This window comes from Streptomyces sp. NPDC101151, from assembly GCF_044768335.1.
Taxonomy (GTDB): domain Bacteria; phylum Actinomycetota; class Actinomycetes; order Streptomycetales; family Streptomycetaceae; genus Streptomyces.
On sequence record NZ_JBIWPP010000005.1, the window covers coordinates 422,875 to 478,291 of the forward strand.

Here is a 55,417-nt window from a genome sequence, read left to right on the forward strand (position 1 = left end):
CGTGACGGCGGTGACCGTGGCGGCTTCCGCCGCGACGACCGTCCGTCCGGCCACCGAGGCAGCGACCGTCCCTTCAACCGCGACCACCGCGACGACCGTCCGGGCTTCCGCAGCGGCGGGCACGAGCGCCCCTACGGCCGCCGTGACGATCACCGCGGCACCGGCTCCTTCGGCCGCCGCGAGGACAAGCCGCGCTGGAAGCGCAACGGCTGACGCCGAGTGAGGTGAGGAAGGGCCCGTACGACTTCGGTCGTACGGGCCCTTCCGGCGTTTCCGGGGCCGGGGCACCGGCTGGAACGTGTACAACGTGCTCACCGCCCCCGGCGACCTGACCGGTGACGGCCGTACCGACTTGCTGGCCCGCAAGGCCTCGACCGGGGACGTCTATCTGTTCGCCAACGACGGCGCCGGGAAGCTGAAGGCCGGCGTCAAGATCCGCACCTGGTCGGCGTACAAGAAGATCGTCGGTGCCGGTGACCTGAACGGCGACGGCTTCGGGGACGTGCTGGCGCTGGACAAGGCCGGGACGCTGTGGCGCTACGACGGCACCGGGTCGGGCCAGGTGAAGGAGCGGGTGAAGGTCTTCTCGAACTGGGGAGCCTCGTACAACGCGGTCGTAGGGGTCGGGGACATCACGGGCGACGGCAAGAACGACCTGGTCGCGCGGGACACCGCGGGCAGCCTGTACCGGCAGACCGGCACGGGCAAGGGTTCGTTCGCCGCGCGGGTGCGGATCGCGACCGGGTGGCAGGGCTACAAGGGCATTTCTTAGCCAAGTTGTGAGGCATGTCACGCCCCCGGTGAGGGAATTGCTGGGGGCATGACAGATGACGCCACCGCGAGCGGGCCCACGGACGAGGAACGGCTGGCCCAGCTCGGTTACACCCAGGTCCTCGCCCGCCGTATGTCGGCGTTCTCGAACTACGCCGTCTCCTTCACGATCATCTCGGTCCTGTCCGGCTGTCTCACCCTGTACCTCTTCGGCATGGTCACCGGCGGCCCGGCGGTGATCACCTGGGGCTGGGTGGCGGTCGGACTGATGACCCTGTTCGTGGGTCTGTCGATGGCCGAGATCTGTTCGGCCTACCCGACCTCGGCGGGCCTGTACTTCTGGGCCCACCGCCTCGCACCCTCGCGCTCGGCGGCGGCCTGGGCGTGGTTCACGGGCTGGTTCAACGTGCTGGGCCAGGTGGCGGTGACGGCGGGCATCGACTTCGGCGCGGCGTCCTTCCTCGGCGCCTATCTGAACCTGCAGTTCGGGTTCGAGGTGACGCCCGGCCGCACGGTGCTGCTGTTCGCCGCGATCCTCGTCCTCCACGGCCTGCTGAACACCTTCGGCGTCAGGATCGTCGCGTTCCTGAACGGCGTGAGCGTGTGGTGGCACGTCCTCGGCGTCGCGGTGATCGTCGGCGTGCTGGCCTTCGTCCCCGACCACCACCAGTCGGCGTCCTTCGTGTTCACCGAGTTCGTCAACGAGACGGGCTGGGGCAGCGGCCTCTACGTGGTCCTCCTGGGCCTCCTGATGGCCCAGTACACCTTCACGGGCTACGACGCCTCCGCCCATATGACGGAGGAGACCCACGACGCGTCCACGGCGGGCCCGAAGGGCATCGTCCGCTCGATCTGGACGTCCTGGATAGCCGGCTTCGTACTCCTCCTCGGCTTCACCTTCGCCATCCAGTCGTACGACAAGGAGCTGGCGTCCCCGACCGGCGCGCCGCCCGCCCAGATCCTCCTGGACGCCCTGGGTGCCACCACGGGGAAGCTTCTCCTCCTGGTCGTGATCGGCGCCCAGCTCTTCTGCGGAATGGCCTCGGTGACCGCCAACAGCCGCATGATCTACGCCTTCTCGCGCGACGGCGCGCTGCCCTTCTCACGCATCTGGCACACGGTCAGCCCGCGCACCCGCACCCCCGTGGCAGCGGTCTGGCTGGCGGCCCTCGGCGCCCTGGTGCTCGGCCTGCCCTATCTGATCAACTCCACGGCCTACGCGGCGGTGACGTCGATCGCGGTGATCGGCCTCTACATCGCCTACGTCATCCCGACCTACCTGCGGCTCCGCAAGGGCCAGGCCTTCGAACGCGGCCCGTGGCACCTGGGCCGCTGGTCGGTGCCGGTCGGCATCGTGTCCGTCACCTGGGTGGCGCTGATCACGATCCTGTTCATGCTCCCCCAGGTCTCCCCGGTCACCTGGAAGACCTTCAACTACGCGCCCGTCGCCGTCCTGGTCGTCCTGGGCTTCGCCGCCACCTGGTGGCTGGCCTCGGCCCGCCACTGGTTCCTGCAACCCACCCGCACCCGGTCCCCTGAACCGGTCGAAAAGTAACCGCTCGCCCTCCCGACGCGGCCGCGTCGCCAATACCCGATCGGAGACACGGCCGCGTCCGGCTATGCTCGGACAGGCAACATCGCCTGGGGCCCTTAGCTCAATTGGCAGAGCAGTGGACTTTTAATCCATTGGTTGTGGGTTCGAGTCCCACAGGGCCTACCGAGCGTCGCAGCGTCAGAACCGCTGTGACCTTGCGTTTCTGCGGCCCGGCGGGGGTTTCTCCGCCGGGCCGCAGGCTTGAGCGTGCTGTGAACCGTCGTCTGCGTGCCCGAAGCGTGCCCGAAGCGCGGGGAGCGTGTCGGCGCGGCGACTGGCGTGCGTGGCACGAGGTTCGCTGCGTCGTCTGCGAGCTTCTGGTCGAGCTCGACGAACAGGGACGTGTACGTGTCCCCGGCGAGTTTGATCGTCGAGTGCCGAAGAACGGTCTTCACCGCAAAGATGTCGCGCGACGCCTCGTAGACCAGGGAGGCGGCGACGTGCCGAAGATCCCGAAGGTTGATCGGCGGCAGATCGGTTGTCGCAAGGATGCGGCGGAACGCGTCGCTCACCTTCTCCGGGTGCAGCCATGAGCCGTCCGACTGGGTGAACACCTTCCCTGTCTCGAACCACACCTCGCCCCGAGCCAGCCGTGCGCGACGCTGTTCGTCCTGCCGTGCCCGACGCCGCTTCAGCACCATCACGGTGGCGTGGTCCAACGAGATGGTGTTCGCGCTCTTGTCGGTCTTGGGCGGGCTCTCGTAGGGCGTCCAGCCGTCGACGACGAGCTCGGTGGCTGGCGTGATGCTGGGCGCCTCGAAGTCGATACCCGCGAGGTCCTGCCCGACTGCCTCGCCACGGCGCAGCCCCCGGTGCCCCATGACGTGAAAGATCGAGTAGTACAGCTCGTCGTCGGCCTCGGCGGCGTCGAGGAACTCGCCGTACTGCTGTGGAGTCCACACCATGACGCGACCGGGTACGACGCCGGTCTCGCGCCACCGCTTCACGCGTGCGTCTGTCCACAACAGCGGATTGGGGCGGGGCGCCGCTGTGAGGTCGACGTACTTGGCTGGGTTGAATGTGATGATCTGCTGTGTGATTGCCCAGTTCAGGGCGGCACGCAGGGTGCGGCGGACGCTCTGGACGCTGGCGGCTCCCGTGACTTTCCGGAAGGGCGGCATTTCGGCAAGTTTGGCCTTCTCGGCGGCGACGCGCTCGCGCTCGGCGGGGAGCGGCCGGCCGGGCTTGGACGCCTTGCAGCGCGCGGTCTGCTCGCGCCGAGCCTGGTTCTCGGCGGCGATTACTTCGGCTTGGTCTGCGATGGCGTCGAACAGTTCGGTCATGTCCCCTACGCCGAGCCGTTCGTCGACGACGAGATGTCCACCGTGCGGCTTCAGGTGCACACGGATGTGCGACTCGTAGCCATTGCGCGTGGTCGTTCGGAGGTTCTTCTTAGCGGTCATGTATTCGTCGAGCAGGTCGCCGAGGGTGATTGTCTCGGTAAGGCTCCGCTTGGCCCGAATGCGGCGCTTTACCTCGTCGGTGGGGGGAATCGGCGTCTTCTGGTCGGCGGCGATCTGTGCGAGTAAGTCGCCGAGGGCCTGCTGTGTGCGGGTGTCCTGCTTGCCGGGGATCGCGAGCAGGATGCGCAGCTTGTCGAGGTCGCCCTGCGCCTCCTTGCTGTTGGCGTAGCCGGAGCGCCGGAAAGTCCGTCGGGTGCCGTCGGCCGCGGGCGGTATTTCCTGCCGGAGTGAGTAGGTGCCGTGGGTCCGTGTACGCAGCTTGGGGCACTGGGTGCCGAGTGGCTTGCCGGTCCCATCACGGCAGTAGCAGCGGCGTGTAACCGAGCCTGCTCTCACTTCTGCCCCCCATCAGGAGTGAGGCCGTTGGGGTCGGTGAGCATGTCAAGTCCTCTCATGTCGTCGATCAAGTCGGGGCGCAGTGTGGGGATCGTGAGTCCTGCGAGCCTCATGTCGTTGATGTGCTGTGCAAGTTCTTCGAGCCGATGCAGGTACTCGGTCCGCGCCGTGGAGTCGCCGCCCTTGGCCTGCTCGGCTTCGGCGTGCAAGTAGGCCCGGTGGACCGCTTCGCGCCGCTTCTCGAACTCGGGGTAGAGGGAGGCGGGATAGGCTGCCGCGCCCCACGCGGCAGACCACTTGGGGCCGTCACCGGCGATGGGCCGGCTGTCCGCGTAGTGGCGTCCGTTGACGGGGCCGGCGAGTGTTGGTGTCTCCGCGCCCGTAACCCACTTCCACACGGTGTATGGGTCCCGTGGATCGGCTGCGGGCACGGTGGGCACGGTCTGCTCGCTCCCCAGCGGAAGGACCAGGAGGAGCGGGGGAACGGCGAGGGCAAGGCCGAGCACGAGCAGTTCGTCGACCGTCACCTCGCGGCGCCGCTTGCCGTCCTTGTCCCGGCGGCCGGTTTCGATGTTCGTAATTGCGGCGTATGTGAGGTCGACAGCGCCTAGTCGGGCGCACTCGTCTGCGAGCTGCTGCCGGTTGAGGCCGAGGCGGGTTCGGTGCCTGCGAACCTCCCCGGCGGTGGTGTCGCTTGCCGTCTGGTGACTGTGCATATCGACAAGCTAGCAGTGCATATTGCGTAGTCGCAAGAGTTATCGATACGTTATGTTCACTGAACGCCCCATCTACGAGGGCTTACTGACGAACCGGAGGGGAGTACGTGACCAGCGACGAGCGAGCGATGACGCACGACGAATTGATGAATCTGCCGGTGACAGTCGATCTTGAGGTCGCGAACCGGGCGCTTGGCATAGGTCGTACGACTGGGTACAGCCTGGCCAAGGGAGGGCAATACCCGGTGCGCTTGCTGCCGGGCAATCGCGGCTATCGCGTCTCGCGGTATGACCTGCTGCGGTACCTCGGTGTCGAGGTGAGCGGCGGCGCCGAGGCGGACGCCGCCTAGGAGTGCAGCAGAGACCCCGCTCAGGTGAATGTCCAAACGGGGTCCCGGTTGCCTGCCGGCTGCTACGCGTCCGCCCCCAGTTCTCCGGGCACAGGTCCTGGCGTGAGTGCCGTGGCGTGGCTCGGGCACGCGTACAGCGTTACACCGGAACCGCTTGGGTGGGGAAGATGGCGAACGGGTACGGGTGCGTACGTCCACCGGTGGCATCGGCAGCACCGAGCACCAGACGGCTCAGGGGTTGGTCCCGTGCGCAGCAGCGCGGCAACGAATGCGGCGGCGGTCACGCAGCGACTCGCTCTCGGGCTATGACGCTGCCGAGAGGCATGGTCGGGTGGTCGTAGTCGACACCGAGTGCTGCGAACGCGGCGGCGTAATACCGCTCCCGCTGAAGGGTGGGTAGGTCTTGCGCCCGCTCGTCTTTGAAGACTCCCCGGACGTCGTGCGCGCTCGGTGCAGTCCACGGGCGGGACCAGGGCGACACGGAGGAGTCAGACGCAAGGCTGGTGGACTGCTCGGTGAGGTGTTCGGCGCTGTGACGTCCGGGCCGGCGAGGGGCGAGGACGGAGAGCACCCAGGCAAGGGTGCGGGCGATAGCATCGCGCATGTCGTTTCAGCTCCCTAAAGCTGATCGGCGAGCCCCGAGCGGACCGGCCCTAATCGGTCTGCTCGGGGCGTTTCTGTGTTCGAGGGATCACGCTAGAGCAACCTGTATAGGTCCGTCTAGGCATGTTCAACCCTGTCTAGCCCACGGCGGACGGTGGGCGGGTTGTTTACGCTTCGGCCATGGCAGCGCGCGAAATCGACCCCCGAGCCCCCGAGCCGCCCTACCGGCAGATTGCTGCCGATCTGATTGCACAGATCGAGCGGGGAGAGCTGGCTCCGGATCGGCCGCTTCCGTCCGAGAAGGAGCTAACGGAGCTGTACGGGGTCGCGCGGAACACCGCCCGATCCGCCCTCGGGGTGCTACGCGAGCAGGGACTCATCTACACCGTGACCGGACGCGGTTCTTACGTGACCAAGCCTGCTGACGAAGATCAGGGCACTGAATAGGGCGCACAGCTATTTTCGATCATGGTTAACCGACCCTCTGTCTGTATAAGCACACCAGGGCACGCCGTAGCCTGGTGACACCCTGTCAGGCTCGGAGAGTTGGTGACCGTGGTTCAGTACCTTGTCGGCTCGCGCGCAAGCAACCTTGCCAAAGCCCAAGTACGGGAATACCTGCGCCCGCTTCGTGAGCGATTCCCAGGTTCCACATTCACGCACCGTGTGATCCTTGAAGGGGGCGACAAGGACCGTAGGTCGCTGTTGTCGAATGTGTCTGCTGTTAGCGGCGGTTCGGCATTCAGTAGCGAGCAAGAAGCGGCACTGTCCCGCGGCGACGTAGATGTTGTGGTTCATTCCTTGAAAGACCTTCCTACGTCTAATCCAAATGGTCTGACGCTTCTGCCTCCGCCTGGCCGTGAGGACGTCCGCGACGCGCTGTGTGGCTCGACCCTTGCCGGATTGCGGAAGGGTGCGAAGGTCGGAACTGGTGCTCCGCGACGCATCGCGCAGCTCCTTGCGGTGCGACCCGATCTTGAGATCATCCCGATTCGGGGGAACGTTCCGCCCCGCCTTAAGAAGATTGAAACCATGGGCCTTGATGCGGTTGTCCTCGCTGCTGCGGGACTTCGCCGGCTCGGCCTGGCCGACGCAATCGGGGAGTTGCTGCCGCTCGACCTGTTCCCGCCGAGCCCCGGGCAGGGGGCTTTGGGTATTCAGGTCCGTACGGACGACCCTTCGGCCCCGTTGCGCGAAATGCTTTCCACGGTCGGCGACTTGGCTGTTGATGCCGAGATCAGGGCGGAACGCGCGCTGCTAGCGGAGCTGCACGGTGGGTGCAGCGTGCCCGTAGGGGCTTACGGTGAGACCTTGCCCGATGGGGGGCTCAGGCTGTTCGGTCAGGTCAGTTCGCTGGACGGTACTACGCAGATTTCAGGATTGCTGACCGGTCCGTCTGAGGAACCGGAAAAGCTCGGTGCGGCCCTGGCCGCGACGCTCATTGACCAGGGCGCGCATTCAATCCTTGACGCAGTACGCGCCACTCTTGCGACTAGGTGAGTTGTCGAGCGATATCAAGCGCCGCGTACGTGAGACTCCCGGTCGCCCCTGCCCGCTTGAGCATGGTGAACAGCTCGACCAGGAGCCGCACGTCACGCCGTCCCGACTCGGTGTCCACCTGGGTCATGGACTGGTACTCGCCCGACACCGAGAACGGGAACAGCGGGGCACGTGTTGCACCGCGAAGCGTGCCGAGCACGTCCGCTGTGAACTGCGCGGGCTCCAACAGGATCATGTCCGCCCCTGCCGCTTCCATCCGTAAGGCCGTGTCTACGAACTGGTCGGCCTTCCCGGGGTTGATCTGGAACTCCCGGTTGACCCCTGCCTTCGGAGTGGCACCCATCGTGCGCCGGAACCCGTCGTACAGGCTCGACCAGAAGATGACGTGCGGCATGACGGACACTCCGTCATGCCCCGACTGATCGAGTGCCTTCCGTGCACCCCCGACCGTGCCGAGCACCATGGAAGCGGGGCCGACGATGTCCGCGCCCGCGTCCGCATGAGCTACGGCCTGCCGGGACGTGATGTCGACGGTTGCGGACACGTCGGGGCGCCCGTACCGGTCGGTGAGGTAACAGACGCCATCGACTGTGTATGAGCACAGGCACGTTTCCGTCATGACCGCGAGGTCCGGCACGGTGTCCTTACACGCGTGCACGGCTCGCGCCATGAGGGAATCGGAGGCGAGAGAGGTTTCTCCCGTGGCGTCCCGCTCGGAGGACTCGGCGAACAGTTTCACGGACGGGATGCCCAGGTGTGCAGCGTCGCGCATCACTGCGGGAATCTCGGCGAGGGTCACTGTGGGCATGGGACGGTCGGCGGGCTCCTCGGTGACCAGCAGCACCATGGACAGATCGGCGGGGGTGAGCGTCTGTGGCTCCAGCAGCCGGCGAACTGCCGGACGGCTCCGGAGTGGGCTAGTCGTTCGTGGGCGGTGCTCGGTGGTAGCGGTCACGGGCCGTTCCTCGTTTCGAGTTGTTGCGACGGGAACGACCCCAAGCAGTAGACGCTCTGCCTTTCGCTCGGGGCCGCTGGTGCTGTTCCTCACCGTGATTGCCGTGCCCGGTAGGGGCAGGATGGCGATAAGCGTTCCGCCCTACGCGATGAGGATCATGTAGGCACCGGACTGCTCGGCCGGATTGTCTAGGTGCTCGTCGTCCCGGTTGGGCTCGTCCGGTTCGGCGGCCTCGTTGTCGCTGCCGATGACTTCAGGCTCGTCGGTGGTCGGTTCGACGGTCGCGGGCACTTCGTCTATCCCCTCTGCTTGAGTCGCCCGAGCCTGATGGCTCAGGTGTGCTGCCTCCCGGCGCGGGGGCAGTTGTCCGCCTCGATTGCGGGGCCGGCGGCGATGGATGCTTATAGCCGCAGGGAGTCCTCGTCGGGGCGGAGAACGTGGGTCACAGGTCGACGACCTTCACACCGCGCAGTTGTCGCCATAGGCGTGATGCGAGCATTCCGCGACACTGCTGATCGCCGTATGACCGGAGAGTGTCTTTCTCGTCTGCTGCCCAGCCGTAGTTGGTCAGGACGTACAGGGTTCCCGACACCCCCCACAGGGCCGCCTTTCGCGCCCGCAGTACCGCGTAGTCGTGTCCACGCAGGAACGGGCAGATCCTCACGGCTAGCCGTGCGCATGACATGCACAAGGGGGGTTGGGAGATTACAGAGCGCTCAGGCCATGTGGGAGGCGACTCGGGGCGGCGCCAGTCGATGAACAGCCAGCCCTCTTTGGTTCTGTCAGCGGGTTTCGCGCAGACCTGGCACAGCATGTTTTCCATGCACTCTCGCTGACGTCCCGTGTGCATCGAGTCGAATTCAACCTCGGGATTGCCGGGTCCCGTGTAGATACGCGCCCACAGGTTGCCGTGTTTGTCCCGGTCTCCCGGAAGCGGGCTTCGGTAGGCGATCCGGGGTCCGGCCGTGGTGAACTCGACCGTCAGCTCGGCCTCATACGGCCCACGGTCGGTACTCCGTGCGGTGACGTAGGGGACAACGGCAGGCACGAGGCTCAGCTCCTAACGGGATAATCCATTCGGTAGTGCGGTAAAGCGACCTGAAGCACTGCGGGTTGATGCGCAGGCCAGACGGAAAGGGTGTAAGTGCAGTCGGCATCCGAGAGCACGACAGCCAAGGGATAGCCGTCCTTGATGTGCTCGCGCTCGTCGCGCTCTCTCTTCCGGTCTGCTGCCCAGGCCCGCAGGAGCGCGGGACCGTCCGGGGCGACCACGGTTGTCACGCGCATTGACGGCTGCACCCATGCCGAACGTTCCGGGGTGGGGTCAAGCAGGTCCGCGACTCGCAGAGCCTGCCCGCGCAGCCAGCGAAGCACGAGCACGGGGGAGATCGTCTGGAAGGAGCCAAGCATGTAGGGCACTGTCTCGCCCGTGCCGTACACCGGTCCGTCCGCTCGAACTTCAGCCCAGTATTCAACCGGCTCAAGCCGCTCGCTCATGAGGGGCTACCGCGCCACATCACGTACGGCCGCTCGCTGACCTCGACGTAGCTGGTGTGCTCGGGGTGGTCTCGCATGTGCGTGAACGCCCACTTCTGAGGCTCGGTTGCATCCTCACTTGACGGGGAGGTCTGGGCACACTGGCTGTCGTCATCGTTGAGCGTGAGGCAGCGCATTCCGTAGACGATCGGTGGTGCATCGTCGTCTCGGTCAGGCTGTAGCGTCCAGTCGAAGTAAGCGAACCGGCGCCGGCGAACCGATGTACTCACAGCACGTCACCCCTGCTCCGCGCGTTCGCTCGGGTCAAGTCAGCGTGTATGCGCTGCTCTGGACTCGCCGGCTCGGCGTCCCTGGGGCTGACGGACCACTCGGTGCCACCGCCGGTAGGGCGCAGGAACCAGAGTCCGCAGTGTTCGCCGCGGAATTCACCGACGCGGCCCCGAGCGTCCACCATGAGCGTTCCGGGAGTTGGAATCTGTGGGGGGTCTTGCGACATGACAGCTCCTCTCCGTAGCGCATCGGCTACCAAGGGGCTTCAGCGTGACCTACAGTCGGCAAGTACTCAACTGACCGCATCTGTTTGATTGGTTGGTAGCGCAACATGAATCGCAAGGAGTTAGATCCCCAGGCGTCCCCCGGTGAAGCGTTCGGCGCGCATCTGCGCAGGCTGCGGGATGAGCGTGGCTGGACCCAGGAAGAGCTAGGGACCCGCATGGGGGTCACGGGCAGCCACGTATCAGCTGTCGAAACTGGTCGGCGCCAACCAACTCAGCGCTTTGCAACAGCGGCTGACAGGGCGTTGGGGACGGGTCAGGAGCTACAGCAACGGACGAGCGCGGTTCGTCAGAACTCGCTGTTGGAGGGGTTCCCTGATTACCTACGACGCGAGGCCGAAGCGTCAGAGATTCGGCTCTACGAAGTTGGAGTGATCCCGGGACTTCTCCAGACTCCGGAGTACGCGGCAGCACTGGAAGCGGACGCAGTTCGGAGAGAGGCCATCACCCAAGAGCAGGCCGACGAACGGGTAGCCCTGGTAGCGCGAAGGCAAGCCACCTTGGTTCGCTCCCCTTCGCCTCTCTTGATCGTCGTGCTTGACGAGGGATGCATCCGCCGCCCTATGGGCTCGCCAGAGATTATGGACGCCCAGTTGGCACGTCTGATCGAGTTCGCCGAGCTACCGAACACGGTTCTTCAGCTTGCACCGTTCGCCATGGGGGCACGGCGCCCGTTCAGTCTGCCCGTGACCGTACTCACGATGAAGGATCGTTCGTTGATGTCCTACGCCGAGTCGGCGCAACGGGGCCACCTTGAACGGGAGATCGCGTTCGTACTGCCGATGCTGACGGCCTACCATCAGTTGCAGGCCGAAGCGCTGTCGCAGGCGGCAACGGTGGCCATGATCGAAGAGTTCCGAAAGGGCACCCTGTGACCGAGTCTCCCCGCTGGATCAAGTCTTCCTACAGTGGCAACGGTGGCCAGTGCGTCGAAGTTGCGACCAACCTTGTTCCCAGTCAAGCCATCATCCCAGTTCGCGACAGCAAGAACCCCCGTGGTCCGATCCTGGTCCTTCCTTGTACTGCCTTCGCTGCTTTCGTGGCGAGCGTGAAGGACGACACCGTCTGATCGCCCCCGGAGCTTCGAGGGCGACAGCAACTAAGACCCGCCCTGTCAACGACAAACGCGCCCCCGCTCACCGACACAAGGCCGGGAGCGGGGGCGTAGTGCTATGCGTGGGCGAGTTGCCACAGGGGCAATGCGAGTCCGGCGACCGCGACCAAGGCGAGGACGTTCTGAAGCGGCCACCGCGCGTGTTCGAGTGCGTCGAGCCTCTGCTCGTGATCGGCGAGGCGCGCGTCGGTCTGGTCGGACCGCTGCACCAGTAGCGCGAGCGATCCGTCGACCTTGGCGAACCCCGTTTCGACGGTAGCTCTCAGTCGTTCGAGTTCGAGGGCGACGTCGGACGGCGAGGGGTCGGTCACTCGACCCCCTCGCGGTCTCGTCCGAGGGCGAGCAGCTCGGCGTCGGGGTTCGGCGCGGCTCGGAGCCACGCGGGCAGCAGGTTCTCGATCAGGGGCAGAGCCATCACTCGGGTGAGGCCGCCGGAGACGGCGAGGGCGAGGCCGATTCCCGCTGCGGTCTGCGGGATGCCGGCGGCGTCGATGATCAGGGGAAGTCCTGCGGCGAGGCCGAGCACGGTCTGCACGACGGTGCGGAGCGTACGGCGGGCGGCGTCGGTCATGTCGGTACCTCTTTCTACGAAGTGGGTGTACGGCAGCGCCCGCCCGCGATTGCGGGCGGGCGTGGGGTGGGTCAGACCTTGGGGACCTTGAGTGCGGCCCACGAAGTCGGGCCGGGCCATCCGTCGGCGTCGTCGCCGCGGTATCCGAGGTGGCGCTGCCACCGGGCGTAGCTCTGTCGGTCGGCCTCGGTCCACTGAGGCCCAGGACCCTCGCGGTAGGCCGAGCAGCCTTCAGCGACGAGGCGGCGGCCCATCGCGGTGATGATCGGTGAGTTGGGGTTCTTCTTGAACCATCCCTGACCGGGGAACGGCTCGTACGCCGGCGGCTGCGACGGGGCACTGCCGCCGGGGCGCGGGGCACCCTTGGTCACCCACGCGTACAGCGGACCACCGGGGCACTCCGTCGCGTATCCATCGCGGTGGCCTCGGATCTCAGATCCTGCGCCGCCGCTCGCGCGGAGCCATTCGATAGCGTCGCGGAGCCCGTTGAGCTGGGCGTCGGTCGGGTTGGTCAGTCCCGAGTTTCCGACCATGGCGCACACGGCGTAGTGGCCAGCGTTCAGGGCCTGGTTTCCGTTGGCGGCGGTCTTCTTGTGAGCGCCTCGGCCCTCGTAGACGTAGCCGTGAGGGCAGACCATCGCGTTGTACGCGATGTCGCTGTAGTCCTCCTTGTCGTTGGCGAGGTGGCTCGCCTGGATGTCGCGGACGCGTCCGGCGCACAGCTTGTGGTTCTCGGCCTTGGCGAGGCTGGCGGGTACGGCGGTGCCCTCGTAATGCACTTTCACGCCGCGCGTGCCGGCGATGTAGACGAGGTCGTATCGGGAGGGGCGGGCGCCCCACTGGGAGCGGGAAACGAACTGCAAGAGCCCTCCTCGGGCATGAAAAAAGCCCCGTGTCGGCGGACACGGGGCGGGATGGGTAGGGCGGCGGCCTAGTAGGCGGCGGCCCAGATAGCGTTCGCGTCGGGCACGATGGCGCTGGCCGGCGCGAACGAAGCGGGTAGCGCGGTCAGGCCGGTGGTGGACAGTCGGCCGTGTCGGATGAACGACACGGCCGACGCGCGGGCCTGCCCCGCGGGGTTGGTGCCGGCGGCGGCGCCCCGGGCGAACCCGGGTCCGTTGGTCGCGGCCGAGGGTCCATTGATGAGCAGGGCGACCCAGTACAGGCCGGCGGCGGCCGAGTAGTTCGCGGTCAGACCGCACTCGATCGTGTTGCCTTCGTTCACGCTGAACCAGTTGTTCAGGGACGTCGTCTGTGCGACCCGGGCGCCGGAGGAGTTGTAGAGGCCGGCGAACGACTGGTTGTTCGGCTGCGTTGCGCCGTTGCCGGCGGTGTAGAAGCAGAGCCGAGACAGGGTTGCTGCCTCGCGCAGCACGATCCCCATCAGATAGACGTAACCGATCTGGCAGTACTGGGCGGCGCTGTCGGTGACGGCCGGATCGAAAGTCCACGCCTTGAATCCCAAGTCGCCCGGTGTCCACACGCTGGGGATAGCGGCTGTGGGGAGGTTGGCGAGCGGGACGTCGCCGGACCCATCGAGAGGTGCAACGCCGAGTGCAGCGCCGCGGGTTGCCGTGCCGAGGGCGCCCACCTGAGCCGCGGTGTGGGCGTGGTCGGATGCTGCGGCCCCGACGTCGCCGGCTGCGAGGACAACGGCACCGGTCTTGCCGTTGACGGAGGCGACGGCGCTTCCGCCCGAGCTTGCCGGGAGTTGCGAGGCCGGGACCTTGCCGGACTGATCGAGCTGCGCGACTCCGCCGGCTGCTCCTGCCGCGGTCGCAGAGATCGCGCCGACGTCGCCCGCGGTGAGGACCACGGCGGCGGCCGACTGGCCGTTGACGGACTGGACGACTCCGGCGGCTCCGTCCTTGCCGGGGGTGCCCTGCGAGCCTTGCGCACCTCGCGCGCCGGTGGGACCGTCCGCGCCCGTGGCGCCCTTCGGGCCGGTGTCGCCCTTGGTGCCGGTCGCACCCACGAGGGAGGCGAGCCACTGCTCGACGGTGCCGGCGAACCCCTGCTCGACGGCTACCTCGTACGCCGAGTCGCCGCGCACGGCCACATAGTTGGCCTTGCCCGGGTCGGTGGGGGCGAGGTCGGCGAGATCGGCGGTGCGGTGCTCGGCCGGCAGGAGCACGGAGTAGGAGCGGCCGGGGGCGACGCCGGCGAGCTGCTCGGTGACAACGTAGGCCCATCCGGTCGGGTTCATGCCCGGGGCGTCGGTGGCGGGCAGCGTGACGGACACGGCGCCGGTGGCGTCGAGGGCGATGGTCACCGGTCCGCCGAGGATCACGTCGGCGGACGAGAAGGTGAGGACGGCGGGAGCGCGGAAGGTGACGTTTCCGCTCAGGGGGGTGCCGTCCGGGGTCAGGTACCGTCCGGTGACGGTGACCGTGGGTATGGAGTCGGGCAGCACGTCGTCGCTGGCCTCCTTAGCTCAGGTGCCAGCGCGCGCCGGCCTCCTCGGTGGGTGCGGGCGGATCGGGGCGCGTCATCCATGGCGGGGCGTCGTCGGCCGCGGTGCGGCGGGGCCCGGCCATCGCGGTTTTGGTGGCGGCGGCCTGCGGGGCGGTGGGTGCCTCGGCGGCGGTGAAGGTGTTGCGCGTGTACGAGGTGAACACCCGGGTTTCGACGTACTGCCCGCTGGTCTTGGCGCGGTGCTCGATGTTCCATCCGACGTAGTCCAGGAACCGCACGCCGTTGAGGGGAATGGTCAGGGTCTTGGTCAGCCACGTGTTCGCGGTCACGGTGAACTCCCCGACCGTGGTGGAGCCACCGGAGGGCGGGAGCATGTTCACGCGGACTTGTCCGCCCCCGTCGCCGGCGATGGTGGAGAACGTCAGCACCATGACCGCGTTGTGCGCGGGAGCGCCGCCCACCCACGCGAACTGATACGACGTGGACTGTGCGAGCTGGGTGCTAGTGGGGGTGAGGGGAACGGGCATCCACGGCCGGCCCAGGAAGCGCGGCGAATAGCCGTCGTCCATGAGCAACACGTCGTTGGGCTGGTCTCGCGACCAGATGCGCACCATCTGCCGGGCCTGCGCGTCTCGGTTTCCGCCCACGCTGAAAGCGGTGGTGCCGTCCTCGCGAGCGGCGGCGGTGGCCCAGTCGCCTTGCGGACTCTGGCCGACGCCGAAGACGATGCCTCCGCCGGGCTGCTGCACGAAGAGCTGCCCGCCCTCGCCGATGGTGACGGTGCCGTGCGTGATCGTGGACAGGGCCGGCCGAATCTGCGCTCGGCCGCTCAGCTCCCGCACCTGCCGCTCAAGGGTCCGGATGCGGTCGAGTAGATCCTGTGGGACTGCTGCCACTAGGCGGCCTCCAAGTACAGGCGCGCGGACTCGGGCCGGCCGCGCTCAGGTGGGGTGATGGACAGACCCACGACCCGGAATCGCGTGTCGAGGGTCTCGGGGTGCCACAGGTCCCGCACGCGCAGGCGCACGCTCGCGCCGAGCAACGCCGGCGAGACGGGGGCGCGGCTCATGTCGACGGACACCTCGGGAATGACGGTGCCGGCGCGGGCCGTGGCAAGGTCCGCGCTCGCGTGTGCGTCGAGCGTGGTGCGGTCCTCAACCGTCGTGTAGTCGCTGCTGCCGTCCATCCGCGGCCACCCGTCGGCGGTGTCTTGCTCGGCGAGCTGCAACGTGGACGTGAGCGGCACAGAGTCGGCGGTCTGGTTGCTGTTGTCGGTGGCGCCGCGGCACTGCCACGCGTTCGCTCGCGTCGTGGCGTCGATCGGCCACGCGTAGGACATGACCGGGCCGGGGTGATCGAGCACGATCTCGGACGTGCCGGTACGGATCGTTGGGGAGCCGAGCTGCAACCGCTTCACGCGCCGCCCGTCGGCGTCACGGAAGGAAGCGATGCGCCACTCGAACCCGCCTTCGACGCTGGCGAGTTGGTCGAGCAGGTCGCGCACGATCGGCAGGTCGTAGCGGCTGTATGTACGGTCGCGGAGCACGCCGGACGTGGCGGTGTCGTAGGTGATGCCGATATCGCCACCGGGAGCGTTCTGCACGTAGTCGAGGAGCCCTCGGGCGATGTCGAATTGATCCGTGCCGGTGGCGGTCAGGGTGTCGTACAGCATTCGGTGCGAGAGGTAGGTGTCCCAGGTGCCGGCCTGCACGGCTACCGCGAGGTTGCCGCGGTCATCGCTCTGTACGGCGGCGGTCCACAGCACCCCGCCCCACCACAGTTCGCGGCCACGCTCCAGCCAGACAGCAGTACGCCCGGGCGCGATGGCGGCCCTGGCGCGCGCGGCGATGGCGGCGTTGGGGATGGGGATGGTGCCGGACATGGCGCCCGGCTTGCCTATGTAGTCGTCGAGGGCGAGCTGCTGCACGGGGAGGGTGTCGAGGACCTGATCGGATCGCAGGTCGCACAGCAGCAGCCGATAGGGAGGAGAAATCACCTGGAGCCCCCTCGTCCACTGGGTGTGGCGATCAACTGGCAGGCAGGGTTAGCCTGTTGGAAGAGAGCAGTGCGGCGGCATGGAGGACCGTCGGTTTGACTGCACTGCCCGGGGAGTTGCCCCGGGGATCGACGGCGAGGGAAGAGCGTCCTCCGGGGGCCGTAATGGAGACGCTGTCGATGTAGATGAGTCCCGACGCTGGGTCTCAGCAGGCCACGAAAGGTGGTCGAGCTGAGGCTGCCTCGCCGATGGTCGATCACCCTTATCGAAGGGTTCGGCTGGTGCGTTTCTCCCCCTCGGCCACTCGGGTGCTGCTCGTTGTCTTGGCCTTCGTCACCTCAGTTCTTGCCGGTGTCGTGGCAGGCGTCCTCTCCTATGCGGATGGCAGTAGGGCGCCCGGCGCGGTGTTGTACGGCGGCGGAGCGTTCGTCACGTGGATGACGCTCACGCTTGTGATCATGGGTTCCCTTGGCTGGCTGGATACCGGTGATCCAGGCTCTTCGCATAACTCACGTCAGAACGTAGGTAGCTGACGTGCGGATGTTCCGGTCGTTGCGCAAGGCGCCGTTGCCCGACCACGTGCGCAGGGTCAGAAGGCCGGCTGTACTCAGATGTGCGGTGCCCTCGCCGAACCCGTCGGACGCGGACAGTTCGAGGTCGGTGAACGGGCGCCATCCGGCCGGCACGGTCCCGAGGGTCTCGTCGTTGATGTTGCCGGCGGCCGGCACGTCGAGCTGCGCGCCCTTGCGGATCACCTCGACGGCGAACGTGCACAGGCCACCGGTTCGGCGGGCCGAGTAGCTGTTCAGGGTGTAGCCGCTGCCCACCGCAAAGCCGCTCGTCGCGGTGTCGATGGCGAGCGGGGGCCGGTAGACGTCCCACTTGGCGGTGGTGGCGTTCCAGCGTTCGAGCACCCCGGCGTTGTCGCGGTACTGCCCGTCGTAGGCGCCGGTGTAGGACGTCCCCCAGCCGCGGGGGATGATCCCGCCGTAGGAGGCGGTGAAGCGCCGGCGGTCGGCAAGCGCGCTTGCCCAGGTGATGCCGCCGGTGCCGGCAGAGGCGCCGGCCGCAACGGTGATCGACCACAGGCGCAGCGCGCAGGCCGGCAGTACCGGCTCGGTGGGCGAGGGCGCCGGCGTCCCTTTGACGAGCTCGACCGCTACGGCGGTGGTCTTCGACTGGTCGTACAGCCCGTCGTACACGCGCAGCACGAGGGAGTCGATCCGCGGATACTGTGCGTCCCCGTCCGGGACGGTGAGCGTTTCGGGGACGGTCACCGCTACTGGGTAGGCGCCTTGGGCGGTGGTGCCCTGCACGATGGCGCGGCCGATGCCGAGCTGTACCTGCATGGCGGCGACGCCGGTAGCCAGGAGCGGGGAGCCGCCGGCTATCACTCCGTCGCGTGAGGTGAGCTCACTCTCGGGCGCCATCGTGCCGAGCGGGGCAAGGCGGGTGTCGGAGCGTGTCTGTCCGTCCGGGGGGCCGGTGAGCAGCCACGCGGCGCGCACGGTCACAGGGGCGCCTCCTTTACCAGTAGGCCGAGCGCCACCGGACGGTGACGAGCGCGGCGGGGTCGGTGGATTCGGGCGCGGCCCGGTATACAAGGTCGGCGGTCCCGGGCCAGAGCGCGAATGACTGCTCGGGCGCGCTGCGCGCGGTCGCGGTGTAGAGGCGGCTCGCGGTGCCGTTGAGCGTGACGGTGCCCTCGCCGGTGTCGACGGTGAGCACGTCGCCGGCCGCGAGGGCGAGGTCGTATTCGAGGACGTCGCCGGTGGCCGAGTTGGTCAGGCTCGGCATGATGACCGGGCCACGGAATTCGATGACCGGGTGCGAGGGTGCTTTGCCGGCGTTCGTTGCGGTGATGGTGCCGGTGCTGCCCGGCTGGCCGAAGCTGAGGCCCGCGTCGATGTTGGCCGTGGTCTGCCAGCCGAGGCCGGCGTCGCCGTTGTCGGTGGTGGTCCAGTTGAGGCCCGGCTCGGCCGTGGGCAGGGTGGTGCTGGATGAGCGTTCCAGCAGCTCGTAGCGGCGGGGGTCGGTCGCGGTCAGTTGGAGCGCGGCGCCGGCGATGCTGCCGAGGGTGTACCCGCGCTCGACCGGGATGGCCCGAGCTGTCGCGCGCACCCACGCGAGGCGGGGGCCGCGCTCGTCGAGCTGCACGACGAGCGGTATCTCGTCATCGGTTACCCCGGTGACGTCTTCGAGTTGCTGCACGACGGAGCCGAGCTCGCCGGCCCGGGCGCGAATGCGGATGTCCTCGACGGTGATCACGCGGGATTGCGCGAGCAGCCGGCCGAGGATCGCGCCGTGCGCGTCGGATCGGGGCACCGATCCGTTGTCGAGGCCGGGAAGGTCGGACCAGCCGGTGAGCTTGCCCCACCGGTAGGAGGTACCGCGCCCGAGCAGCAGCTCGCCGAGCTGCACGTGTCCGGGCGCGGTCACGCGGTCGCCGATGGCCACCGGTTCACCCCCTCGCCTTCATCGCCCATGCCAGCGCCGATGCGTTCTCTTCCGGTGTCTGGTCGCCCCCGTGCCAGTGCTCGATGTGCACGGCCGGCGAGACGCCGGCCGTGCCGAACCCGCTGGGAGCGCCGTACGAGGCGGTGCCCGCGGCGAGGTCACCCACACCAGGCAGGGATGGGGAAGGGATGAGCGTGCGCATGGTGCGCGCGACGGCTCCGGCGCCCGAGCGGATGCCTTGGACTACGCCGGCGGGAATCCATCGGCCAACATCGCGCGCCATAACGCGACTTGGGCTGTGAATTCCCAACGCCTTCGCGATCGGCCCAGGGATCATGTTCTTCGCGAACGAGATCAGTTGCGATCTGAGCCAACTGCCCATGCTCCGGACGCCATTGAGCAGGCCCCGAATGAGGTCTGCCCCCTTGTCGTAGAGGAGGTGCCCCAAGCTGCCGAGCGCGGAAACGATCCTGCCGGGCAGTCCGCGTACCCACGTGACAAGCTCAGTTGCCTTGTTTACGGTGCCGGTCTTGGCGGACTGCCAGTGCTTGATGATCAGCCCGGCGAGCGTCCAGTTCAGAAAGAAACTGACGATCACGCCGGGGATGCCGCGCAGCCAATTGACGATGGCATTCCAGACGCGGACGGTGCCGGCCTTGATGGCATCCCAGTGCTTGATGATGATGCCGACGAGAGTGAAGGTCAGGAAGAAGGCGAGCAGCATCTGCCCAACGGCCTTGATCTTTCCCCACACCCAGTCCCACGCCGCGCCGGTGGCGCTGACGACGCTGTTCCAGTTGGCGACGATGAGCGCGACGAGCGCGACCACCGCGGCGATGATCCAGCCGACGGGACCCATGGCGAGCACCCAGGCGGCGGCCATGCGGGCGGCTTGAATCATGGACTGTGCGCCCATGAGGACCCAGGCGGCAACGGTGCGTACCGCGGCGGCGCCGGCGGCGACTCCCTGCCCGATCCACCCCGCCACGATGATGGCGTTGGTAGCGATGAACCGGGCGCCGGCAGCGACGCCAGCCGCGCCCTGTGTGATCCAGCCGGCCACCACCGCGGCGGTGGTGACAGTGGCCTGCGTGCCCAGCGAGATCAGCGCGGGCAGCATCACCAGCAGGATGACGCCGGCAACGATGCTGAACGCCGTGCCGTGTCGGGAGACGAAACCGGCCGCTGTGGCGATGCCCTGGCCGAAGTCGTCGAGGTATTCGCCTGCGGTGGTCAGGGCCGGAATGACGTACGCCCCAAGGACGTTGACGACTCCCTGTTGCAGGGAGCGCGTGAACATCGTGACCTTGGTCGATGCGTTGTCGCGCATCGTGTCGCCGGCCTTCTTGGCGGCCCCGTCTACCTTGCCGAGCGAGGCCACGGCCGCGCTCGGGTCGATCGCCATGAGGGCTTTGGACAAGTCCTCAGACTGGCTGCCGAGCAGTTGCTGCGCGAGGCGGAAACGCTCGGTCGGGTCCTTTACGGCCCGCAGGCGGTCGGTGATGGTGTCGAGTGCGGCCTGCGCTTTTGGGCCGCCGGTGGCGAACGCTGCGGCCATTTGGTCCGCGTTCAAACCGAGAGCTTTCAATCCGTCGGCGGCGCTACCGTCCTTGACGCGGATATTCAGCTCTTTCATCGCGTCCGCGACTATGTCAGCGTCGCGGGCGCCGGCAGACAAGCCCTGATGCATAATGCCCAAGGCTTCTTTGCCGTTAATTCCGAGGTCACGGAACTGTGTCCCGTACTCGTTATAGGTATCGAGAAGATCCTCGGCTTTATTGATGCCGAGCTGGGTTCCTCGGGTGAGAATGTCGAATGCCTCATCGGCATTTTTCGCCATTCCCGTTTTGAGCATCTGCCCAACGGCGTTGGCGGTCGGGCCGACTTCCTCGCCCATGATCTGTGCGACCTGGGAGAGTCGGCCTCCGACCTGTTCGAGCTCCTTCTGCGTGGCATTGGTGGGTACGAGTCCCTGCTGCCACAACGCCTTGAGGGCCTCGTTCGCGTCCTCGACGCTGTCCGTGTAGCCCTTGCTGTAGAGAGCGCCGGCAGCCTGTCCAAGCCGTTTCGCCTGCGCGGGGTCGGCACCGAGCTGAGCCGCAAGCAGGCTGTTGCCCTTCTGCTGCTCCATGGCCTCACCCACGCCGGCCATGACGGCGGCACCGATACCGGCACCGACCGCGGCCCAACCGAGAGCGCCCAACTTCTCTTTGAGGACTCCGCCGGCCTCGCCGGCGCCTTCCTCGGCCCCATCGGCGACGCCATCGCCGAGGTGCTGCCCGGCCTCCTCGCCGGCGCGCGCGGCTTCCTGCGTGATGGCCTCGGCCGCGCGAACGACGGCGGCCTCGGCCCGAGCGAGGCCGGCCTCGGCGCCCGACTCGTCCACTGAGACGGTGGCGAGCAGCTCGGCCACGGTGAGAGCCACAGCCGATCACCTCCCGTCGGTCGTGCCGGCGGGAATGCCGGTGATCGCTGCGATCTCCGAGGGGTCCTCAACGGCGCGCGGGGTGCGCTTCCACGCCTGCGCGAACCGAGACTCGGCCGGTAGGCCACCGACGAGGACGAGGAAACGGCGAGTCGAGAGGGCGGCGAGCTCGGCCGGCGCGAGCTGGTACTCGCGGGCGAGGTCCGATTCGATCGCGGCCCAGTGGGTCAGGACCGCACGCCAGAACCCGCCTTCTTCTTCGCTGTCTTCTTCGTGGTCGCGCGCCGAGCTGCTCGGTTCGGCGCCGCGGCTTTTCCCTTCTCCTGCTCGGCGTAGAGCTCGGCCGCGCGCTGCATGGACACCGAGCCGGGCGCGCGGATGTTGCCGGCGGCGTAGATCAGCACGATGCCGAGCTGCTGGTCGGTCATGCCGGCTTCGGCCCATGTGTCGAGCGCGCCGGCCCCGAACAGGGTGGCCAGCATCTTGGCGATATCGCCGGGCTCGGAACTGTGCTGCACGCGCTCCATCTGCAAGGTGAACATCAGCGGCAGCGATGCGGGCAACACGTAGGTGCGGCCGAACAGGGTCAGCGAGACGCGCTCGGCGGCGGTGTCCTGCTCGGCGAAGAATGCGTCAAAGTCGGCGGCGGTCTCGACGAGCGGCTGCTCGCCAGTCTCCTCGATCACGAGCCACCCCCGGCCACGGGCGCGGTGGTGGGCTTGCCGCACCGGGTGAACGAGGCGCTCCACGAGGTCTTGTCGTTGGTTTCGCCGCCCTGCTCGCCCGGGGTCACGGTGGCGTCCCACACGACCCAGGCGGTTTGGGTCTGGTGGCGCCACCGGACGGTGTTACGCGAGTCGATGCCGAGCCGGTAGGCCCAGACGGTATCGATATATGCCTGCCCGGGGTCCTGCGCACCGGTGGCCTTGTCGATGCGGTACTGACCCTCGATCTCGATGGTGGCGCCGCGCTGCATGATGTCTTGCTCGAAGTAGCCGTCAGAGTCGAACGCGACGGTTTCGGCGGTCTCTTCGTTCTCGCCGGGGTTGTGCTTGAAGCTTGTGAGGCCCGCGATGGGCAGCCATTTCTCGGTGGGCGCGGTGACGTCGAGTACCTCGAACAGCCAGCGCCGTGCGTCGATGGGACGCGACATGGGGGTGCCTCCTATTCGGGGCGGTGAAGGGTGGGGTTGTCGACGTCGAGGCGGAAGTTCACGACGTGCTCGTGCCTGCCGGCCGAGTCGGGGCCGAGCGGGGCGGGGGTCTGCTGCGCGACGGACAAGACCAGGTACGTGCCGTCGGGCAGCTCGACGCCGGCAAGGCCGTGCAGGGCTCCGTACAGGGCCTCGGCGCGCCGGCGGGAGATACGCGGGTCTGCGGTTCCGCGGACGCGTACCTGTAGCTGCCGGATGTCGTAGCCGAGGCGCGAGTCTTGCTCGCCGGCCCCGTACAGCCACAGCCCAACGGCCTCGCCCGGTTCGGGAGGCAGGGTCTCGGCGAAGGTGTCGCCGGTGACGCCGGTCGGGTCGTAGGTGAGCAGGCCGGAGGCGGCGAGGTGGCGGGCGATGCCGTCGAGCAGGTCAGCCACGGAGAGACCGCCGTACCTGCGCGGCGATGATCTCGCCCATGGCGGCGGCCTCGCGGTGGGCCGGGTCCTCAAGGAACTTCGCCTTACGGCCCGGGGAGTGCCGGGCGGTGAGGTCCTCGTGCACGCGGCGGGCGTATGGGGTGTCGTAGGAGACGGCGGCCACGAGGTTGGCGTCGTCCACGGAGGTGGCGCCGGATCGTTCGAGGGTCCCCTCGTCGATGGGTACCTCGGCACGGGACGCGGCGAGCAGATGCTCGGCGGCGAGGAGCAGGCCGCGCAGGGCGCCCTCGCGGGTGCGGCCGAGGACCTGGTCGCCGTTGAAGCGGACACGGGCACGGGGGCGGGTCACTCGCAGGTCACCTCCGTACAGGCCGGTACCGGCAGGCCCGGGGCGGTGTGGCGGGCGACAGCCACCGCGGTGGTGGTGCGGCCGTCGGGCAGGGTGATGCGGGAGCCGAGGGGGCAGTCGAGATCCGGCGCAGCGATGAGCGTTGCGGCGGCGCTGATGTCGCGCCCATCAGCTGTACGGAACATCCGCGGGGTGGGGTTCACGAGCGCCGGCACCCCGGGGACGGGCGGCCCGTACTGGGGGCCGTATGCGGAGTCGCCGGCGTACGGCTCCACTGTGATCCGGTGGCGCAGCAGGTAGGCCGGTACGCGGGTCACCACGGGAACACGAACCCTGGTTCGAGGCCGGCCCGGCGCAGGACTCGGTCGGCGCGCGGGGCGAGGTCGACGCCGGAGGCGCCCGGGCGGCGGGCGGTGCGGCCCGACAGGCTGACTCCGCCGATGCTGACGGAGTCCCACTGTCCGCCGGCCCCGGTGCCGTCGTCGCCGGCGGCGAGTTGATATTCGACCTGCGCACAGGCGGCATCGGCGAGCGTGGCGCGCAGGCGGGCGTCGATGGGGTCCCCGTCATCGTCGACGGGGTACACCGCGGTGAGCAGGGCGGAGTCGATGTCTTCGCTTGCGCGGGCGAGCAGTCGCTCGGCTCCCTCGGGTGCCGGCTGTCCGGTCCACGCGGCGAGCTGCTCGGGCGTGGCGTAGATACGGCCGGACACGGGGCTACTCCTCCTTCTTCGTGGTGCGGGAAGACGAACGGCCCGCAGGCTTGGAGTCCTGCGGGCCGTTCCCAGTGCTGGCGATGTTCTTCTGCGGTGGTCCCGTATCGAGGTCCTCGACGGTGTATCCGCGGCGCTGGAAGTACAGCAGTGCCCCGACGGGCAGCTCGTCGGCCTCGGCGCGGCCGTCGGTGAACTGGATGCCGGCCACGGTGCCGGTGTGCCCCTGGGTGGGGGCGGTGATGGCGTATGCCATGGCGGGGCCTCCTACTGCACCTTGACGTTGCGCAGCACGCCGGCCGCCTTGGTGGCCTTGAGGACCGTGGCCACGGGGCCGAGTTCTACCTCGCCAACCTTCACGGCGCCGGCGGTGCTGAAGTCCGGGAGCCACTGCCGCACGAGCTGTCCGCCCACGGTGGAAACGCCGTGGAAGCCATCGAGGCCGAGGCGGACCGCGTACAGGTCGGAAAGGCCGGTGATGGGGCCACCGCTTCCGGCCCCGTCGACGTCGCGGGACTCGATGGGGATCACGGGGGCTTCGCTGCCGGCCTTGGCGCCCAGGTCGACGAGCACCACCCCGTTGTACGACTCGATGTTCTGACCGAACGCGTTGGCCGTGCGGTCGTAGTAGCCGGCCCGGCGGGCGAGCGAGCGCACGCGGGCAATGGTCTTCTTGTTGCCGAGCAGCGCCGAGGGGGTGCCGTCGAGGGTGGCGAGGAACTCGTCGAGCAGGTCGAGAGCGTCGTTCGCCTTACCGCGGTCATCGCCGAGGGTGGCGCCGGTCCAGTCCACGGAGGCGGCGGCGTTCATCTCGGTGGTGGAGCCGGCGAGGGCGACGTCGAGTCCGTCGAACCCGAGCTCTTCCCCTTCGGTCTTGACGCGCTCGCCGTTGATGACCTGGTCAGAGAAGAAGGCGCGGGCAGCCTTGATGGTCTGCCCCATCTGGAACGTGACCTCGTTGGTTGCCGCGGCGCCCAGGTTGGCGAGGACGCGGTCGATCTCGAAGGCGCCACCGAGCGGGCCGAGGTCGACGGAGTACCGCTGCCGCTTGGCCTGCGCCTTGCTGTACTCGGTGTTGAGCTTCCGGAACGAGGCTCCGCGCTCGGTGACGAGACGGGTGTATCCGTACGTGAGGGTGGCGCCCCCGCCGGCCGGGGACACGGCGTCTTCAAAGGTGAGGTTGTCGAGTAGCCACGAGCTCTTGCGGAACTCGTCGATCACCTGCGTGTCGATGTCGTCCTGCGTGTTGAGCCGCGCGTCGGCAAGCGTGATGGGCATGGATGGATCTCCAGTTGGTTAGCCGCCCATGCGGGCGGCGATGGCGTCGTGCAGGGAGGCGGGCTTTCGGTCGCCGGTCGGCGCGCCGTTGAACTCCCCGCCACCGCGCGGCGGAGCGGCGGGGGTGGCCCGGTAGAGGTCGGGGTCGGCGTCAACGGCCGTCTTGATCGCGGTGAGCAGGTGCTCGTCGAACGTGTCGCTGGCGGGGTCGAGCTTGGCGACGGCATCGAGGAACGCGCGGGAGTTGAGCAGCCTGTCGGGGCGGGCGCCTTCCTTGCCCGCGGCCTTGTAGGCGGCGAGCTCGACCTGCGCCGTGCGGAGCTGTGCGGAGAGGTCGCCGAGCTGCTTGTCGCGGTCGGCGACGGCGGCGGCGAGCTTGGCGGGGTCCTGCTCGGCCTCGTCTCCGTCGGGGTTGAGTGCCTTGGTCACGGCGTCGAGCGCGGCGCGCAGTTGGTCGCGTTCCGCGCTCGCCTCGTCGGCGCGCTGGGTGACCTGGGCGAGCTGCTGCGAGGTCTGCTCGCTTCCGGCCGGCAGGGCGCCCGTGTCCGGCGCGCCACCATTGGGCGGGGTGGCCGGCGGCGTGCTGGTGCCGGTGGTCGGATCGCTGCCGCCGGGGCTGGTGTCGGTGGGGTTGTCGGGCATGACTGTGCGGCCTCCATGGCGGTGTGCGGGCATGAAAAAAGGCCCGCCATGTGGCAGGCCAGGAAGGGAAGTTGGAGCGGGGCGCGGGGCTGCTATTCCTCGTCGGGGAGCGGGCGGCCCTTGGCGTATCCGCGTACCCATGCGGAGCGGCGGAGGTCGCCGGCGGGGTACGGGCATGAGCTCACCGGGGCGCGGGTCTTGCCGGCCTCAAGGCCAGCGGTCAACGCGCGGACGAGGTCACCTCGGGTGCCCACTGCTGCCCCCTGCTCAGAGTCGGTTCTGCTGATCGTTGCGGGACTTGCGCGCGGTCTCCGCGGCCTCGTTGCGCACGCCGGTGATCTGCTCGGTGTACTCGGCCAGCGTAGTGCGCGGGTGATCCTGCCACCAGCGAGTCAGGTCCTCGGACGCACGGGCGTAGGCGACGTGCGCCGGCCCCGTGAAAAGGGTGGCCGGGTCGACGCCGGCCGCACGAGCGGCACGGTTGAGGAGATAGCCGTTCGTGGCGTCCTCGGCCGCCATGTACTGCGCCCACACGTGTTCGCGGTACATCTCGCGTATCTGCTCGCGGGTGTAGGCGGTGCGCTGCTGCTCGGCGGCCCACTCGCGTTCGGCGATCCATCGCTCGGTGGCGGTCATGCCCTCGTAGGGGTCGACGTCGAGGGCGAGCGCCCCCCAGTCGTCCGGCGTACCGGCGGGGGCGAGGGCTTCGTCGAGGGCGGCCCGGTCGGCGAGCTGCCCCTCGACGGTGTGCGCTCCAGCGGCCTCGGGCAGCGGGGCGGGCGGGTACCGGCGGTCGAGCTCGTCGGCGATGCGCTCAGCCTCCCCGGGACGGGAGGCGTAGCGGATGGCCCACCCGAGGACGTCGTCGGCCACCGTCGAAAGGTCTTGGACGAGCCGGCCGCCGGGGAAGGTCGCAGCAAGCAACTGTCGGCGGTCAGCCTCGGCCGCAAGAGCTGCGAGCTCGGCCTCGTCCACGTGACGGGCGCGGGCGGCGAGCTGCTCGTCGGAGAGGCCGATGAGGTCCCGGCGCGCCCCGGGCAGGGACGCGTCGAGGTCGCGCCGGTCCATCTCGGCCATGACGCGCAGCATGTCATCGTCGGGCAGGTGCGCGTACGCGCGGGCGAGCTCGTCGTCGGAGAACTGCGACAGGTCCTCGGCGAGTCGGCCGGCGGGGCGGACACGGTCGAGCAACTGCTGCTCGTCGCGCCGGTCGGCCTCGGCCTCGATGCGCCGCAGGTCGCGGTCGTCGAGGTGTCCGGAGCCGTAGGCGTCGGCGAGCTGCTCGTCGCGCAGCTCGGGCAGCGTGCGCTCGTCGCCGGCCCGCACGCGCGCGGCCTCGACCGCGGACTGCGGGGGTGCCGGCGCGGTGGTCGGCAGGTTGCCGGCCCCGGGCTGCTCGCGCACGCGCTTACGGATGAGTTCGGGGTGCGCGGCGAGGTGGTCGCGCTGCTTCTTCTGCCACGCCCGCACGCGCGCCTCGGCCGCCCGCTTGCCCTCGGGGGTCGTCGCGGCGGCGGCGCGGTTCTTCCACTTGCGTATGCCGCGCTCGATGGCGCGCTGCTTCTGCGTGGCCTCGTATCTGTCGGGGTCGGTGGAGTGCTCGACGGGATGCCGGGTCACGCCAGGCAGGTACGCCGCAATGGAATGACGGCAGTTGGGATGTTGAAAGCCATTGCGGCGGGCCTCGTCGAGACTGCCGGCCACGTGCACGCGCACGGTCCGGTCGTCCTCGGTGGCGTGCTCGGCCTCGACCGTGCGCGCTCCGTCCGGGCCATCGAGCGCGAGCACCTCGCCTTCGTAAGGCCGGCACAGCGGGCACTCGTGCGGCGCGTTGGAGACGATGACCAACGAGAGTCCGGCAGCGCGCAGCTTGTCGCGGTGTGCCTCGACCGCCGCCCGCCCCACGGCGGTACGCACGGCCATCTCGCCGTACGCGGTCATGGACCACGCGCGGCCGGACCGATCAACGAACGTGCGCAGCCCGCGGTCGGCGAACCGTTCGAGAGCGCGCTGCGTGGCCTGCCGGCGAGTGTCGATGCCCAGTACCGGCGTCGCCGACACCTCGCTGATCACCTGCCGGTACCCGTCCTCGACACCCCGCAGAATGCCGCGGTGCGTCTGGGTGACGAGCTCGACTGTCTCGTGCGCGATACGGTCCACCGCGCGCGCGGCCGGCGTCGACTCGGCGATGCGCCGGCGGTCCACATCGGACAGCGCGCCGAGCTCGGCGAGCCCGGCCTGCGCCCCGGTGTTGTACGCCTCGGCCACCACGTCGAACACCTCAAGATCGACGGCTGACGCGAGGGCGTCGACAACTCCCTGCGCAGCCCGGCGTAGCGGCTGGACGTCGCGCAGCTTGGCCGAGGCCCACCCCGGCGCCTCAAGGCCCGTGGCGAGCTGCCGAGCGACGATGCCCAGCAACCGCGCCTCGGCGTCCGCGTACAGGTCGCGGATGCCGGCCGAAAGATCCTCGACCATGCCGGGATGGATGGGCACGGGACGGCACCCCCCACCCTGGACCGGGATTGAATGTCAGTGGTGGCCGGTACGGTCGTGAACATGACCTCTGTGCAGCTCAAGCTCGGCGACGTCGTTACGCGCGCGGACATGCAGGCGATGTTCGGCGGTGGCCCCCAGGGCGGCATCATTCCGTCCAGTACGACCCCCAACGTCCTGATCTACGCGGATCACGACAGCGGCAAGGACTACGGCTATCAGGATGGATGGCTTGCCGAGGAGGACGAGAAGGGTCCCGTCTTTGAGTACACCGGGCAGGGGGTCGAGGGTGACCAGACCCTGACCGACCGGAACAAGGCCGTTGCGCTGCATGTCGAACAGGGCCGCACACTGAAGGTGTTCGTCTGCGTCGGGTACGTCAAGGGCAACAGCGGAACCAAGAAGCACCGGTACCTCGGTGAGTTCACGCTCGATGACGACGAGCCGTTCGTGCGGCGCCGCGCCCTCGACCAGAACAAGGACAAGTTGCGGTGGGTCTACGTCTTCCGCCTGCGTCCGCTGGCCGAGGTTGAGCAGGTCGCCGAGGACTTCGTGTCCGCGGCGCCCGAGGACGACATCGAGACCGTGCCGGCCGTGCCGATCAGCGACCCCACGCTGCTTGAACTCAAGCCGGCCGAGGCGACTTCGGGACAGGTCACCAAGCCGGAGAAGAACAGTAAGAAGAAGGTCACCCGCAAGGCGAGCGATGCCGTCGAGATCACGTGGCGCGAGGCGGAGTTGAGCGACCGGTTCCTCGCGTTCCTCCAGAGCCAGGGCCACGAGGTCAAGCGGGTCAAGATCCGGATTAAGGGTCTGACCGCCACGTTCTGGACGGATCTGTACGACGTGACCGACAACGTGCTGTACGAGCTCAAGGGCAGCAGCGGCCGTAACGCGGTACGGATGGCCATTGGGCAGTTGCACGACTACAGCCGGCACATGCCTAAGAAGGATGCGCGGCTCGTCGTGATGCTCCCCGAGAAGCCGGTCGACGACTTGGCCGAGCTCGTCGCGCACGCCGGTATGGAGCTTGCCTACGAGGACGGCGACAAGTTCGTCGGCTGGACTGCCGGCTAGCCGCTCACCCCAGTTGCCCAGCCTGCATCGGGTCGGGCACTGTCGCACCGGTCTCCGTCAGAATGCGGTCGGCTTCGGCCTGCACAGCAGCGTCGTCCCAATCCGGGTGCAGGATGCGCACCTTGGTGTCGACGCTCACGGCCTGCGCCTGCGCAAGCAGGGACAGGGTTTGCGCGACTGACTGCGGGTCCTCGGATACCGAGTCGCCGAACGCCACGGCGGGTACTTCGTCGACGGTGAGCGAGGGCGTGAACCACTGCCGGTCAAGGCGCAGCATTACGTGCAGCATGGCGGCGAGCGCCGGCGCCCAGTACCGCGATTTCTTGTCACGGGTGATCATCGAGCGGCGCTCACGGGCGACAACTTCTGTGGCTGTGGCTGCGGTGGTGTCGCCGAGGCCGAAGGTCTGCGCGGCGTATCCGGCGAGCTGCACGGCCTGCCGCATGAGCGCGGCCGAGGTCCGCTCGTGCTCGTCCACCCTGATGGCGAACTGCGACAGGGTGATGCCGGCCCCGCCGGTTTCTGACGGCGGGATGCTGAGCGCCTGCCAGATCTCGCGGTCAGCGTCGAAGCTGGCGCCGCGGCCCGGGCCGTGGTCGCGCAGGTACCCGTCGGGCACGATGAGCCGCGCCCGGGCGAGGCGAATGTCGCGCAGCCATGACGACCATGTCTCGTCGAGCGCGTCGAACAAGTCGTGCGCGGACTGGTAGTCGCTGCGCCCGAACGCGGAACCGCGGTGGCGGCGGTTGGGCCGGATGTTGGGCACGTAGGCGGCGGTGAGGACGTCGAGGCCGGTCTCGATGCTGTCGCCGGCCTCGCCGAGGGATGCGGCGAGCTGCTGTGTCTCGGCGTGCTCGGTGAGCGGCACTCGGGTGCCGAGGTTGTCGTCGCGGCCCTCGTAGAGTCCGTGGACGATGCGGCCCGGCTCGTGTCGTTCGAGGTGGCGCCACACGGTTGCGGAGTCCGAGGCGAGCTCGCGCCAGATGGTGACGGCTACGAGCTGCCCCCACCGGAATTCGGGCACGGCGGAATCGGCGTGCACGGCGGTGAGCAGCGGCCGGCGGGCAAGGTCTGTATCCCAGGTGACGCGCAGGAACACCCCGCCGAGAGCGGCCCCGACTTCCGCGGCCTCAAGCAGGGTGTTCGCCACCCCGCCGGCCGTGGTGATCTGGTCGAGGCGGGCCTGCGCGGTGGCGTCCGCCACGGTGAAGGTGGGCGGTTCGGAGAACAGAAGATCGGCGCTCGTGGTGGCGATATCGGCCGGCAGCGGTATGTGCAGCCGGCCGTCGTGCCGCGCCCCCGGTGCGGGCCGGTTGCGGCCCCACAGCCGGCGCCGGCCATCGTGGCGCCGCTGTGCTTCGGTGCGGTAGACGTCGGCCAGGCGCCGGCGGTCACCGGAGTACCAAGCGTCGTCGAGGCGCATCTCGCGGTATAGGCCGGCAAGGTTGGGCGGCGGCCACGGAGCGCCGTTGTCAGGCAGAGGCACGGTGCACCCCCCTTCACGACGAGGCCCCGGCGCCGGCAGGGCGGGATCTGAGGGGCTATGCGGTGGCGAGGAGTCCTCGCCACTCGTGGGCGGTGCTGTGGAGGACATAGCGCAGGGCGTCAACGCTGTGGTCGTCCTGCTTGACGGGGCGGTCCTCGCCGCGGGCGGCGGCCTCTTCCGACCACACGTAGTTGGGCAGTTCAGCGAGCAGGCCAGCGCATGAGCGGTGAATGCGCAGCAGGCCGGAGTCGAGAGCCACCGACACCGACCGGATGCCGTCGAGGACGTCGTTCACAGCGCGCGCCACGCCCGGGTGTCCGTCGGCCCAAAGCTGTGTGGAGTAGCTGGCGGCCGAGGGGTCCACGAACGTCCACTCGGGCTCGACGCGCTGCTCGGCAAGCCAGTCACGCACGGCGCGGCTGTATGCGGCGTCAGTCATCTGCCGGCGCGTTGTACGGGCCTCGTGGCGCCACTCGCTCACGACGTAAAGCCGGTCGTCGTCGCCTGCACCCAGGAGGAGCGCAGAGAACGGGTTGCTCGTGCCGTAGTCGATGCCCACCCAGTACCGACGCATCGGGGGCAGCTCGTCGACGACGTGCTGCGCCTCGTCGTACGAGTCGTAGATCGCGCCCTCGGCGACGACCCACTCGCCCAAGATCATGCGCCGACGCCATAGGCCGGTGAACTCGGCAGCGAGCGCGGCGACGTAAGCCGCGGAAAGGCTCGGGTTGTCGGCGAGCTTGAAGTGAAAGTCGGCGAGGTCGAGCTCGCCGGCGCGGTCGAGGTAGTCGGTCCGCAGCCAATGCCGGGGGCTGTCCGGGTTGGTCGTCCCGATCAACTTCGCGCCGGGCACGGAGAGGCGGGCGAGCAACTGCCGGAAGAACGGAGCAGGTAGCAGCGTGATCTCGTCGGCATAGGCGAGAGCTGCTGTCATGCCGCGTAGCCGGCCCTCGGCGCGTGCGTCTGCTGCACCGACGAGGTGAACAACGCGACCGAGGATCACGGCGGTGGTGGCGCCGCGGGTGTGGCGCACCTCGGCGGCGAGGTCACCGAACAGGGTGGGATCTTGCAGGACATCGAGGCAGTTGCGTTCGATCGTTTGCAGGCTGCGCCCGACGATCACGATAAGACCCGTGGCCGGCGCCCTGCGGACCAGAAACAGGAAGCAGACGAGACTCGCGATCGTCTTTCCTGAACGCACGCTGCCGTGCCAGATGTTGATACGGGCCGTGGCGCCGCGGATGGACGCGAGCTGCTTGTCGGACAGAGGCAGAGGCGCGCCCATCACACCCCCTGTCCGTCACCCCCAGTCGGCCCGAGCAGGACGTCGGCGAGGCGGTCGAGCATCGAGCCGGCGCCGCTCCCGGTGCCGGTCTGGCGGGCGAGCTCGGCGACCCGGGCATGTACTTCGGTTAGCGCGCGGGCTGCGGTGGCGTGGTCGCGAGCGTCACGAGCGGACTCGGCCGAGGCAGTGCGTGCGACTTGGCCGAGGGCACCGTCGAGCGCGTCGTCGGCGAGCTGTTCGCGACGCGCGGCGGCGTCCGCGCGGCGAGCCTCGGTCGCTGCGGAGACGCGTGACCCGCCGCTGAAGGCGAGCCCGAGGTCGGCGGCGATCTTCGAGACCGTAGCGGCGGCGCGGCCGGTCTCGCGGGCGATGGCGTTGCGGGACAGCCCTTGAGCATGTAGACGACGTACCGCGGCGCGGTCGGTCTCTTCGATGGGGTCGGCCACCAGCCATCACCCCCTCGAACGAAACCGCCCGGGTGGGCTCCTAGCCGCTCTGTGCGATGTGGCGGGTTGCGGCTCGGGGATCGCCCTTGACGAAGGTCAGTACGTATTGGTGGTGGCGGCCGATCTTGCGGGATGCGCGCCATTGCTGAGGTAGGCGCATGGCAGCGGTACCGATCGGGTTGTGCAAGATTGCGTCGTTGTAGAGCCGCGCTCCCGCTGACGCGTGTGCCGCAACTGTCAGCGGAACGAGACCGCGGAGCATCCCGTCGGAGCCTCGGACTTCCCCAACAACCCACGTCGCGAACCGGTCGGGTGCCAGACAGCGCGCACTCTCGCGGATGATCTCTGTGTAGGCCGCCGTGAACTCCTGCCACGGCATCGCGGATAGGTCGGCCGGGTGATCGGAATAGCGTTCAAGATCGTGGTACGGCGGACAGGTGAATACGTAGTCGTACGCGGCTTCCGGCAACGCGGGTAGCACGTCGGCGGCGTCCCCCAACATCCATGTAGGAGTGGTGGCGAGCAGGTCACGGCCGTTCCACTCCTGCGCCTGCTCCTCGTTCGCATCAAGCTGCGTAGGCGAAAGGTCAATGCCGGTGTACTGGTACCCGCCGTTTCCGGCGACTAGCCCACGCACGGAACCGCCGGCGAACGGGTCGAGGACTCGGCCGCCCGGCGGACAGAACCATGCATAGCTCGTTTCCGCGAGTACAGGATCGAAGGTCGACAAGCTGTCGTTGATCGCCCCTAGTCGGAACGTCTGCACGTGCTCCCGACCTCGGCGGCTACGCAATCCAAGGTCGTCCCAGGTGCGGCGCCGCTCCTGCCATGGGCCGCGGTCGGGCCGAAGTACCGACAGAGGGCTGATGCCAGGGAAGCCGTAGGGGGCGAGCCGGGTGTCGTCAAACAGCGCATCAGGGATGTCCGGCACGGGCTACCTCCTCACAGACACGGCGACGCCCCGCCGCAGAGGCGACGGGGCGTCGAATTCGAGGGGGTCAGTGTTTCCGGGCACGCCGGAGGCGCTTCGAACTATAGGTCACGATCGGATAACGGCGCAACCCCTATGGGGACTTAGCCGAAGAGGGCGCCCTGCTCGGCGATGTCGCCGAGGTCGAACAGCACCACATCGGCGGGCGCCGGCTGACTGGCGATCCATCCCTCGCGCCAGGTGCCGGCGGCCTCGGCCTCGTCGTCGTGGACGACTTCGAGCTCGATGGGCGCGGTCTGCTCGGTCTGCTCGGTCTGCTCCTCCCCGGTCCAGTGGCACCAGTGGCACCCCTTGCCGGAGCACTCGGGGCAACGGTCCTCGTCCGGTGTGGCGTTGCACTCCTCGCAGGTGTCGACCTGCTGTTCGCTGTCGCGGTGTTCGACGCACAGCAGATCCCACATGTACAGCGGATCGCTGGCGGGGGCGCCCTCCTCGGCGTTCATATCGGCGGCACGGTTGGCTGCCTGCACGGCGCAGTCGTACGCCTCGACGCACCCCTCATCGCTGAACACGCCGGCCTCCTGGATGGACTCCTTGCGGGCGCACGCCTTGATCGGTTCGCCGCTCACCCCGTCCAGCGGGAACACGTTGTGCACGCACCGCGGCTCGCCGAAGTCGACGCCGGCAAGCACCACGTTCGCCGCGCGGGTGTTCTCCTCCAGCGTCGGCGCCGGCTGCGGCTCAGGCCGCTCGGTGCCGTCTGCGGGACGGTGGGCGAACACGCACTGCGAGCTGCGCAGCATCGGCTCGACATTCCAACCGCGCTTGCTGAGGCGGTCGGCGAGGCAGTCGAGCGCGGGACCGTGCGGCATCTGGTCGCGGCGGATGATGCGGCCCCCTTCGAGCCAGTACACCGCGACTCGGCGCCCGCCGCGCGGTTCAACGAGGTAACCGCGCACGTTCTGCTCGTCCTCGGTCGGGTTGCTGGTGTCGTGGTGGTCGGTCATGCGGGCAAAGGCGAGGTTGTCGAGGGCGCCTCGTGCGGCCACGACGTTCGGGTGCGTGGCGTTGCTCGGGGTGCTGCCCTCGGCGACGCCGGCGTGCTCGACGATCACGCCCTCGACGACACGCTGCTCGGCAGCGAGCGGGGCGGCGGTCTCCTGGGCGAGCTGCTCGACCAAGGCGTCTACCTGGGCGCCGAACGTCGCGACCGCAGCCTCGTGCTCGTCGAGGTCTGCGCCAACTTCGCGCAGGTCGGCGAGCAGCGCGTCGGCCTCGGTGAGCGATTCCGCAACGCTGTCGGCGAGGGCGTCAAGCTGTTCATCGACGGTCGGCTTCGCGGCGGCCCGCTTCTCGGCTGCGCGGTGGCAGGGAGCGCACAGCTCGAACCCCTTGGAGAACAGGGCGACGGCTTCCTCGGCGTCCAGGTATGAGGTGATCCCGCGACCGCACAGGCCGTCGTCGTTGCTCGGCGAGTAGTGCACGCGCTTGCCCTTGCCGATGACTGCGTACCTGACGCCGGCCCGCTCGGTGAACGTCTGCTGCTCCATGGCGCGCACTCCCTTGGTGGTGTGGTCGCCGTCCGGAGTTCGGCGGCGCACCTCATTTATAGACCCTCTAGAAATTGGATTTCAAGAGGGTCTAGAAAAGAATCTCGGATGACCCCGTACGCTGCTCCCATGGACACGACCGACCCCGCCGAGCAGGAGCGTGCTGCGCTGCGCGCCCGCATGGCCGAGCACCTCGACGCAGCCCTCGCCCCGCTGGCGGAGATCGCCGATCCGGTCGAGCGCGAGCGGGCTGCGCGACTCCTCGCCGACGATCTGCTGCCGGATGCGGTGAAGCGGGTCAAGGCCGTACGGGGCGAGGCGGTGCGCGAGCTGCGCCAGACAATGACGCTCGCCGCAGTCAGGGAGCGCACGGGGCTGTCGATCGCTCGTATCGACCAGATCGCCAAGGGCAAGTAGCGCGCGGCCCGAGGGGCGTCTCGGACCGCGCGGCCGGCCTACGCTGCGGCGGTGATGTCCACCCCGAGCGCGGCAATCAACTCGGGCAGGTCCTCCCACCCCCACACGCGCGCCGCTTCCTGATCGTCCATGCCCACGGGCGCAGGGCAGTTCATGCCGCCCCCGCACAGCACCCTCGGCGCCTCGTTCGGCTCGGTGTGCAGGGTGAGCTCGCCTCCGCACCAGGGGCACGGGTGGTCCGGTATGGGCGTGAAACGCTGGTCAAGCCCGAGGGTGCGCAGCAGCAGTCCCTCGACGACCCGCGCGGTACGCCGGGCCTCGTGCAGCAGATGCGGAGGCAGGGCAGCGAACGGCGGTGGGGTGAGCGTGCCGTCGATCTGCTGTTCAGGCTCTGTGTCCTCGTCGAGCACGCGCCCCTCAACCCACACGCACGCGAAGTGCAGCCCATGCGCGCGTGATCCCACCGCGCCCCGGGCATCTGCTGCGCCCGGGTTCTGGAAATCCCAGCGGCGGGGGTCGCCGACGTCGGCGTGCTGAACTGCGGCGGCGAGGGTGTCGGCGAGGGCGAACACCTGCCGCTCGATAGCGAGGCCGGCGTCGAGTGCATCGAGATTGAGCGGTGCGGGGTGCTCTCGAAGCACGAGGGGCGGGCGGTCGGCGACGGTGAGGGAATCGTCGTCGCTGGCGCGCAGGGTGTGTGAGAGCCGCCGTGGCGGCCACACGTCGGCCGGCGGGGTCTCGATGGCGAGCAGCAGCTCGGCCCACAACTCCCTCACGGTGCGCAGTGCGTCGACGGTCTCGCGACGGGCAATGGCGGCGGACGTCATCTGTGGTGGTGCTCCCTGTCGTGCAGTCATCAGCCGGTTGTCGGTGTTCACGGAGGCCCGCAAGTGCACTGGTTCATCGCGTTGACGGAGAACCACTGCGCGCGTCCTTGCCGGTGTGGAGCTGGGCGAGCAACCCGTCGCGCTCAGCCTCGATCTCACGAATGGCGTTCTCCGCGGCCTCGATGCGCTGGTGCAACCGCATCGCCGTGGCCTGCTGTCCGCCGGCGCTGCGCCGGTGGGTGTCCGACTCGATGACCTCGGCATCAACATCGGCACGGAGCTGGGCGCAGTCCTCGGGGCTGAGCACGCCGCGGTCGGCTCGGGCGAGCGCGAGCCGGAAGCGGTCGCGGCGGGCGTCGCGCTCTGTCTCGCGTGCCAGGGTGCGGCCTCGGCGGGAGTCGGCTCGGGTGCGGGTGTTGCGTGTCATGGGCTGTGGTCTCCGTTCGGGGCTCGGCGGGCGGCCGGAGGGCAGGCGGTGCAGGTGGTCGGGCAGGTAATGCGGTCGAGGCGGCGCAGCTCGCGGTCGAGGTGGTTGTCGCTGCGGACCGCGAAGGCGAGAGCAGCGCAGGGGGCGAGCACGATGGTGAGGGCGAGCAGGGCAACGCTCACAGGGCTATCTCTCCGTTCGTTCGGACAGGCCGCAGCAGCGCGAGCTCGACGACGTGGCGGCGGTCATGGGTTGCGCGCCCCTTCTTCGTCCGGAAGTTGACGAGCATCGAGTACGGGCCGGGTAAGCAGGCGAGCGACAAGGCGCCGAGCGCGCGAGGTCTCCCGCGCGCGAGCCGCGACCGGTCGCGCTGGGCAACTCGCTGTCATGTGCCATCCCTCGGCGGCGAGGCGGTCGGTGAGCGAGGCAACGACCGAGGTCGCGAGGTGCGGGTGCACGTCGAGTTCGTCGGTCAGGTGCGCGGTGATCACGGCTTGGGCAGCGGGTGGGATCATCGGGCCTCGCCTCCGCCGCTCGTGTGTCGGGCACGTGCGTCTCGGCGGGGTGCCGGCGGTTGGCACATGATCCGGGCGAGGCGTATCTGCTCGGCGTCGGTCTGGTCACCGCCGTCCGCGAGTAGTGCCTCCACACGTGAGGGGTGCACGCCGGTGAGCGGTCGCCGGCCTTTTCCCCGGCTGCGGAAGCTGCTGCGGCACTGCTCGTCGATCGCTGCAAGGCAGTAGGGGCACTGGACGTTCAGGGGGTCCGGCAGTCCCTCGGCGACGAACTGCTCGCGGCGAGCGCGTGCCGGCCTGAACTGCCGAAGTTCGGCGGCGACATGCGCGGGCATGTACCGGCGCGGGCCGGTGCCGACACTCGACATGAGGGCGGCGAGGCGCCTCTGCCCAGCCTGATTGATCTCGGCTCGGTATTGCGCTGGCGCGGCATGTCCGCGGGCAACCGCGGTCCGGGTGCCGAGTAGTTCCTCGCGCCAGGCCCGCGGATTGTCCGGGTCGGCGGCCGGGACCGGGTCCGTGTGGCGGTTCATGAGCTCGGCCCGGTGTGGCCCCCACGCGGCGAGGAGATCGTGCGGGTCGATCGGCCGGTACTGCGACGAGCGGTTGCCGCCGTGCTGCTCGTAATAGCGCTGGGTGGCACGGGCGGCATCCCAGCCGAGTTCGGGCAGCGTCGCAGGCACATCGGCGACAGCGGCAGTCCACTCCGAGATGGTGCGGGCGGACTGCTGCGGGTCTGCCAGCGCGCGGCGCACCCGAGAGTCGAGGGTTCCGGCGAACGCCAACAGGGCGGCGATCTGTTCGGGAGTCATGGGGTGCCCTCCTGTTGGGCGAGTAGGGCGAGGCCGGCGGCGAGGTTGTCGGCGTAGGCCGCGGGCGACGATGGCCGCGGCGGTGTGCTCGGTGCCGGCCGGTCGAGGTCGCTCCAGACCTTGAGCCAGTAGCGGGCACTCTTCGGTGCCTCGCCTGGGTTGGTGCGGTGGGCCGCGAGGCCGACAAGGGTCTCGACGCCGTGCGCCCGTGCGAGCCGGTAGACGTCGCGCTGCTCGCCGAGGCCGAGGGACCATCGGACGGTGATCGAGGCGGCGGCAAGAGCGGCGTCGAGCGGATGCAGTTCGGGAATCAGTGCGGTGTTCATCGCGCGCGGCTGCTGCTGCTGTTCGTCTTGTAGAGAGCTTCTTTTGTTCTGGGGGCCGGTAGCAGGCCCCCCGGGGACCGATCTCCGGCCCTCCCCCGGGCTGGTAGTCGGTCCCCCCGGGGTCGATGCCCGGCCCTCCCCGGGGCCGCTCACCGGTCCCCCGGTGGCCGATGTCGAGCCCGGGTCAGAATCCGGCCCGGGCTGATCTCCGGCCCCCCTCGCGTTGAGTAGGGGGAGGCGGTAGACCGTTTCTCCGCCAGGGCCGAGCTCGCCGTCGACAACGGCAAGCTCGCCCGACGTGAGAAGGGCGTCGACAGCGTTGCGGACGGTGGATCGGGCGGCGCGGGTGCGCCGGATAAGTGAGGCAGTGCCGGCGTAGGCGACGCCGTTGGCGTCGGCCCGGTCAGCGATGGCGAGCAGAACCAGACGAGCGGCGCCTCGGCTGTCGGACTGGGACCACGCCCATGCCGTCGCGGCGAGGCTCAACGGTTCTTCTCCTTAAGGGGATCGGCGAGCCCGGAGGTTCGGGCAGGCCGGCGAGTGCGGCGGGCGTATGGGCGGGGCAACGGTTTCCGACGATGTACCGGCGTACGCCGATCGCGTGGCAGTAGGCGCCGGCGGCGCCGTCCCAGAAATCGCAGATCACGCCGCGGACTTGGTGGCGCCCACGTAGCGGGCGTAGACCACATGACGGGCGACGTCGTCCTCGATCACGGTCCGGGCGATGGCCTGAAACGAGCCAGCCGGCGCGTAAGACGCGAGCTGCGCGGACCGGATCGCCTGAGCAGCCGCAGCAGCGCGGGCACCCGTGGCCTTTTCCTGGATCTCCGCCCACTGGTTCGGGTGTGCTCGGAGCTGCGCGACGAGCAGCGCATGCCGTGTGTTCTTCTGCCGTGCCGGCGGCGGGCCGGCGAGAAACTTGACGCTCATTTCATCCCCCTGTGTCTGTTGCAGAACTCGAACAGAGAGACTTAGAGGGAAGCCGAAAGATCCCGAATGTCTGTTCGTGTTCGTGAACAAGAACAACGTAGACAGGGCCGATTCCCGACGTCAACGCAGTTCGGAGGTGTGCAACCGGGCAAGATCACTGGTTAGATGAGACTGTTCATGTTCTGCGACAAGAACGGAGTGGGACCGTGTCGGAGAACGACACCCCGATACGCCCGGCCTCGGGTGAGGGCGAGAAGCCCGTGATCATGCTGCGGGACATCGTTCGAATCGCGATCGACGCGCCGAACGAAACGCTGCGCACGTTGGCGGCCCGAGCCGTCGATCCCGAGACTGGCCGGCGCATCGCGCACAACATCCTGCCGAAGATCGCCGAGGGGGAGGGGTATAGGCGTGAGCGATGGATCATCGGAGCTGTCGCCGCAGCAACGGGCCGCAACATCGCAGACGTTCAAGCGGCAGCCTCGGCGGAATGGACCGGCCTCGATGTGGCCAAGCTGCGAACCAGCGCGCCGGGGACGACTGTGGTCGTCGCCTATGCGGAGGGAACTAGTCCGCAAGACCTGCCCGTTCTCCAGGAACGCTTGAGGGAGCTCGGGTTGGGCAACCTCCGAATCTTGCCCCCCGATGAGCAGTAACAGGCTGTCCTAGTCGCGTGACCTGTGGTGGTTTGTGGCGGTAGTGTGATCAACGCTCTTGCCTCGGGCGTATGTTCGAGTGTTTGGGCTCCGCCATGCCGCAAGGGGGAAGCACCATGTTCCGCGTCCGCCGTACCCGACTCGACAATCACACGCCTGCCGCCGGCGCTGCTCACGCCGACGAGCGGCACATCCTGCTCGACGACCGCCACATCACTGACTCTGGGGCCATCGCCTTGGAACTCGTACTGAACGCCCTTCCCCCCGCCTGTGGTGACACCAATGAAAGCGATGCCGGACCGGATACCGCGTAAGGCTGCACAAGGGGGAAGGGGCCGCACGGCAGAAGCCGCGCGGCCCCTTCTGCGTTCAGGCGGCCCGTAGCATGTTGACCGAGCGGGTGCGTTTGCGCAGATCAGGACCAGGATTCCGCGTGCCCCGTGCGTGCCCGGCGCGTGCCCGGACGGCTCCGGATCTTGCGTCAGGGGACGTCACTCCCGGGGCGTAAATCCGCCCGCCACCTGCTGAAACGGCATCGGGCGTCATGTCTCGTCATCCTCAGACACAGCCTCGTCCGGACTTTTAATCCATTGGTTGTGGGTTCGAGTCCCACAGGGCCTACGAGAACGCCCCCAGCTCAACGACACGATGAGCTGGGGGCGTGTCTGTTTCCAGAGCCCCGCACCCAGGCCGTTCACCGGGTTCCGTACGCCCGCAGGAACGCCGCCACGCCGCCGTTGATCAGGCGGTCCGTCTCCTCCTTGGGCAGGGGCAGGACGCCGTAGTGGGTGCTCTGGACGATCGTGTGCGAGGTCAGGGCCATGAAGTGGCCGGCCGTCAGGGCCGGGTCGCCGTGCGGGTCGAGGAGGCCGGCCTCGGCGAGGCGGGTCATGGCCTCGGTGAGGGCGCGGCCGACCGGTTCGGGGCCCGCCTCGTGCCAGGCCTTCAGGACCTCCGGCGGTACGTGGTCGGCCTCGGCGTGGATGTGGCGGACCAGGGCGAAGTGGTTCGGATAGTCGTCCATCAGGCCGACGAAGCCGCGGGCGAGGGACACCAGGTCGCGTTCGAGGTCGTCGGGGTGCGGGGGGCGCTCGGGGTCCAACACGGCTTTCAGGCGTGCCAGTTGGGCGTCCCGGACGTCGCTCGACGTCCATGTCACCACCGTCTGGAAGAGCTGCGCCTTGCCGCCGGGGAAGTGGTTGTAGAGCGTGCGCGTGGAGATGCCGGCCTCGGCGGCCAGGGCGTCGACCGAGGCACGGGCGTAGCCCTCGCGGCCGAAGAGCGTGCAGGACGCGCTCGCGATGGCGATCTGCTTCTCCAGCTTGCGCGGTGACACCTCGCGCTGTGCCCGTGTCATCCGGGTTTCGTTGGTTTCGCCCACTCTCGCTCTCCCTCCCGGACTCGAACTGTACCCGACTTACAACGCCCGTTGTAATTTCTACAACGAGCGTTGTACTTTACTGGCAAGGCGGCGGCCGCACCCGGCGGCCCGTCCGCCGCGAGCCCGAAACGGGGATCCCTGTGTCCGACCGCAATGAAGTCCCGCTCCGTGTCGCCGTGATCATCGGCAGCGTCCGCGAGGGCCGGCACGGCCGTACCGTCGCCGACTGGTTCCTCGGCACCGCCGCCGGCGACGCGGACCTCGACCTCGACGTCATCGATCTCGCGGAGGTGGAGCTGCCGCTGGTGCTGCCCGGCTGGGGCGGCACACCCAGCCCCGAGACCGTCGCCGCCCTGAACGAGGTCTCGCCGCGCCTGGCCGCCGCCGACGCGTTCGTCGTCGTCACGCCGGAGTACAACCACAGCTTCCCGGCGTCCCTGAAGAACTTCGTCGACTGGCATCACGCCGAGTGGCAGGCCAAGCCGGTCGGCTTCGTGTCGTACGGCGGTCTCGGCGGCGGTCTGCGGGCGGTCGAGCAGCTGCGGCTGGTCTTCGCCGAACTGCACGCGACGACCGTGCGGGACTCGGTCAGCCTGCACGGGCCGTGGTCGGGCCTCGGGGAGGACGGGACGCCGCGCGACGCGGCCGTGTGCGCGGGTGCGGCCAAGGGCATGCTCGGCCAACTCGCCTGGTGGGGGCGGGTCCTGCGGGCCGGCCGCGCCGAGCACCCGTACGCGGGCTGAGGGCGGGGTGGGGGAGATGAGCACGGCCGAGCCCGCCGGGGCGGCGGTCACCGGACCCGCCCGGCCGGCAGCGGAGGCGACCACCGCGACCACCGCGCTCTACCGCGTCGTCGCCGTCGTCGTCATCGGCTCTCTGATGTCCGTGCTCGACATGACCATCGTCAATGTCGCGCTGCGCCACCTCGCGGAGTCCTTCGACGCCCCGCTGGCGACGATCCAGTGGACCGTCACCGCGTACACGCTCGCGCTCGCCGCGGTCATTCCCGCCGCGGCCTGGGCGATGGGCCGGATCGGCGCCAAGCGCACCTATCTGACCGCGCTCACCGTGTTCACGCTCGGCTCGGTGCTCGCCGCGTGCGCCTGGGACGCGGGCAGCCTCATCGCCTTCCGTGCGCTGCAGGGGCTGGGCGGCGGGCTGCTGATGCCGGTCGGCATGGCGCTGGTGATGCGGATCGCCGACCGGGCCCGGCTCGGCCGTGCGATGGGCCTGCTGGGGCTGCCCATCATGGTCGGACCGATCGCCGGGCCGCTGCTCGGCGGCTGGCTGGTCGACTCCGCGTCCTGGCGCTGGATCTTCCTGGTCAACCTGCCCGTGGGCGCGCTCGCCCTGACGCTCGCGGTACGGCTGCTGCCCGGGGACGCGCCCGATGCCCGTACCGCCGGGGTGCCCCGCCTGGACGTCCCCGGCCTGCTGATGTTCTCGCCCGGTCTGGCCCTGCTCCTGTACGGCCTGGCCCGGGGCGGTGAGCGCGGCGACTTCACGGCGCCGGGCGCTCTGCTGCCCACGCTCGCCGGGGCCGTCCTCGCCGCCGCCTTCGTACGACGTGCCCTCACCGTCCGCGCGCCGCTGCTGGACCTGCGGCTGCTGGGCGACCGTACCTTCGCCGCAGGCATCGCCACACTCGCCCTGTTCACCTGCGGATACTTCGGGTCGATGCTGCTCGGGCCGCTGTACTGGCAGCAGGAGCGGGGCGTGAGCGCGACCGGCGTCGGGCTGCTGGGCGCTCCGGTGGGGCTGGCCGTCGGGGTGGCGATGCAGATCGCGGCGCGGCGGATCGACAGGGTGTCGCCGCGCAGGCTGATTCCGGCCGGGATCGCGGTCGGTGCCCTCGGGATGGCGCTGGTCGCACTGCAGAGCGGGGTGAGCGGGGTGCCCATGTGGCGGGTGGTCGTCCCGGCCATGGTGATGGGCGTCGGGGCCGGCACGGTGCTGATGCCGACGATGACGACCGCGACCCGTGACCTGCCCGCCGACCGCGTGGCCGCGGCCAGCACCGCGCTGGGCATCAACTCCCAGCTGGGGGCGTCCGTCGGGACGGCGGTGCTGTCGGTGGTGCTGGGATCGGCGGGCATGGAGCCGGCGCGCTTCCGGATCACGTACGCGATCGCTGCGGCCCTGCTGGCCCTGGCGATCCTGCCGGCACTGCGACTGCCGGACGCCCGCAGGGGCTGAGGAGCGTGGCGGCGGGGCTGCCGGGCGTGGCCGGGCTGAGGAGCCTGGCGGCGGGTGCAGCTCCCGGCGCCGCCGTCGCCGGGTCAGCCCGCGTTCAGCTCCGTCAGTTCGCCCAGCGGCAGCGTGTGCTGCGTCTGCAGGACCTTCGCGCGCAGATAGCGGACGTTGTGGGCCGTCGTGAAGACACCGGTCGGCACCCGGTCCCGGACGACGACCCCGAGCGAGCGCAACTGCTCCGCCTTGTCGGGGTTGTTGGAGAGCAGGTCCAGCTCGCCGATGCCGAGGGCGCGCAGCATCTGCGCGGCGGCCGTGTAGTCGCGGGCGTCCTCCGGGAGGCCGAGCGCGGCGTTCGCCTCGTAGGTGTCGAGCCCCTGGTCCTGGAGGGCGTAGGCGTCGAGCTTGTTGTACAGGCCGATGCCGCGCCCCTCCTGGCGGAGGTAGAGCAGCACGCCCCCGCGCTCGGCGATCCGCTCGACCGCCTCGCGCAGCTGGGGACCGCAGTCGCAGCGGGCCGAGCCGAAGACGTCGCCGGTCAGGCACTCGGAGTGCAGCCGCACCAGCGGAACCGGACCGGGCTCGCCGAGGACCACGGCCACGTGCTCCTGGCCGTCGGCCAGTCCGTGGAAGGTGACGAGTTCGGCGTCGACGCGGTATCCGTCGTGGAAGTGCAGCGGTACCCGGACGCGGGCGCGCGGCGTGGCGGCGGGGGTGTCGGGCATGCGGGCCTCCGGGTTCGTTCCCTTGGCACCTGCTTCAGATTTGAAGCAGCTACTCCGGTCGGTGACCCTACCCCATGCTTCAAAGTTAAAGCAACGGGTTTGCGGTGCGGCCCGCGACAGGCTCCAGGGCCTACGACGAGGCGGGCGGCCCCGAACAGGGCGACGACCGCCGCCGCCACGGCACGTCCTCCACGGCGGCTCCGGTCTCCTCCCCCTGCAGCCCGCGCGCGATCCCCGTGCAGATCTCCTCCAGCTGCCCCACCTGCTCCGGCGTGAGCCGGTCGAAGAGGGTCGCGCGGACCGTGTCGACATGCCCGGGTGCCGTACGCTCCAGCACGGCCATCCCCTCGTCCGTCAGGACCGCGATACTGCTGCGCCGGTCCCAGCTGCAGTCCTCCCGCCGCACCATCCCGTCCCGCTCCAGCCTGGTCACGGCGTACGTCAGCCTGCTGCGCGTGATCTTCAATTTCTCGGCGAGATCGGTCATGCGCAGGCGGCGGTCCGGCGCCTCGGAGAGGTTGGCCAGCACGGAGTAGAACAGGTGTGGCATGCCGGCCTCCTGCTGGAGCTGCCGGTCGATCGCGTCCTCCAGCAGCTGGGAGGCGGCGATGTAGGCGCGCCAGGCGCGCTGCTCCTCGGGGGTGAGCCAGCGGGTCGTCATGCCGCCAGTGTAGGTTTGTTTCAAACTTGAACCAAGATCGCAGCCCGTGACCGCTCGCCAGGGAGACCGCGCCGATGCCGTACCCGTACGTCCTGCTGTCCGCCGCCGTCTCCCTCGACGGCTTTCTGGACGACACCGGCCCCGACCGGCTCCTGCTGTCCGGCCCGGCCGACTTCGACCGCGTCGACGAGGTGCGTGCCTCGGTCGACGCCATCCTGATCGGCGCCGGCACCATCCGCGCCGACAACCCGCGCCTGCTGGTGAACTCTGCCGAGCGCCGCGCGGCCCGCACCGCCGAGGGCAGGCCCGCGTACCCCCTGAAGATCACCGTCACGGCTACCGGCGACCTCGACCCGGCCGCGAACTTCTGGCACACGGGCGGCGAGAAGCTCGTGTACACGACGGACAAGGGCGCCGAACAGGCCACCCGAGCCCTCGGCCGGACCGCCGACGTGGTCTCCCTCGGCCCCGGCCTCGACTGGCGCGCCCTGCTGGAGCATCTGCACGACGTGCGGGGCGTACGGCGTCTGATGGTCGAGGGCGGCGGCACCGTCCACACCCAGCTCCTCCAGCAGGGCCTCGCCGACGAGCTCCAGCTGGTCCTCGCCCCGCTCTTCGTCGGCGACCCGGCCGCCCCGCGCCTGTTCGGCCCGGGGGCGTACCAGGGCGGCCGCCTCCGCCTCACCGAGGCCCGCAGGATCGAGGACGTCGTCCTGATGCGCTACGAGCCCACCGCCCCCGGCACCGGCCCGGCGCCCGCCGCCGCCGACCGCCACTGGCTGCGCACCGCCTGCGAGCTGGCCGCCCTGTGCCCGCCCTCGCGGACGGCCTTCAGTGTCGGCGCGGTGGTGATCGCCGCCGACGGCACGGAGCTGGCGCGCGGCCACTCGCGGGAGGGCGGCGACCCCGTGGTGCACGCGGAGGAGGCGGCCCTCGCGAAGATCGACCCTGCCGACCCGCGCCTTCCCGGCGCCACCGTCTACAGCAGCCTGGAACCCTGCTCCCGCCGAGCCTCCCGCCCTGCCCCCTGTGCCCAGCTGATCCTGCGGGCGGGCGTACGGCGGGTGGTCACGGCCTGGCGCGAGCCGGACACGTTCGTGACGGCGGCCGACGGGACCGGGGTGCTGGTGGACGCGGGCGTGGCGGCCGTCCTGCTGCCCGAGTACGAGGGTCTGGCGAAGGCGCCGAACGCGCACCTGCTGCCCTGAGCGGCAGCTCACGCAGGCGCGTGTGCTTGGGCGTCCCGCGCATGGCGTACACTGGAGTCACAACGACGCGGGGTGGAGCAGCTCGGTAGCTCGCTGGGCTCATAACCCAGAGGTCGCAGGTTCAAATCCTGTCCCCGCTACTGAAAGCCCAGGGCCGGAATCCAGCACATGGATTCCGGCCCTGAGTGTTTTCCCGGACCTGTGCCACCCGCAGGTCCGGACGCCCGTGTCACCCACAGTGAGCGGACGGGAGCCCTCCGCATAACAGTCGAGTCACCCTCAAAACCGCTGTGACTCCTGAACGTCGGCCAACTCGCCCGTTTTCCGCCGGTCCTGGCACGTACGTCCCGCCTGGAAAACGTTAATGATCAAGCCGAACGGCTTGGAATCTGGCTACCGGGTCTATTAACGTTCGATAACGCAGCGCGGTCGTCCCAGCCGTCACAAGAGACGGCTCCGTGCTCACGAGCCGAATCCCGCAAGGGAACCGGGGAACCACCACCTTGGGGTGAATCGCACGGAAGCCGTCGTGAACCGTTCTGGTTCCACGACCGGTTTACGCGCGTAGGAGACCTTCCTGCTCCGAACCCGTCAGCTAACCCGGTAGGCGGAGGAAGGAAAGGAGCACGCCCGCGTGGCGTCCAACCGGCCTGCCCCAGAAGCCCCGTTCGTGCCGAGTCAGCGCGAGACCGAATCCTTCGGCTACTTCGGCGCTCAGCGCACCGAAGAGGGCCCCTGGGAGGAATGGAACCCCACCGAGGAGTCCATACGGCCGGTGCGCGGCCGGCATCGCGTCGCCAAGCAGCGCGGCGGCGGACTCGCCCGCAGCTCCACGGTCCTCGGCGTCGGCGTCATAGCCGCCGTCGGCGCGGGCGGCATGGCCAGCGCCAACACCGGCAAGCCGCCGCTGTCCATCTCCATGCCCGACCTGCCCTCGGTAGGTCACCTGTTCGACGACTCCTCCGACGCGCCCAAGGCCGACGCGGCCTCGCTGAGCAATGTCGGTACGACCTCCGCGGACAGCGACCAGAGCGATTCCGACGCGGGCGAGGCCCTGCGCAACCGGATCATGGCCCAGGCCGAGCAGCAGCAGAGCAAGGCCGACGGCAAGGTCACCGCCGCCGCCGTCGCCGCCGCCGAGAAGCAGACCGCCGACGCGGCCGCCCAGGCGGAGAAGGAAGCCGCCGCCAAGGCCGCCACTGCCAAGGCCGAGGCCGAGGCCGACGCCAAGAAGGCGGCCGCCGAGGCCAAGAAGAAGGCCGAGGCGGAGCGCCTGGCAGAGCTGGCCAAGCAGTACACGCTGCCGACCTCGTCGTACACGATCACCTCGACCTTCGGCCAGGCCGGTTCGATGTGGTCCTCCGGCTACCACACCGGCCTCGACTTCGCCGCGCCCACCGGCACGCTCATCAAGGCCGTCCACAGCGGCAAGATCACCGAGGCGGGCTGGGCCGGCTCCTACGGCTACCGGACCATCCTGACCCTGGACGACGGTACCGAGCTGTGGTTCTGCCACCAGTCCTCGATCAACGTCTCCGTCGGCCAGGAGGTCAGCACCGGCGACGTCATCGGCCGTGTCGGCGCCACCGGCAACGTCACCGGCCCGCACCTCCACCTGGAGGTCCACCCGGGCGGCCAGTCCACCGGCATCGACCCGATGGCGTGGCTGCGCGGCAAGGGCCTCACCCCCTGAGCGGCCGCTGACCCGCTCCTGACCGACCCCTCATCCGGTCCCCGGCAGCCCCGACGACAACCCCCCGACGTCAGGGCTGCCGGTCGTTCTCGCACACCGTTCGCGGAAACCGCACTGACCGCGGGCCCTCCGCAACCGGCCCGGCTACGACCGATACGGGTTGTACGCGGGATACGGCACCGTCGGATACCCGTACGCGGTCCAGTACGGCGTAGGCATCGGCGCCCCGTACAACGGCCGAGCCGGCGCGGCCGTCCTCGCCGCGTGATCGAGCGCCGGCCGGGCCACGTCCCGCCGCCGCCACAGCTCGGCCAGCAACTCCCGCTCCCGTACGACGAAGTCGGCCCCGGCCCGCCCTCGCTGCCCCCGGTGCCGCAGGAACGCAAGCGAGGTGGCGTACGCCTCGTACTCCGCCACCGCCCGCGCCGCGGGCCGCCCCCCGAAGTGCTGCCGGGCGTGGTCGCGGGCCGTCCGCCGCGCCCGCATCGACCCGAGCACGAACGGCTCGGCCGGCGTCAGCCATCCCGCGTACACATACGCCGGCAGCTCCTCCCGCACGGTCCGCAGCTCGCGCTGCCGCGTCCAGATCGCCAGCCAGGTCAGCAGGCCGAACGCCGGCACCATGAAGGCGCCGTAGACGGCGAAGAACCCGAACGCGCCGAAGGTGGAGGAGCCGTTCCAGAAGGCATGCATGCTCATCGCCAGCAGCAGCCCGCCGAGCGGGACCAGGGCGCGACGGGCGCGCTGCCGTTCCGGAAAGAGAGCGGCGAAACCGAAGCCGATGCCCGTGAGCACGGTGAACAGAGGGTGCGCGAAGGGGGACATCACGATGCGCACGAAGAAGGTGGCGGCGGTGACGGAGGCGATGCCGCGATCGCCGGTCAGCTGGTCGGTCCCGAAGGCCGTGCCCAGGTAGAGGATGTTCTCGGTGAACGCGAACCCGGTGGCGGTGACCCCGGCTATCACGACACCGTCGACGATCCCGGTGAAGTCCCGTCTGCGGAAGAGAAAGACCAGCAGGACGGCCGCGGCCTTGGCGGATTCCTCCACGATGGGCGCGATCACGGTCGCGCCGAGGGTGTCGGCACCGGCGGGGTCGGCGGTCGACGTGGCTATCCACTTCGTCGCGAAACTGTTGGCGACGATGGCGATCAGCGCCGCCGCACAGGCACCCCAGGCGAACGCGAAGACCAGGTTGCGCCAGGGGCCCGGCTCCACCCGGTCCAGCCACCGGAAGGCGGCTATGAGCCAGGGCACGGGCAGGACGGCGAGCCCCAGCCCGACCAGGAAGCCCTCCGTACCCGTCTGCCGGCGCACCAGCGCGAGGATCACCAGACCGGACAGCGCCAGCAGCGTGATCAGCGCCCCGTAGCGCACCCACCGACGCTGCCACCAGTGCGGATGCGCTCCGCTTCCGGGGCCGGGGGTGTAGGTCGGGTACGGAGGACTGCTGGCCACGGCATCGACCCTAACGGTGACCGGACGCTATTGGTCCTGATGCGGTACGCGACGAAAGAGCAGATCGTTCACCACATGTCCTTTGTCCAGTCCCTGCCCCTCGAAACGGGTCAGCGGGCGGAACTCGGGACGCGGCGCGAAACCGCCGTCGGCCTGGGTGTTCTCGAAGTCCGGATGCACGGTGAGCACCTCGAGCATCTGCTCGGCGTACGGCTCCCAGTCGGTCGCGCAGTGCACGATCGCCCCCGGCTTCAGCCGGGTCGCGGCCAGCGTCAGGAACTCGGGCTGGATCAGCCGGCGCTTGTGATGCCGCTTCTTGGGCCAGGGATCCGGGAAGTACACCCGCAGCCCGTCGAGCGCGTCGGGCCGGAGCATCTCCCGCAGCAGGATGATCGCGTCCCCGTTCCCCACCCGGACGTTGGAGAGTCCGTTCTCGTCGGCGAGATTGAGCAGGTTGCCCTGCCCCGGCGTGTGCACGTCGACGGCGAGGATGTTGGTGTCCGGATGCCCGGCCGCCATCTGCGCGGTGGCCTCGCCCATCCCGAACCCGATCTCCAGCACGACCGGATTGGCGTTCCCGAACAGCTCGCCGAGATCCATCACCCGCTGCCCGTCGATGTCCAGCCCCCACTTGGGCCACAGCCGCTGCAGCGCATCGGCCTGCCCGGCCGTCACCCGGCTCCGCCGCGGCTGGAAGCTGCGGATCCGCCGCTCGAAGTGCGACCCGGCGGGATCAGGCTTGGGCCCATCCGGAAACCGCGGCTCCCCCTTGGCCCGGCTGTGCCGCACGGACACACCGGGAGCATGCGGGGACTGCGGCTCGGCGGGACCGGACCGGGGGGCTTCGGGAGCATTCAGCGAGTCAGACACAGTGAGACCGATTTTACGGCGCCCTCCGGCCCTGCCGGATCGAGGTGGGTCGGCGGCTTCTCGGCCTGCCGGGTCGTGGCGGGTCGGCGGCTTCTCGGCCTGCCGGGTCACCTCACAGCGCCCCGAGCATGTCCAACGCCCGCCGGCCGACCTCCCTGCCGATGGGCAGGGAAGCAGTGGCCGCGGGAGACGGCGCGTTCAGCACATGCACGGCCCGAGCGCCCTCGCGAATGAGGAAGTCGTCCACCAGCGTCCCGTCCCGCAGGACCGCCTGCGCCCGCACCCCGGCAGGGGCCCGCACCAGATCGTCCTCCTCCACCACCGGCAACAGTCTGCGCACCGCTTCCAGAAACGCCCCCTTGGACAGCGACCGCCGCAGCTCCCCCGCCCCGTACCGCCAGTGCCGCCGAGCGATCACCCACGACCCCGGCCACGCCACCGTGCCGGCCAGCTCCCGGGGCCGCACGACCCCCCACCCGTATCCCTCCCGGGCCAGCGCGGGCACCGCGTTGGGCCCGACGTGCACGCCTCCGTCGATCCCGCGCGTCAGATGCACCCCGAGAAACGGGAACGCCGGATCCGGCACCGGATACACGAGCCCCCGCACCAGCTCGGGCCGCGCCAGCTCGTAGTACTCCCCCCGGAAGGGCACGATCCGCACCCCGGGCTCGTCCCCGGTCAGCCGCGCCACCTCGTCGCAGTACAGCCCGGCGCAGTTCACCAGCACCCGCCCGCGTACGACGTCCCCGCCCGCGGTCAGCACGGCCACACCCCGCTCCGGGCGCCGGTCCACCCGGACCACCCGTGCCCCGTACCGGATCTCCGCCCCCGAGCCGTGCGCCAGCTGCCGGGCGACGCCCACGAAGTCGCACACACCGGTCGTGCCGACGTGTATGGCGGCCAGCCCGCGCACCTCGGGCTCGTACTCGCCGATCTGTGCGGCGCCCAGCTCCCGCACCGGGATCCCGTTCTCCCGGCCGCGCTGCACGAGCGCGTGCAGGCGCGGCAGCTCCTCCCGCTCGGTGGCGACGATCAGCTTCCCGGTGACGGCGTGCGCGATGCCGTACTCGGCGCAGAACTTCACCATCTCGGCCGCGCCCCGCGCCGCGTACCGAGCCTTGAGCGAGCCCGGACGGTAGTAGATCCCGCTGTGGATGACCCCGCTGTTGCGCCCCGTCTGGTGCCGGGCCGGCCCCGGCTCCTTCTCCAGCACGGTCACCCGCGTGCCCGGCGCGGCCCGCGTGATCGCATACGCCGTGGACAGCCCGACGATCCCACCACCGATCACGAGCACATCACAGTCGTACACACCCGCCCGCACCTGCACCACCTCCCACCTCGATAGTGCACTGCGCCACTGACAGAGCCTTCAAACGCAGGGGGTGTTCCGTGTGCCTACGCCGGAGCCATGAGCAGGGGCCGGGCCCGCTCCCGCAACTCCACCACCCGAGGTTCGTCCCCGTACGGCTCCAGCCGGTGCAGAAGATCCTTCACGTATTCGGTGGTCCGGGCGGAGGAGATCCGCCCCGCCACCTCCACGGCCCGCACCCCCTGCTCGCACGCCGCGTCCAGATTCCCCGACTCCAGTTCGGCGACGGCGGACACCACCAGCCGCAGCCCGTGCGACCGCACGAACTCCTCCGTCGGCTTCGACAGGGCCTGCTCGGTGAACCGCCGCACCTGCCGCGGCGCCTTCAGATCGCGATAGCACTCCGCGGCATCGGCGGCGAAGCGGTCGTATCCATAGAAACCAAGCCAAGAAGGATCGTTGTCACCGTCCCTGGACCGCTCGAGCCAGCCCTCTGCCGCCTTCAGCGCCGTGCCCGCCGCCTGCGCATCACCTGCGCGCGCGTGTGCCCGCGCCTCGACCAGCCGGAAGAAACTCATCGTGCGCGCGGTCGCCAGCCCCCGGTTGCGCTCCAGGGCGGCCTGCGCCAGATCGACGCCCTCGTCGCCGAAGCCCCGGTACGTCGCCTGCAACGACATGGAGGCCAGCACATAGCCCCCCAGCGGGACGTCCGCGGCCGCGCGCGCGAGCCGCAGCGCCTGGATGTAGTAGCGCTGGGCCGCTTCCTGCTGGCCGGTGTCGAAGGCCATCCAGCCGGCCAGCCGGGTGAGTTCGGCGGAGGCCCCGAACAGGGCCCGGCCGACCTCGTCGGAGTAGCAGCCGAGCAGCAGCGGTGCCGCCTCCACCCTTAAGCACTCCGGCACCATGGACGAACGCCAGTCGCCGCCTCCGTACTTGGAGTCCCAGCGCCTGGCGTCCTCGGCTGCCTCGCGCAGCTTCTGCACATCGCTGTGGCCGACTTTGATCGGTGCGCCGGAGCCCTCGGCTGAGTTCGCTTCCCGCGCGACCGAGCTGTCGGCGGGGGTTATCAGCCATCGTGAGGCAGGCGTTGCGTATGCGCTCACTGCGAACGAGCCGGCGAGCGACTGCCAGATGCCTCCGGCGCCGGCCCGGCGCCCGGCCAGGTCGAGCCGGTACAGCTCGGTGGCCGACTTCACCGCCTGCCCCACGTCTCTGGGGAAGGCGAGGCCCACTTCGGGGGCGGGATCCGCGTCCGCCAGGCCGATCTCGTGGAGCGGCACCGGGCGGCCGAGCTTCTGCCCTATGGCGGCCGCGATGAGGTGCGGCGCCGCTCCCTGCGGCACCATCCCCTTCGACACCCAGCGCGCCACCGAGGTCTTGTCGTAGCGAAGAGTCAACCCGCGTTGAGCGCCAAGATCGTTGACGCGTCGCGCGAGGCCTGCGTTGCTGATTCCCGCGAGGGCGAGAACGGCGCCGAGTTTTTCGTTCGGCCCGCGTTGCTCCCTGGACATGCGCCACCCCTCGACACAGACGGCTGCCGCGCTGGCATAACCGTGCGGCATTCGTAAACCCAGCGTAGTTCGCCGCATCCCAAGCGTTAAGGGGCATTGTTCCGGTTGGCGGGATTGTGGTCCGTACGCGAGTGCGGCCCTGTACGCACCGTGCACAGGCTGTCGCGACGTGCCCCCGCCCGTGTGGCCGTGCGCCCGTGCGTGCGCTCTTCTCCGGCCATCGGGGGAGCGGTTCCATGGCTGATGCGTGGGTCGGCCCGCTGTACTGGATCCAGTGGGCTGGGGGACACCGCCACCTTCATCCCCGCGGGTGGCGGACCGGTCCGGGAGGCGATGCCCGCCTCCCGGACTGTGCGCGTGCCCGTGCCGCCGGGCGCTCCGCAGGCCTGTACGGAGCGTGCTCAATTTCGATGGGCCGCCGACGATTTGGCTGAAAATCGACCCCTGCTCCTGCGGTCGATTACTGCTCCCACCACGGGAGTTGAGGGCGCGAAGGGCGTTTTCGGGGCGCGTATCGGGGGCGCATTCACATCGCACCCCACCTCGGGATCTCCGCCCACCCGCCGTGGGGCGTACGGCCGTTCACCCGTCCTCCGCTTGCCCGCCGTCCCCCCTGGTGCGCGGACTCCCCTCGGCATTCCCCGAGTTTCCCTCGATCGAAGGCGGCGTCGGCGCCCCTCCCCGGCGCGTTCTTCATGGCAGCATGGGGAACCGTTCGTGCGGTGCACTGGTTGTCCACAGCCTGTGGAGGCGTCGATGCGGTGGTTGGTGGGTTGGAGCAGCACCGCCACGGGCGCAGCCGGAATCGGTTCCGCGGGCGCCACCGGCTACGACGGCGAGACCCTGCACCCGGTCGGATCCCACCTCCTGTGGGGCGACCCCGATCCCCTGTGGGCCGTGGGTGACTGGCGCCCGGACGAGGTGCGCGTGGTGAAGGCCGACGCGCAGAACCGCATCGCCGTCCTCGGCACCTGCGGCGCCACCGACGAGGAACTGCGCCGCGGACTGTTCACCGCGCGCGGGGGCGCACTGCGCCATCTGACCACCTGGCCCGGCAGCTACACGGCCGTCGTCCAGGTGGGCCGCCGGATCACCGTCTGCGGCGACCTCGCGGGCGCCCGCCCGGTCTTCCACACCCCCTGGGCGGGCGGTACGGCCTACGCCACGGCCGCGCTGCCGCTCGCCGATCTCATCGAGGCCAACCTCGACTTCGGCCACCTGGCGGCCCTGCTCGCCGCCCCCGAAGTGCCGGCCGCACTGCGCGACACCACCCCGTACGACGGCGTGCGGCGCATTCCGCCGGGGCATGCGCTCGTCCTGCGTGCCGGGGCGCGCGAGATCGTCGGGTACGAGCCGGTCGCCTCCCTCGCCGTGGCCGCACCCCCGGCCGACCCCGACCGTGCGATGGACGCCGTACGGGACGCGCTCATCGAGGCGGTACGCGCGCGGTTGTCGGCGCCGCGGCACGTGCCCGACCTCGACCCCGGTCCGGTGCCGGGCATGGGTCCCGCGGAGCGGCGGGCCGCACGCGGCATGCCGGTGCCGGGGATCGGCGCCGACCTGTCCGGCGGACCGGCCTCCGGCACGCTGGCGCTGCTGGCCGCCGGACTGCCGGGCAGACCGGGCACGCTGCTCGGCCACGGCACGGGCGCGGGGGAGCGGCTGCTCGCCGTCACCTTCAACGACCTGGCCGTCGGCGGCCGCGAGTCCGAAGTGGAGCGCGCGGGAACCCTTGCGGCCAACCCGCGCCTGCACCACGTGGTGGTCACCGGCGGCGAGGAGACCTTGCCGTACGCCGACCTCGACGGCCCCCTCACCGACGAGCCGGGCCCCTCCCTGGTCACCGCGGCCCGCCACCGCGCCCGCCTCGCCGCAGGCAGCGCCGACCACTTCACCGGCCACGGCGCCCGCCAGGTCCTGGACGCCCACCCCGCCCGGCTCGCGGACCTCCTCATGGACCGCAAGCGGCGCCACCTGGTCCGGCCCGTCGCGGCGCTCGCCCGCGCCGACGGCTCGGTGATGGTCCCCGCGCGCGTGTACGGCGCGGCCCGGCGGCTGGCCCGTACCCCGTACCGGGCCGGCCTCGAACTGCTCGCCGAGCGGCTGATCCGGCACCGCTTCGACGAGCCCAAGGGCGCGGTGGGCGCATCCCTCGCCGCGCTGACCTGGGCGAGACCGGGGCCGGCGGCGCGCTGGCTGACGGGAGAGGCACTGGCTGAAGTATCGGTTCTGCTCCAGAGCGAGGCGGAACGCTCGTCCATGGGCTCCGCCCAGCGCCCCGGCGAGTTCCGCGCACGAGCGGTCCTGGCCCGCTACGCGGCCGACCTGCGCGTCCTGGAACAGGC

59 protein-coding genes, 2 tRNA genes, 3 pseudogenes and 1 riboswitch (1 of these 65 cut by a window edge) are annotated in these 55,417 nt (G+C 69.6%); of the genes and pseudogenes, 20 read left to right on the forward strand and 44 right to left on the reverse strand.

Annotated elements, in window-relative coordinates; translation table 11 throughout:
- From ACIRU3_RS12870 to ACIRU3_RS12885, 4 genes and pseudogenes are all read left to right on the forward strand, one after another.
- Positions 1-213 (forward strand): annotated as a pseudogene (locus ACIRU3_RS12870) (RNA helicase); the annotation flags it as partial.
- A 70-nt stretch (positions 214-283) separates the two neighbouring features.
- Positions 284-772, forward strand: a pseudogene (locus ACIRU3_RS12875) (FG-GAP repeat domain-containing protein); the annotation flags it as partial.
- Between the two features lie 48 nt (positions 773-820).
- Positions 821-2,326: an amino acid permease gene (locus ACIRU3_RS12880; protein WP_404055357.1), complete on the forward strand. Its 1,506-nt coding sequence runs from the start codon at positions 821-823 to the stop codon at positions 2,324-2,326.
- A gap of 89 nt (positions 2,327-2,415) precedes the next feature.
- A tRNA-Lys gene (locus ACIRU3_RS12885) sits at positions 2,416-2,488 on the forward strand.
- Positions 2,489-2,760: 272 nt separating this feature from the next.
- Here the strand turns inward: ACIRU3_RS12885 and ACIRU3_RS12890 are convergent.
- A pseudogene (locus ACIRU3_RS12890) lies at positions 2,761-3,270 on the reverse strand (site-specific integrase); the annotation flags it as partial.
- Between ACIRU3_RS12890 and ACIRU3_RS12895 the strand changes: the two are divergent.
- Positions 3,190-3,894, forward strand: a complete 705-nt coding sequence (locus tag ACIRU3_RS12895) for a hypothetical protein (RefSeq protein WP_404055359.1) — start codon at positions 3,190-3,192, stop codon at positions 3,892-3,894. The pseudogene ACIRU3_RS12890 and the gene ACIRU3_RS12895 overlap by 81 nt on opposite strands.
- A gap of 266 nt (positions 3,895-4,160) precedes the next feature.
- Here the strand turns inward: ACIRU3_RS12895 and ACIRU3_RS12900 are convergent, their stop codons facing one another.
- A complete protein-coding gene (locus ACIRU3_RS12900) occupies positions 4,161-4,880 on the reverse strand; it encodes a hypothetical protein (protein WP_404055361.1) in 720 nt (239 codons plus the stop codon).
- 107 nt (positions 4,881-4,987) lie between these two features.
- On the opposite strand from ACIRU3_RS12900, the gene ACIRU3_RS12905 reads away from it, so the two are divergent.
- Positions 4,988-5,230 carry an integrase gene (locus ACIRU3_RS12905; RefSeq protein ID WP_404055363.1) on the forward strand — a complete coding sequence of 81 codons (243 nt, stop codon included), beginning with the start codon at positions 4,988-4,990 and terminating at the stop codon, positions 5,228-5,230.
- Between the two features lie 280 nt (positions 5,231-5,510).
- Here the strand turns inward: ACIRU3_RS12905 and ACIRU3_RS12910 are convergent, their stop codons facing one another.
- Complete coding sequence (locus tag ACIRU3_RS12910; RefSeq protein WP_404055365.1) at positions 5,511-5,834, reverse strand: hypothetical protein; 324 nt, start codon at positions 5,832-5,834, stop codon at positions 5,511-5,513.
- 179 nt (positions 5,835-6,013) lie between these two features.
- Between ACIRU3_RS12910 and ACIRU3_RS12915 the strand changes: the two genes are divergently transcribed.
- Together ACIRU3_RS12915 and hemC are read left to right on the forward strand one after the other, a co-directional pair.
- Entirely contained in the window at positions 6,014-6,280 is a 267-nt protein-coding gene (locus tag ACIRU3_RS12915) for a GntR family transcriptional regulator (protein WP_404055367.1), read from the forward strand.
- A gap of 108 nt (positions 6,281-6,388) precedes the next feature.
- Positions 6,389-7,333 carry a hydroxymethylbilane synthase gene (gene hemC / locus ACIRU3_RS12920; RefSeq protein ID WP_404055507.1) on the forward strand — a complete coding sequence of 315 codons (945 nt, stop codon included), beginning with the start codon at positions 6,389-6,391 and terminating at the stop codon, positions 7,331-7,333.
- On the opposite strand, the gene ACIRU3_RS12925 is transcribed toward hemC, so the two are convergent.
- The 3 genes from ACIRU3_RS12925 to ACIRU3_RS12935 form a co-directional block, all read right to left on the reverse strand.
- On the reverse strand, positions 7,326-8,288 hold the full coding sequence (locus ACIRU3_RS12925) for a hypothetical protein (protein WP_404055369.1): 963 nt from the start codon (positions 8,286-8,288) through the stop codon (positions 7,326-7,328). The genes hemC and ACIRU3_RS12925 overlap by 8 nt on opposite strands.
- A gap of 141 nt (positions 8,289-8,429) precedes the next feature.
- Positions 8,430-8,579 carry a hypothetical protein gene (locus tag ACIRU3_RS12930; RefSeq protein ID WP_404055371.1) on the reverse strand — a complete coding sequence of 50 codons (150 nt, stop codon included), beginning with the start codon at positions 8,577-8,579 and terminating at the stop codon, positions 8,430-8,432.
- Positions 8,580-9,341: 762 nt separating this feature from the next.
- A complete protein-coding gene (locus ACIRU3_RS12935) occupies positions 9,342-9,785 on the reverse strand; it encodes a hypothetical protein (protein WP_404055373.1) in 444 nt (147 codons plus the stop codon).
- Positions 9,786-10,386: 601 nt separating this feature from the next.
- Between ACIRU3_RS12935 and ACIRU3_RS12940 the strand changes: the two genes are divergently transcribed.
- Together ACIRU3_RS12940 and ACIRU3_RS12945 are read left to right on the forward strand one after the other, a co-directional pair.
- Entirely contained in the window at positions 10,387-11,214 is an 828-nt protein-coding gene (locus tag ACIRU3_RS12940) for a helix-turn-helix transcriptional regulator (RefSeq protein ID WP_404055375.1), read from the forward strand.
- Entirely contained in the window at positions 11,211-11,408 is a 198-nt protein-coding gene (locus ACIRU3_RS12945) for a DUF397 domain-containing protein (RefSeq protein ID WP_404055377.1), read from the forward strand. Before ACIRU3_RS12940 ends, ACIRU3_RS12945 begins: the two co-directional genes overlap by 4 nt.
- Before the next feature lie 101 nt (positions 11,409-11,509).
- On the opposite strand, the gene ACIRU3_RS12950 is transcribed toward ACIRU3_RS12945, so the two are convergent.
- From ACIRU3_RS12950 to ACIRU3_RS13045, 20 genes are all read right to left on the reverse strand, one after another.
- Positions 11,510-11,764, reverse strand: a complete 255-nt coding sequence (locus tag ACIRU3_RS12950; RefSeq protein ID WP_404055379.1) for a hypothetical protein — start codon at positions 11,762-11,764, stop codon at positions 11,510-11,512.
- On the reverse strand, positions 11,761-12,024 hold the full coding sequence (locus ACIRU3_RS12955; RefSeq protein WP_404055381.1) for a hypothetical protein: 264 nt from the start codon (positions 12,022-12,024) through the stop codon (positions 11,761-11,763). Before ACIRU3_RS12955 ends, ACIRU3_RS12950 begins: the two co-directional genes overlap by 4 nt.
- Before the next feature lie 71 nt (positions 12,025-12,095).
- Complete coding sequence (locus tag ACIRU3_RS12960; RefSeq protein ID WP_404055383.1) at positions 12,096-12,887, reverse strand: peptidoglycan-binding protein; 792 nt, start codon at positions 12,885-12,887, stop codon at positions 12,096-12,098.
- Between the two features lie 68 nt (positions 12,888-12,955).
- Positions 12,956-14,437, reverse strand: a complete 1,482-nt coding sequence (locus tag ACIRU3_RS12965; RefSeq protein WP_404055385.1) for a collagen-like protein — start codon at positions 14,435-14,437, stop codon at positions 12,956-12,958.
- A 16-nt stretch (positions 14,438-14,453) separates the two neighbouring features.
- The gene (locus tag ACIRU3_RS12970; protein WP_404055387.1) at positions 14,454-15,335 is read right to left on the reverse strand and encodes a hypothetical protein; all 882 of its coding nucleotides are present in this window, start codon (positions 15,333-15,335) and stop codon (positions 14,454-14,456) included.
- Positions 15,335-16,432 (reverse strand): hypothetical protein, encoded by a 1,098-nt coding sequence (locus ACIRU3_RS12975; protein WP_404055509.1) that lies wholly within the window; start codon positions 16,430-16,432, stop codon positions 15,335-15,337. The genes ACIRU3_RS12970 and ACIRU3_RS12975 overlap by 1 nt, the downstream gene beginning before the upstream one ends.
- 512 nt (positions 16,433-16,944) lie before the next feature.
- Positions 16,945-17,949 carry a hypothetical protein gene (locus ACIRU3_RS12980; RefSeq protein ID WP_404055389.1) on the reverse strand — a complete coding sequence of 335 codons (1,005 nt, stop codon included), beginning with the start codon at positions 17,947-17,949 and terminating at the stop codon, positions 16,945-16,947.
- A gap of 13 nt (positions 17,950-17,962) precedes the next feature.
- Positions 17,963-18,892 (reverse strand): phage distal tail protein, encoded by a 930-nt coding sequence (locus tag ACIRU3_RS12985; protein WP_404055391.1) that lies wholly within the window; start codon positions 18,890-18,892, stop codon positions 17,963-17,965.
- A gap of 4 nt (positions 18,893-18,896) precedes the next feature.
- Entirely contained in the window at positions 18,897-21,317 is a 2,421-nt protein-coding gene (locus ACIRU3_RS12990; protein ID WP_404055393.1) for a phage tail tape measure protein, read from the reverse strand.
- 227 nt (positions 21,318-21,544) lie between these two features.
- A complete protein-coding gene (locus ACIRU3_RS12995) occupies positions 21,545-22,003 on the reverse strand; it encodes a hypothetical protein (RefSeq protein ID WP_404055395.1) in 459 nt (152 codons plus the stop codon).
- Positions 22,000-22,470 (reverse strand): phage tail tube protein, encoded by a 471-nt coding sequence (locus ACIRU3_RS13000; RefSeq protein WP_404055397.1) that lies wholly within the window; start codon positions 22,468-22,470, stop codon positions 22,000-22,002. The genes ACIRU3_RS12995 and ACIRU3_RS13000 overlap by 4 nt, the downstream gene beginning before the upstream one ends.
- Positions 22,471-22,481: 11 nt before the next feature.
- Positions 22,482-22,904, reverse strand: a complete 423-nt coding sequence (locus tag ACIRU3_RS13005) for a minor capsid protein (protein WP_404055399.1) — start codon at positions 22,902-22,904, stop codon at positions 22,482-22,484.
- Positions 22,897-23,253, reverse strand: a complete 357-nt coding sequence (locus ACIRU3_RS13010; RefSeq protein ID WP_404055401.1) for a hypothetical protein — start codon at positions 23,251-23,253, stop codon at positions 22,897-22,899. Before ACIRU3_RS13010 ends, ACIRU3_RS13005 begins: the two co-directional genes overlap by 8 nt.
- A complete protein-coding gene (locus ACIRU3_RS13015) occupies positions 23,250-23,570 on the reverse strand; it encodes a hypothetical protein (RefSeq protein ID WP_404055403.1) in 321 nt (106 codons plus the stop codon). Before ACIRU3_RS13015 ends, ACIRU3_RS13010 begins: the two co-directional genes overlap by 4 nt.
- The gene (locus ACIRU3_RS13020; RefSeq protein ID WP_404055405.1) at positions 23,567-23,965 is read right to left on the reverse strand and encodes a hypothetical protein; all 399 of its coding nucleotides are present in this window, start codon (positions 23,963-23,965) and stop codon (positions 23,567-23,569) included. Before ACIRU3_RS13020 ends, ACIRU3_RS13015 begins: the two co-directional genes overlap by 4 nt.
- Before the next feature lie 4 nt (positions 23,966-23,969).
- Positions 23,970-24,221, reverse strand: coding sequence for a hypothetical protein (locus tag ACIRU3_RS13025; protein ID WP_404055407.1), 252 nt, complete (start codon positions 24,219-24,221; stop codon positions 23,970-23,972).
- A gap of 11 nt (positions 24,222-24,232) precedes the next feature.
- Positions 24,233-25,243, reverse strand: coding sequence for a major capsid protein (locus ACIRU3_RS13030; RefSeq protein WP_404055409.1), 1,011 nt, complete (start codon positions 25,241-25,243; stop codon positions 24,233-24,235).
- Positions 25,244-25,261: 18 nt separating this feature from the next.
- Positions 25,262-25,885: a hypothetical protein gene (locus ACIRU3_RS13035; RefSeq protein ID WP_404055411.1), complete on the reverse strand. Its 624-nt coding sequence runs from the start codon at positions 25,883-25,885 to the stop codon at positions 25,262-25,264.
- 92 nt (positions 25,886-25,977) lie between these two features.
- Positions 25,978-26,139, reverse strand: a complete 162-nt coding sequence (locus tag ACIRU3_RS13040; RefSeq protein WP_404055413.1) for an Rmf/CrpP fold protein — start codon at positions 26,137-26,139, stop codon at positions 25,978-25,980.
- A gap of 13 nt (positions 26,140-26,152) precedes the next feature.
- Complete coding sequence (locus tag ACIRU3_RS13045) at positions 26,153-28,381, reverse strand: phage minor capsid protein (protein WP_404055415.1); 2,229 nt, start codon at positions 28,379-28,381, stop codon at positions 26,153-26,155.
- A gap of 63 nt (positions 28,382-28,444) precedes the next feature.
- On the opposite strand from ACIRU3_RS13045, the gene ACIRU3_RS13050 reads away from it, so the two are divergent.
- Entirely contained in the window at positions 28,445-29,458 is a 1,014-nt protein-coding gene (locus ACIRU3_RS13050) for a hypothetical protein (RefSeq protein WP_404055417.1), read from the forward strand.
- A gap of 4 nt (positions 29,459-29,462) precedes the next feature.
- On the opposite strand, the gene ACIRU3_RS13055 is transcribed toward ACIRU3_RS13050, so the two are convergent.
- From ACIRU3_RS13055 to ACIRU3_RS13075, 5 genes are all read right to left on the reverse strand, one after another.
- Positions 29,463-30,944 (reverse strand): phage portal protein, encoded by a 1,482-nt coding sequence (locus ACIRU3_RS13055; RefSeq protein ID WP_404055418.1) that lies wholly within the window; start codon positions 30,942-30,944, stop codon positions 29,463-29,465.
- 55 nt (positions 30,945-30,999) lie between these two features.
- Positions 31,000-32,229: a PBSX family phage terminase large subunit gene (locus ACIRU3_RS13060; RefSeq protein WP_404055420.1), complete on the reverse strand. Its 1,230-nt coding sequence runs from the start codon at positions 32,227-32,229 to the stop codon at positions 31,000-31,002.
- Positions 32,229-32,675, reverse strand: a complete 447-nt coding sequence (locus ACIRU3_RS13065) for a hypothetical protein (RefSeq protein WP_404055422.1) — start codon at positions 32,673-32,675, stop codon at positions 32,229-32,231. The genes ACIRU3_RS13060 and ACIRU3_RS13065 overlap by 1 nt, the downstream gene beginning before the upstream one ends.
- Before the next feature lie 40 nt (positions 32,676-32,715).
- The gene (locus ACIRU3_RS13070) at positions 32,716-33,606 is read right to left on the reverse strand and encodes a class I SAM-dependent methyltransferase (RefSeq protein ID WP_404055424.1); all 891 of its coding nucleotides are present in this window, start codon (positions 33,604-33,606) and stop codon (positions 32,716-32,718) included.
- 143 nt (positions 33,607-33,749) lie between these two features.
- A complete protein-coding gene (locus ACIRU3_RS13075; protein WP_404055426.1) occupies positions 33,750-35,156 on the reverse strand; it encodes a hypothetical protein in 1,407 nt (468 codons plus the stop codon).
- 129 nt (positions 35,157-35,285) lie between these two features.
- Between ACIRU3_RS13075 and ACIRU3_RS13080 the strand changes: the two genes are divergently transcribed.
- Complete coding sequence (locus tag ACIRU3_RS13080) at positions 35,286-35,573, forward strand: hypothetical protein (protein WP_404055428.1); 288 nt, start codon at positions 35,286-35,288, stop codon at positions 35,571-35,573.
- A gap of 38 nt (positions 35,574-35,611) precedes the next feature.
- On the opposite strand, the gene ACIRU3_RS13085 is transcribed toward ACIRU3_RS13080, so the two are convergent.
- The 6 genes from ACIRU3_RS13085 to ACIRU3_RS13110 form a co-directional block, all read right to left on the reverse strand.
- Complete coding sequence (locus ACIRU3_RS13085; protein ID WP_404055430.1) at positions 35,612-36,400, reverse strand: hypothetical protein; 789 nt, start codon at positions 36,398-36,400, stop codon at positions 35,612-35,614.
- Positions 36,401-36,473: 73 nt separating this feature from the next.
- Positions 36,474-36,827: a hypothetical protein gene (locus ACIRU3_RS13090; RefSeq protein WP_404055432.1), complete on the reverse strand. Its 354-nt coding sequence runs from the start codon at positions 36,825-36,827 to the stop codon at positions 36,474-36,476.
- On the reverse strand, positions 36,824-37,009 hold the full coding sequence (locus ACIRU3_RS13095) for a hypothetical protein (RefSeq protein WP_404055433.1): 186 nt from the start codon (positions 37,007-37,009) through the stop codon (positions 36,824-36,826). Before ACIRU3_RS13095 ends, ACIRU3_RS13090 begins: the two co-directional genes overlap by 4 nt.
- Before the next feature lie 329 nt (positions 37,010-37,338).
- Positions 37,339-38,154 (reverse strand): hypothetical protein, encoded by an 816-nt coding sequence (locus tag ACIRU3_RS13100; RefSeq protein WP_404055435.1) that lies wholly within the window; start codon positions 38,152-38,154, stop codon positions 37,339-37,341.
- Positions 38,151-38,480 (reverse strand): hypothetical protein, encoded by a 330-nt coding sequence (locus ACIRU3_RS13105; protein ID WP_404055437.1) that lies wholly within the window; start codon positions 38,478-38,480, stop codon positions 38,151-38,153. Before ACIRU3_RS13105 ends, ACIRU3_RS13100 begins: the two co-directional genes overlap by 4 nt.
- 642 nt (positions 38,481-39,122) lie before the next feature.
- The gene (locus ACIRU3_RS13110; RefSeq protein WP_404055439.1) at positions 39,123-39,410 is read right to left on the reverse strand and encodes a hypothetical protein; all 288 of its coding nucleotides are present in this window, start codon (positions 39,408-39,410) and stop codon (positions 39,123-39,125) included.
- A 206-nt stretch (positions 39,411-39,616) separates the two neighbouring features.
- Here ACIRU3_RS13110 and ACIRU3_RS13115 point away from each other — a divergent pair, with 206 nt between their 5' ends.
- Together ACIRU3_RS13115 and ACIRU3_RS13120 are read left to right on the forward strand one after the other, a co-directional pair.
- On the forward strand, positions 39,617-40,066 hold the full coding sequence (locus ACIRU3_RS13115; protein ID WP_404055441.1) for a hypothetical protein: 450 nt from the start codon (positions 39,617-39,619) through the stop codon (positions 40,064-40,066).
- Between the two features lie 116 nt (positions 40,067-40,182).
- Positions 40,183-40,380 (forward strand): hypothetical protein, encoded by a 198-nt coding sequence (locus tag ACIRU3_RS13120; protein WP_404055443.1) that lies wholly within the window; start codon positions 40,183-40,185, stop codon positions 40,378-40,380.
- Between the two features lie 380 nt (positions 40,381-40,760).
- Here the strand turns inward: ACIRU3_RS13120 and ACIRU3_RS13125 are convergent, their stop codons facing one another.
- Positions 40,761-41,447: a TetR/AcrR family transcriptional regulator gene (locus ACIRU3_RS13125; RefSeq protein WP_404055445.1), complete on the reverse strand. Its 687-nt coding sequence runs from the start codon at positions 41,445-41,447 to the stop codon at positions 40,761-40,763.
- 140 nt (positions 41,448-41,587) lie between these two features.
- On the opposite strand from ACIRU3_RS13125, the gene ACIRU3_RS13130 reads away from it, so the two are divergent.
- Both ACIRU3_RS13130 and ACIRU3_RS13135 read left to right on the forward strand, forming a co-directional pair.
- Positions 41,588-42,190: an NADPH-dependent FMN reductase gene (locus ACIRU3_RS13130; protein ID WP_404055447.1), complete on the forward strand. Its 603-nt coding sequence runs from the start codon at positions 41,588-41,590 to the stop codon at positions 42,188-42,190.
- 16 nt (positions 42,191-42,206) lie between these two features.
- Positions 42,207-43,643, forward strand: a complete 1,437-nt coding sequence (locus ACIRU3_RS13135; RefSeq protein ID WP_404055449.1) for a DHA2 family efflux MFS transporter permease subunit — start codon at positions 42,207-42,209, stop codon at positions 43,641-43,643.
- Between the two features lie 83 nt (positions 43,644-43,726).
- Here the strand turns inward: ACIRU3_RS13135 and ribA are convergent, their stop codons facing one another.
- The gene (gene ribA / locus ACIRU3_RS13140; RefSeq protein ID WP_404055451.1) at positions 43,727-44,362 is read right to left on the reverse strand and encodes a GTP cyclohydrolase II; all 636 of its coding nucleotides are present in this window, start codon (positions 44,360-44,362) and stop codon (positions 43,727-43,729) included.
- Positions 44,363-44,492: 130 nt separating this feature from the next.
- A complete protein-coding gene (locus tag ACIRU3_RS13145; RefSeq protein WP_404055453.1) occupies positions 44,493-45,023 on the reverse strand; it encodes a MarR family winged helix-turn-helix transcriptional regulator in 531 nt (176 codons plus the stop codon).
- Positions 45,024-45,097: 74 nt separating this feature from the next.
- Between ACIRU3_RS13145 and ACIRU3_RS13150 the strand changes: the two genes are divergently transcribed.
- From ACIRU3_RS13150 to ACIRU3_RS13160, 3 genes are all read left to right on the forward strand, one after another.
- The gene (locus ACIRU3_RS13150) at positions 45,098-46,231 is read left to right on the forward strand and encodes a dihydrofolate reductase family protein (RefSeq protein ID WP_404055455.1); all 1,134 of its coding nucleotides are present in this window, start codon (positions 45,098-45,100) and stop codon (positions 46,229-46,231) included.
- A 66-nt stretch (positions 46,232-46,297) separates the two neighbouring features.
- Positions 46,298-46,371, forward strand: a tRNA-Met gene (locus ACIRU3_RS13155).
- 317 nt (positions 46,372-46,688) lie between these two features.
- Positions 46,689-46,858, forward strand: a riboswitch (cyclic di-AMP (ydaO/yuaA leader).
- 7 nt (positions 46,859-46,865) lie between these two features.
- Positions 46,866-47,924 (forward strand): M23 family metallopeptidase, encoded by a 1,059-nt coding sequence (locus ACIRU3_RS13160; protein ID WP_404055457.1) that lies wholly within the window; start codon positions 46,866-46,868, stop codon positions 47,922-47,924.
- Positions 47,925-48,068: 144 nt separating this feature from the next.
- Here the strand turns inward: ACIRU3_RS13160 and ACIRU3_RS13165 are convergent, their stop codons facing one another.
- The 4 genes from ACIRU3_RS13165 to ACIRU3_RS13180 form a co-directional block, all read right to left on the reverse strand.
- A complete protein-coding gene (locus ACIRU3_RS13165) occupies positions 48,069-49,382 on the reverse strand; it encodes a PrsW family intramembrane metalloprotease (protein WP_404055459.1) in 1,314 nt (437 codons plus the stop codon).
- Positions 49,383-49,409: 27 nt separating this feature from the next.
- Positions 49,410-50,252 (reverse strand): tRNA (guanosine(46)-N7)-methyltransferase TrmB, encoded by an 843-nt coding sequence (gene trmB, locus ACIRU3_RS13170; RefSeq protein ID WP_404055461.1) that lies wholly within the window; start codon positions 50,250-50,252, stop codon positions 49,410-49,412.
- 112 nt (positions 50,253-50,364) lie between these two features.
- Positions 50,365-51,582 carry an L-2-hydroxyglutarate oxidase gene (gene lhgO / locus ACIRU3_RS13175; RefSeq protein WP_404055463.1) on the reverse strand — a complete coding sequence of 406 codons (1,218 nt, stop codon included), beginning with the start codon at positions 51,580-51,582 and terminating at the stop codon, positions 50,365-50,367.
- 65 nt (positions 51,583-51,647) lie between these two features.
- A complete protein-coding gene (locus ACIRU3_RS13180; protein ID WP_404055465.1) occupies positions 51,648-53,072 on the reverse strand; it encodes an MFS transporter in 1,425 nt (474 codons plus the stop codon).
- 756 nt (positions 53,073-53,828) lie between these two features.
- Between ACIRU3_RS13180 and ACIRU3_RS13185 the strand changes: the two genes are divergently transcribed.
- On the forward strand, positions 53,829-55,417 hold the 5' portion of the coding sequence (locus tag ACIRU3_RS13185) for an asparagine synthase-related protein (RefSeq protein WP_404055467.1). 490 nt of this gene lie beyond the right edge of the window; only the first 1,589 of its 2,079 coding nucleotides appear in the window; its start codon is at positions 53,829-53,831; its stop codon lies beyond the right edge, outside the window.

What these genes read in the sequence shown, in the direction of transcription:
- ACIRU3_RS13050 (WP_404055417.1), top strand. Translation starts at nt 28,445, where the DNA reads ATGACCTCTGTGCAGCTCAAGCTCGGCGACGTCGTTACGCGCGCGGAC.
- ACIRU3_RS13150 (WP_404055455.1), top strand. Translation starts at nt 45,098, where the DNA reads ATGCCGTACCCGTACGTCCTGCTGTCCGCCGCCGTCTCCCTCGACGGC.
- ACIRU3_RS13180 (WP_404055465.1), bottom strand. Translation starts at nt 53,072, where the DNA reads ATGTCCAGGGAGCAACGCGGGCCGAACGAAAAACTCGGCGCCGTTCTC.
- ACIRU3_RS12880 (WP_404055357.1), top strand. Translation starts at nt 821, where the DNA reads ATGACAGATGACGCCACCGCGAGCGGGCCCACGGACGAGGAACGGCTG.
- ACIRU3_RS13090 (WP_404055432.1), bottom strand. Translation starts at nt 36,827, where the DNA reads ATGACACGCAACACCCGCACCCGAGCCGACTCCCGCCGAGGCCGCACC.
- ACIRU3_RS12900 (WP_404055361.1), bottom strand. Translation starts at nt 4,880, where the DNA reads ATGCACAGTCACCAGACGGCAAGCGACACCACCGCCGGGGAGGTTCGC.
- ACIRU3_RS12940 (WP_404055375.1), top strand. Translation starts at nt 10,387, where the DNA reads ATGAATCGCAAGGAGTTAGATCCCCAGGCGTCCCCCGGTGAAGCGTTC.
- ACIRU3_RS13135 (WP_404055449.1), top strand. Translation starts at nt 42,207, where the DNA reads ATGAGCACGGCCGAGCCCGCCGGGGCGGCGGTCACCGGACCCGCCCGG.
- ACIRU3_RS12955 (WP_404055381.1), bottom strand. Translation starts at nt 12,024, where the DNA reads ATGACCGACGCCGCCCGCCGTACGCTCCGCACCGTCGTGCAGACCGTG.
- ACIRU3_RS13100 (WP_404055435.1), bottom strand. Translation starts at nt 38,154, where the DNA reads ATGACTCCCGAACAGATCGCCGCCCTGTTGGCGTTCGCCGGAACCCTC.
- ACIRU3_RS13075 (WP_404055426.1), bottom strand. Translation starts at nt 35,156, where the DNA reads ATGGAGCAGCAGACGTTCACCGAGCGGGCCGGCGTCAGGTACGCAGTC.
- ACIRU3_RS13105 (WP_404055437.1), bottom strand. Translation starts at nt 38,480, where the DNA reads ATGAACACCGCACTGATTCCCGAACTGCATCCGCTCGACGCCGCTCTT.
- ACIRU3_RS13120 (WP_404055443.1), top strand. Translation starts at nt 40,183, where the DNA reads ATGTTCCGCGTCCGCCGTACCCGACTCGACAATCACACGCCTGCCGCC.
- ACIRU3_RS13025 (WP_404055407.1), bottom strand. Translation starts at nt 24,221, where the DNA reads ATGGCATACGCCATCACCGCCCCCACCCAGGGGCACACCGGCACCGTG.
- ACIRU3_RS13035 (WP_404055411.1), bottom strand. Translation starts at nt 25,885, where the DNA reads ATGCCCGACAACCCCACCGACACCAGCCCCGGCGGCAGCGATCCGACC.
- ACIRU3_RS13080 (WP_404055428.1), top strand. Translation starts at nt 35,286, where the DNA reads ATGGACACGACCGACCCCGCCGAGCAGGAGCGTGCTGCGCTGCGCGCC.
- ribA (WP_404055451.1), bottom strand. Translation starts at nt 44,362, where the DNA reads ATGCCCGACACCCCCGCCGCCACGCCGCGCGCCCGCGTCCGGGTACCG.
- ACIRU3_RS13030 (WP_404055409.1), bottom strand. Translation starts at nt 25,243, where the DNA reads ATGCCCATCACGCTTGCCGACGCGCGGCTCAACACGCAGGACGACATC.
- ACIRU3_RS13145 (WP_404055453.1), bottom strand. Translation starts at nt 45,023, where the DNA reads ATGACGACCCGCTGGCTCACCCCCGAGGAGCAGCGCGCCTGGCGCGCC.
- ACIRU3_RS12910 (WP_404055365.1), bottom strand. Translation starts at nt 5,834, where the DNA reads ATGCGCGATGCTATCGCCCGCACCCTTGCCTGGGTGCTCTCCGTCCTC.
- ACIRU3_RS12935 (WP_404055373.1), bottom strand. Translation starts at nt 9,785, where the DNA reads ATGAGCGAGCGGCTTGAGCCGGTTGAATACTGGGCTGAAGTTCGAGCG.
- ACIRU3_RS13110 (WP_404055439.1), bottom strand. Translation starts at nt 39,410, where the DNA reads ATGAGCGTCAAGTTTCTCGCCGGCCCGCCGCCGGCACGGCAGAAGAAC.
- ACIRU3_RS13000 (WP_404055397.1), bottom strand. Translation starts at nt 22,470, where the DNA reads ATGTCGCGTCCCATCGACGCACGGCGCTGGCTGTTCGAGGTACTCGAC.
- ACIRU3_RS12915 (WP_404055367.1), top strand. Translation starts at nt 6,014, where the DNA reads ATGGCAGCGCGCGAAATCGACCCCCGAGCCCCCGAGCCGCCCTACCGG.
- ACIRU3_RS13085 (WP_404055430.1), bottom strand. Translation starts at nt 36,400, where the DNA reads ATGACGTCCGCCGCCATTGCCCGTCGCGAGACCGTCGACGCACTGCGC.
- ACIRU3_RS13060 (WP_404055420.1), bottom strand. Translation starts at nt 32,229, where the DNA reads ATGGGCGCGCCTCTGCCTCTGTCCGACAAGCAGCTCGCGTCCATCCGC.